This is a genomic window from Variovorax sp. AC103, assembly GCF_979254005.1.
In genome coordinates this window covers 1-55,683 of record NZ_CEEDFC010000013.1, presented here as the reverse complement: position 1 = coordinate 55,683, position 55,683 = coordinate 1, and the positions used below count along the sequence as shown (strand labels likewise).

At 67.8% G+C, this 55,683-nt stretch carries 55 protein-coding genes (1 of these 55 only partly in view); 17 read left to right on the top strand and 38 right to left on the bottom strand.

Annotated features, from left to right (window positions below; translation table 11 throughout):
• From AC0IYU_RS19475 to dksA, 16 genes are all read right to left on the bottom strand, one after another.
• Positions 1-716: the 5' portion of a D-alanine--D-alanine ligase gene (locus tag AC0IYU_RS19475; protein WP_435441252.1), read on the bottom strand. 256 nt of this gene lie to the left of the window's left edge; only the first 716 of its 972 coding nucleotides appear in the window; the start codon lies at positions 714-716; its stop codon lies beyond the left edge, outside the window.
• Positions 713-2,182, bottom strand: a complete 1,470-nt coding sequence (gene murC, locus AC0IYU_RS19470; protein ID WP_472120224.1) for a UDP-N-acetylmuramate--L-alanine ligase — start codon at positions 2,180-2,182, stop codon at positions 713-715. The genes AC0IYU_RS19475 and murC overlap by 4 nt, the downstream gene beginning before the upstream one ends.
• Positions 2,183-2,339: 157 nt before the next feature.
• Entirely contained in the window at positions 2,340-3,404 is a 1,065-nt protein-coding gene (gene murG, locus AC0IYU_RS19465) for an undecaprenyldiphospho-muramoylpentapeptide beta-N-acetylglucosaminyltransferase (RefSeq protein ID WP_472120222.1), read from the bottom strand.
• Entirely contained in the window at positions 3,401-4,699 is a 1,299-nt protein-coding gene (gene ftsW / locus AC0IYU_RS19460) for a putative lipid II flippase FtsW (protein WP_472120220.1), read from the bottom strand. The genes murG and ftsW overlap by 4 nt, the downstream gene beginning before the upstream one ends.
• Positions 4,696-6,873: a UDP-N-acetylmuramoyl-L-alanine--D-glutamate ligase gene (gene murD, locus AC0IYU_RS19455; RefSeq protein WP_472120218.1), complete on the bottom strand. Its 2,178-nt coding sequence runs from the start codon at positions 6,871-6,873 to the stop codon at positions 4,696-4,698. Before murD ends, ftsW begins: the two co-directional genes overlap by 4 nt.
• A gap of 7 nt (positions 6,874-6,880) precedes the next feature.
• Complete coding sequence (gene mraY, locus AC0IYU_RS19450) at positions 6,881-8,059, bottom strand: phospho-N-acetylmuramoyl-pentapeptide-transferase (RefSeq protein WP_472120216.1); 1,179 nt, start codon at positions 8,057-8,059, stop codon at positions 6,881-6,883.
• A gap of 15 nt (positions 8,060-8,074) precedes the next feature.
• Positions 8,075-9,508, bottom strand: coding sequence for a UDP-N-acetylmuramoyl-tripeptide--D-alanyl-D-alanine ligase (locus AC0IYU_RS19445; RefSeq protein ID WP_472120214.1), 1,434 nt, complete (start codon positions 9,506-9,508; stop codon positions 8,075-8,077).
• On the bottom strand, positions 9,505-11,073 hold the full coding sequence (locus AC0IYU_RS19440; protein WP_472120212.1) for a UDP-N-acetylmuramoyl-L-alanyl-D-glutamate--2,6-diaminopimelate ligase: 1,569 nt from the start codon (positions 11,071-11,073) through the stop codon (positions 9,505-9,507). Before AC0IYU_RS19440 ends, AC0IYU_RS19445 begins: the two co-directional genes overlap by 4 nt.
• 2 nt (positions 11,074-11,075) lie before the next feature.
• Positions 11,076-12,824, bottom strand: coding sequence for a peptidoglycan D,D-transpeptidase FtsI family protein (locus tag AC0IYU_RS19435; RefSeq protein WP_472120210.1), 1,749 nt, complete (start codon positions 12,822-12,824; stop codon positions 11,076-11,078).
• A complete protein-coding gene (gene ftsL, locus AC0IYU_RS19430) occupies positions 12,821-13,186 on the bottom strand; it encodes a cell division protein FtsL (protein WP_472120208.1) in 366 nt (121 codons plus the stop codon). The genes AC0IYU_RS19435 and ftsL overlap by 4 nt, the downstream gene beginning before the upstream one ends.
• A gap of 2 nt (positions 13,187-13,188) precedes the next feature.
• Entirely contained in the window at positions 13,189-14,112 is a 924-nt protein-coding gene (gene rsmH, locus AC0IYU_RS19425; RefSeq protein WP_435438055.1) for a 16S rRNA (cytosine(1402)-N(4))-methyltransferase RsmH, read from the bottom strand.
• Positions 14,113-14,120: 8 nt separating this feature from the next.
• Entirely contained in the window at positions 14,121-14,549 is a 429-nt protein-coding gene (gene mraZ, locus AC0IYU_RS19420; protein ID WP_013539433.1) for a division/cell wall cluster transcriptional repressor MraZ, read from the bottom strand.
• Between the two features lie 273 nt (positions 14,550-14,822).
• Positions 14,823-16,151, bottom strand: coding sequence for an ATP-dependent protease ATPase subunit HslU (gene hslU / locus AC0IYU_RS19415; RefSeq protein WP_472120206.1), 1,329 nt, complete (start codon positions 16,149-16,151; stop codon positions 14,823-14,825).
• 2 nt (positions 16,152-16,153) lie between these two features.
• On the bottom strand, positions 16,154-16,699 hold the full coding sequence (gene hslV, locus AC0IYU_RS19410; protein ID WP_042578379.1) for an ATP-dependent protease subunit HslV: 546 nt from the start codon (positions 16,697-16,699) through the stop codon (positions 16,154-16,156).
• A gap of 58 nt (positions 16,700-16,757) precedes the next feature.
• Positions 16,758-18,452, bottom strand: coding sequence for an STAS domain-containing protein (locus AC0IYU_RS19405; protein WP_472120205.1), 1,695 nt, complete (start codon positions 18,450-18,452; stop codon positions 16,758-16,760).
• Between the two features lie 46 nt (positions 18,453-18,498).
• Positions 18,499-19,356, bottom strand: a complete 858-nt coding sequence (dksA, locus tag AC0IYU_RS19400) for an RNA polymerase-binding protein DksA (RefSeq protein ID WP_472120445.1) — start codon at positions 19,354-19,356, stop codon at positions 18,499-18,501.
• 511 nt (positions 19,357-19,867) lie between these two features.
• On the opposite strand from dksA, the gene AC0IYU_RS19395 reads away from it, so the two are divergent.
• Positions 19,868-21,373: a YdgA family protein gene (locus AC0IYU_RS19395; protein WP_472120203.1), complete on the top strand. Its 1,506-nt coding sequence runs from the start codon at positions 19,868-19,870 to the stop codon at positions 21,371-21,373.
• Between the two features lie 146 nt (positions 21,374-21,519).
• On the opposite strand, the gene AC0IYU_RS19390 is transcribed toward AC0IYU_RS19395, so the two are convergent.
• From AC0IYU_RS19390 to dapF, 6 genes are all read right to left on the bottom strand, one after another.
• Complete coding sequence (locus AC0IYU_RS19390; RefSeq protein WP_435486234.1) at positions 21,520-22,578, bottom strand: CobW family GTP-binding protein; 1,059 nt, start codon at positions 22,576-22,578, stop codon at positions 21,520-21,522.
• 118 nt (positions 22,579-22,696) lie between these two features.
• Positions 22,697-23,929, bottom strand: a complete 1,233-nt coding sequence (locus tag AC0IYU_RS19385; protein WP_472120201.1) for a class I SAM-dependent rRNA methyltransferase — start codon at positions 23,927-23,929, stop codon at positions 22,697-22,699.
• A 6-nt stretch (positions 23,930-23,935) separates the two neighbouring features.
• Complete coding sequence (locus AC0IYU_RS19380; RefSeq protein ID WP_472120199.1) at positions 23,936-24,934, bottom strand: tyrosine recombinase XerC; 999 nt, start codon at positions 24,932-24,934, stop codon at positions 23,936-23,938.
• Positions 24,909-25,544, bottom strand: coding sequence for a YdcF family protein (locus AC0IYU_RS19375; protein WP_472120198.1), 636 nt, complete (start codon positions 25,542-25,544; stop codon positions 24,909-24,911). Before AC0IYU_RS19375 ends, AC0IYU_RS19380 begins: the two co-directional genes overlap by 26 nt.
• A complete protein-coding gene (locus tag AC0IYU_RS19370) occupies positions 25,541-26,242 on the bottom strand; it encodes a DUF484 family protein (protein WP_472120196.1) in 702 nt (233 codons plus the stop codon). Before AC0IYU_RS19370 ends, AC0IYU_RS19375 begins: the two co-directional genes overlap by 4 nt.
• Positions 26,239-27,114 carry a diaminopimelate epimerase gene (gene dapF / locus AC0IYU_RS19365; protein ID WP_472120194.1) on the bottom strand — a complete coding sequence of 292 codons (876 nt, stop codon included), beginning with the start codon at positions 27,112-27,114 and terminating at the stop codon, positions 26,239-26,241. The genes AC0IYU_RS19370 and dapF overlap by 4 nt, the downstream gene beginning before the upstream one ends.
• A 72-nt stretch (positions 27,115-27,186) precedes the next feature.
• Here dapF and AC0IYU_RS19360 point away from each other — a divergent pair, with 72 nt between their 5' ends.
• On the top strand, positions 27,187-28,587 hold the full coding sequence (locus AC0IYU_RS19360; RefSeq protein WP_472120192.1) for a HEAT repeat domain-containing protein: 1,401 nt from the start codon (positions 27,187-27,189) through the stop codon (positions 28,585-28,587).
• A 174-nt stretch (positions 28,588-28,761) separates the two neighbouring features.
• On the opposite strand, the gene AC0IYU_RS19355 is transcribed toward AC0IYU_RS19360, so the two are convergent.
• From AC0IYU_RS19355 to AC0IYU_RS19345, 3 genes are all read right to left on the bottom strand, one after another.
• Positions 28,762-29,511, bottom strand: a complete 750-nt coding sequence (locus AC0IYU_RS19355) for an anti-sigma factor (protein ID WP_472120190.1) — start codon at positions 29,509-29,511, stop codon at positions 28,762-28,764.
• Entirely contained in the window at positions 29,508-30,032 is a 525-nt protein-coding gene (locus tag AC0IYU_RS19350; RefSeq protein WP_435486459.1) for a sigma-70 family RNA polymerase sigma factor, read from the bottom strand. Before AC0IYU_RS19350 ends, AC0IYU_RS19355 begins: the two co-directional genes overlap by 4 nt.
• A gap of 114 nt (positions 30,033-30,146) precedes the next feature.
• Entirely contained in the window at positions 30,147-30,704 is a 558-nt protein-coding gene (locus tag AC0IYU_RS19345; RefSeq protein WP_472120188.1) for a DUF3455 domain-containing protein, read from the bottom strand.
• Between the two features lie 341 nt (positions 30,705-31,045).
• Here AC0IYU_RS19345 and AC0IYU_RS19340 point away from each other — a divergent pair, with 341 nt between their 5' ends.
• Positions 31,046-31,393 (top strand): hypothetical protein, encoded by a 348-nt coding sequence (locus AC0IYU_RS19340; protein WP_472120186.1) that lies wholly within the window; start codon positions 31,046-31,048, stop codon positions 31,391-31,393.
• Between the two features lie 8 nt (positions 31,394-31,401).
• On the opposite strand, the gene AC0IYU_RS19335 is transcribed toward AC0IYU_RS19340, so the two are convergent.
• Positions 31,402-31,716 (bottom strand): hypothetical protein, encoded by a 315-nt coding sequence (locus tag AC0IYU_RS19335; RefSeq protein ID WP_472120184.1) that lies wholly within the window; start codon positions 31,714-31,716, stop codon positions 31,402-31,404.
• A gap of 506 nt (positions 31,717-32,222) precedes the next feature.
• Here AC0IYU_RS19335 and AC0IYU_RS19330 point away from each other — a divergent pair.
• From AC0IYU_RS19330 to AC0IYU_RS19310, 5 genes are all read left to right on the top strand, one after another.
• The gene (locus AC0IYU_RS19330) at positions 32,223-32,627 is read left to right on the top strand and encodes a DUF3010 family protein (RefSeq protein ID WP_472120182.1); all 405 of its coding nucleotides are present in this window, start codon (positions 32,223-32,225) and stop codon (positions 32,625-32,627) included.
• A 1-nt stretch (position 32,628) separates the two neighbouring features.
• Positions 32,629-33,708: a protein kinase domain-containing protein gene (locus tag AC0IYU_RS19325; RefSeq protein ID WP_472120180.1), complete on the top strand. Its 1,080-nt coding sequence runs from the start codon at positions 32,629-32,631 to the stop codon at positions 33,706-33,708.
• Between the two features lie 139 nt (positions 33,709-33,847).
• Positions 33,848-35,050 carry an MFS transporter gene (locus tag AC0IYU_RS19320; protein WP_472120178.1) on the top strand — a complete coding sequence of 401 codons (1,203 nt, stop codon included), beginning with the start codon at positions 33,848-33,850 and terminating at the stop codon, positions 35,048-35,050.
• Positions 35,051-35,105: 55 nt separating this feature from the next.
• Positions 35,106-35,933: a 2,5-didehydrogluconate reductase DkgB gene (gene dkgB, locus AC0IYU_RS19315; protein WP_472120176.1), complete on the top strand. Its 828-nt coding sequence runs from the start codon at positions 35,106-35,108 to the stop codon at positions 35,931-35,933.
• Positions 35,934-35,944: 11 nt separating this feature from the next.
• A complete protein-coding gene (locus tag AC0IYU_RS19310) occupies positions 35,945-36,283 on the top strand; it encodes a MoaF-related domain-containing protein (RefSeq protein ID WP_472120174.1) in 339 nt (112 codons plus the stop codon).
• A 39-nt stretch (positions 36,284-36,322) separates the two neighbouring features.
• Here the strand turns inward: AC0IYU_RS19310 and AC0IYU_RS19305 are convergent, their stop codons facing one another.
• Positions 36,323-36,592 (bottom strand): hypothetical protein, encoded by a 270-nt coding sequence (locus tag AC0IYU_RS19305; protein ID WP_472120172.1) that lies wholly within the window; start codon positions 36,590-36,592, stop codon positions 36,323-36,325.
• A 146-nt stretch (positions 36,593-36,738) separates the two neighbouring features.
• On the opposite strand from AC0IYU_RS19305, the gene AC0IYU_RS19300 reads away from it, so the two are divergent.
• Entirely contained in the window at positions 36,739-37,521 is a 783-nt protein-coding gene (locus tag AC0IYU_RS19300) for a hypothetical protein (RefSeq protein WP_472120170.1), read from the top strand.
• Positions 37,522-37,537: 16 nt separating this feature from the next.
• Here the strand turns inward: AC0IYU_RS19300 and AC0IYU_RS19295 are convergent, their stop codons facing one another.
• The gene (locus AC0IYU_RS19295; RefSeq protein ID WP_472120168.1) at positions 37,538-37,915 is read right to left on the bottom strand and encodes a hypothetical protein; all 378 of its coding nucleotides are present in this window, start codon (positions 37,913-37,915) and stop codon (positions 37,538-37,540) included.
• 28 nt (positions 37,916-37,943) lie between these two features.
• A complete protein-coding gene (locus tag AC0IYU_RS19290; RefSeq protein WP_472120166.1) occupies positions 37,944-39,194 on the bottom strand; it encodes a YbfB/YjiJ family MFS transporter in 1,251 nt (416 codons plus the stop codon).
• Between the two features lie 100 nt (positions 39,195-39,294).
• Here AC0IYU_RS19290 and AC0IYU_RS19285 point away from each other — a divergent pair, with 100 nt between their 5' ends.
• The 3 genes from AC0IYU_RS19285 (at position 39,295) to AC0IYU_RS19275 (ending at position 41,396) form a co-directional block, all read left to right on the top strand.
• A complete protein-coding gene (locus AC0IYU_RS19285; RefSeq protein ID WP_472120164.1) occupies positions 39,295-40,275 on the top strand; it encodes a LysR family transcriptional regulator in 981 nt (326 codons plus the stop codon).
• A 124-nt stretch (positions 40,276-40,399) separates the two neighbouring features.
• The gene (locus tag AC0IYU_RS19280) at positions 40,400-41,149 is read left to right on the top strand and encodes an SDR family NAD(P)-dependent oxidoreductase (protein ID WP_435486261.1); all 750 of its coding nucleotides are present in this window, start codon (positions 40,400-40,402) and stop codon (positions 41,147-41,149) included.
• A 22-nt stretch (positions 41,150-41,171) separates the two neighbouring features.
• Positions 41,172-41,396 (top strand): tautomerase family protein, encoded by a 225-nt coding sequence (locus AC0IYU_RS19275; protein WP_472120162.1) that lies wholly within the window; start codon positions 41,172-41,174, stop codon positions 41,394-41,396.
• Positions 41,397-41,405: 9 nt separating this feature from the next.
• Here AC0IYU_RS19275 and AC0IYU_RS19270 read toward each other — a convergent pair whose 3' ends face one another.
• The 8 genes from AC0IYU_RS19270 to AC0IYU_RS19235 all read right to left on the bottom strand — a co-directional run bounded on the left by AC0IYU_RS19270 (position 41,406) and on the right by AC0IYU_RS19235 (position 48,858).
• Positions 41,406-42,314 carry an amidohydrolase family protein gene (locus AC0IYU_RS19270; protein WP_472120160.1) on the bottom strand — a complete coding sequence of 303 codons (909 nt, stop codon included), beginning with the start codon at positions 42,312-42,314 and terminating at the stop codon, positions 41,406-41,408.
• Positions 42,315-42,466: 152 nt separating this feature from the next.
• Entirely contained in the window at positions 42,467-42,724 is a 258-nt protein-coding gene (locus tag AC0IYU_RS19265) for a hypothetical protein (RefSeq protein WP_116910600.1), read from the bottom strand.
• Positions 42,725-42,843: 119 nt separating this feature from the next.
• Positions 42,844-44,103 (bottom strand): alpha/beta hydrolase family protein, encoded by a 1,260-nt coding sequence (locus AC0IYU_RS19260; RefSeq protein WP_472120158.1) that lies wholly within the window; start codon positions 44,101-44,103, stop codon positions 42,844-42,846.
• A gap of 58 nt (positions 44,104-44,161) precedes the next feature.
• The gene (locus tag AC0IYU_RS19255; protein WP_472120156.1) at positions 44,162-44,665 is read right to left on the bottom strand and encodes a nucleoside deaminase; all 504 of its coding nucleotides are present in this window, start codon (positions 44,663-44,665) and stop codon (positions 44,162-44,164) included.
• A 6-nt stretch (positions 44,666-44,671) separates the two neighbouring features.
• Positions 44,672-45,913 (bottom strand): cyanate transporter, encoded by a 1,242-nt coding sequence (locus tag AC0IYU_RS19250; RefSeq protein WP_472120154.1) that lies wholly within the window; start codon positions 45,911-45,913, stop codon positions 44,672-44,674.
• A 26-nt stretch (positions 45,914-45,939) separates the two neighbouring features.
• Positions 45,940-47,142: an amidohydrolase family protein gene (locus AC0IYU_RS19245; protein ID WP_472120152.1), complete on the bottom strand. Its 1,203-nt coding sequence runs from the start codon at positions 47,140-47,142 to the stop codon at positions 45,940-45,942.
• Positions 47,143-47,176: 34 nt separating this feature from the next.
• Complete coding sequence (locus AC0IYU_RS19240; RefSeq protein ID WP_472120150.1) at positions 47,177-48,652, bottom strand: sodium:solute symporter family protein; 1,476 nt, start codon at positions 48,650-48,652, stop codon at positions 47,177-47,179.
• The gene (locus AC0IYU_RS19235) at positions 48,649-48,858 is read right to left on the bottom strand and encodes a DUF3311 domain-containing protein (RefSeq protein ID WP_435438020.1); all 210 of its coding nucleotides are present in this window, start codon (positions 48,856-48,858) and stop codon (positions 48,649-48,651) included. Before AC0IYU_RS19235 ends, AC0IYU_RS19240 begins: the two co-directional genes overlap by 4 nt.
• 168 nt (positions 48,859-49,026) lie before the next feature.
• On the opposite strand from AC0IYU_RS19235, the gene AC0IYU_RS19230 reads away from it, so the two are divergent.
• The 3 genes from AC0IYU_RS19230 to AC0IYU_RS19220 all read left to right on the top strand — a co-directional run bounded on the left by AC0IYU_RS19230 (position 49,027) and on the right by AC0IYU_RS19220 (position 51,768).
• Positions 49,027-49,797, top strand: a complete 771-nt coding sequence (locus AC0IYU_RS19230) for a GntR family transcriptional regulator (RefSeq protein ID WP_472120148.1) — start codon at positions 49,027-49,029, stop codon at positions 49,795-49,797.
• A 139-nt stretch (positions 49,798-49,936) separates the two neighbouring features.
• Positions 49,937-50,887, top strand: coding sequence for a DMT family transporter (locus tag AC0IYU_RS19225; RefSeq protein WP_472120146.1), 951 nt, complete (start codon positions 49,937-49,939; stop codon positions 50,885-50,887).
• Between the two features lie 50 nt (positions 50,888-50,937).
• Positions 50,938-51,768, top strand: a complete 831-nt coding sequence (locus AC0IYU_RS19220) for a TorF family putative porin (protein WP_472120144.1) — start codon at positions 50,938-50,940, stop codon at positions 51,766-51,768.
• 46 nt (positions 51,769-51,814) lie between these two features.
• Here the strand turns inward: AC0IYU_RS19220 and AC0IYU_RS19215 are convergent, their stop codons facing one another.
• A complete protein-coding gene (locus AC0IYU_RS19215; protein ID WP_472120142.1) occupies positions 51,815-52,852 on the bottom strand; it encodes a Bug family tripartite tricarboxylate transporter substrate binding protein in 1,038 nt (345 codons plus the stop codon).
• Between the two features lie 140 nt (positions 52,853-52,992).
• Here AC0IYU_RS19215 and AC0IYU_RS19210 point away from each other — a divergent pair, with 140 nt between their 5' ends.
• Entirely contained in the window at positions 52,993-54,675 is a 1,683-nt protein-coding gene (locus tag AC0IYU_RS19210) for an MBL fold metallo-hydrolase (RefSeq protein WP_472120140.1), read from the top strand.
• The gene (locus tag AC0IYU_RS19205) at positions 54,675-55,415 is read left to right on the top strand and encodes an RNA pseudouridine synthase (RefSeq protein ID WP_472120138.1); all 741 of its coding nucleotides are present in this window, start codon (positions 54,675-54,677) and stop codon (positions 55,413-55,415) included. The genes AC0IYU_RS19210 and AC0IYU_RS19205 overlap by 1 nt, the downstream gene beginning before the upstream one ends.
• Positions 55,416-55,683: the final 268 nt, after the last annotated feature.

Below are 55,683 nucleotides of genomic sequence, written 5' to 3'. Positions count from 1 at the left end.
TCGGACAGGCCGCTCGGGCACTGGTACTGCACGACGTCGGTGAAGTACTTGTTCTGGTAGTCGTAGGCGCCTTCGGGCGCGGCGATGCGCACCACCGGCAACGCGCGCGCGTCCAGCCCGTGGCCGAGCACGGCGCAGGTCACTTCCTCGCCGTCGATGAATTCCTCGCAAAGCACGTCGGCGTCGTACCTGGCGGACAGCGTGACCGCGTCCTGCATCTGCGAGTAGCCCTCGACCTTGGTCACGCCGATGGACGAGCCCTCGCGCGGCGGCTTCACGATCAGCGGCAGTCCCAGCACGTCGGGCACGGCCATCACCTGCTCGCGGCTTTGCTGGTCGAAGGCCAGGCGCACGTACTTGGGCGTCGGCAGGCCGTCGGCCTGCCAGATGCGCTTGGTCATGACCTTGTCCATGGCCACGCTGGAGGCCATCACGCCCGAGCCGGTGTAGGGAATGCCGAGCAGCTCCAGCGCGCCCTGCACGGTGCCGTCTTCGCCGTGGCGGCCGTGCAGTGCGACGAAGCAGCGCGCGAAGCCTTCGCGCTTGAGCTCGGTCAACTCGCGCTGCGACGGGTCGAAGGCATGCGCGTCTACACCGCGCGAACGCAGGGCTTCGAGCACGCCGGTGCCCGACATCAATGAAACTTCGCGTTCGGCGGAACTGCCGCCGAACAGAACGGCAACCTTGCCGAAGCGTGCGGGATCCTGAAGGCTCATGCGCCCCCCTCTTTGCGCGTGTCGCGCTGCAATGTGGAAGCCGTGGCGGACAGCGCCGCGGCGAGTTCGACGACCTTGCCCGGCACCGCGCCGATGGAGCCGGCGCCCATGGAGAGCACCACGTCGCCCGGGCGGGCGTTGTCGAGAATGGCGCGCGGCATGTCGGCGATGTCGTCGACGAACACCGGCTCGACCTTGCCGGCCACGCGCAGGGCGCGCGCCAGCGTGCGGCCGTCGGCCGCCACGATGGGCGCCTCGCCGGCGGCATAGACCTCGCCGAGCAGCACCGAGTCGGCCGCGCCGATGACCTTCACGAAGTCTTCGAAGCAGTCGCGCGTGCGGGTGTAGCGGTGCGGCTGGAACGCCAGCACCAGCCGGCGGCCCGGGAACGCGCCACGCGCGGCGGCGATGGTCGCGGCCATTTCGACCGGGTGGTGACCGTAGTCGTCGATCACGGTGAAGGTGCCCGCGGCACCCTCTTCATGACCCTGCACCGCCACGTCGCCGTAGCTCTGGAAGCGGCGGCCCACGCCCTTGAAGCCGGCCAGCCCGCGCTGCACCGCCTCGTCGGCAATGCCGAGCTCGACCGCCACGGCGATCACCGACAGCGCGTTGCGCACGTTGTGCTCGCCCGGCAGGTTCAGCACGATGGGCAGGTCGGGCAGCGTCACGCCGTTGCGGCGTTGCGCGGTGAAGTGCATCTGGCCGCCGACGGCGCGCACGTCGATGGCGCGCACCTGGGCGTCCTCGCCGAAGCCGTAGCTGGTGACCGGGCAGGTCACGTCGGCCACGATGTCGCGCACCGCCGGGTCGTCGGTGCACAGAATGGCCACGCCGTAGAACGGCATGCGGTGCAGGAAGTCGACGAAGGCCTTCTTCAGCTTCGCGAAGTCGTGCCCGTAGGTTTCCATGTGGTCGGCGTCGATGTTCGTGACCACCGCCATCACGGGCAGCAGGTTCAGGAACGACGCGTCCGACTCGTCGGCCTCGACCACGATGTAGTCGCCGCTGCCGAGCTGCGCGTTGGCGCCGGCGCTGTTCAGGCGCCCGCCGATCACGAAGGTCGGGTCCAGGCCGGCGGCGTCGAGCACGCTCGCCACCAGGCTGGTGGTGGTGGTCTTGCCGTGCGTACCGGCAATGGCGATGCCCTGCTTCAGGCGCATCAGCTCGGCCAGCATCAGCGCGCGCGGCACCACCGGAATGCGCTTCTCGCGCGCGGCCAGCACCTCGGGGTTGTCCGCCTGCACGGCGGTGGAGGTGACGACCGCGTCGGCCCCTGCGATGTGCGCGGCCGCATGGCCCACGAAGGTGCCGATGCCCAGGCCCGCAAGCCGGCGCAGCGTGACGCTGTCGGACAGGTCGGAGCCGGTGATCTTGTAGCCCAGGTTCAGCAGCACTTCGGCAATGCCGCTCATGCCCGAGCCGCCGACGCCCACGAAGTGAATATGACGGATCGCGTGCTTCATGAGCTGCCTCCATTCATCCACGATGCGAATGGCGCGGCGAGCAAAGCGACGCCCGTTCGCGAGACACCGCGGAACCGGCTTTGCCGGGCCGCAGGTGTCGCCCCCGGCGAGGGGGTTGGCGAAGCGACACGAAGTGCGCGAAGACTGGGGGAGTACGTCATCTTGCAAGCTCCTCGCAGGCGCGGACGACCGCTTCCACGGCTTCGGTCTTCTGCATGGTCTTGGCCTTGGCGGCCCTGTCGATCAGCGCGGTGCGCTCGGTTGTCTGTAGCAAATCAGCCAGCAATTCAGGAGTGAGGTCGGCCTGCTGCACGAGCCACCCGCCGCCCGCGTCCACGAGGAAGCGCGCGTTGGTAGTCTGGTGGTCGTCGACCGCCGAGGGAAAAGGCACGAACAGCGCTGCTGCGCCGACGGCCGCGATTTCTGTGACGGTGCTGGCGCCGGCCCGCGCGACGATGATGTCGGCGTCCGCATAGGCCTGCGCGGTGTCTTCGATGAAAGGCGTGAGTTCGCCCTCGACGCCGGCGGCCGTGTAGTTGGCACGCAGCTCGTCGATCTGCTTGGCGCCGCTCTGGTGCAGCACCTGCGGGCGCGTCTCGGGCGCGATGCGGGCCAGCGCCTGCGGCACCACGGTGTTGAGGCCGCGCGCACCCAGGCTGCCGCCGACCACCAGCAATTTCAGCGGACCTGTGCGGCCCGCGAAACGCGCAGCCGGATCGGGCTGCGACGTGAATGCCGCGCGCAACGGGTTGCCCACCCACTGCGCCTTCTTCAGCACATTCGGGAAGGCCGTGAACACACGGTCGGCCACGCCCGCCAGCACCTTGTTGGCGAGACCGGCGACCGAATTCTGTTCGTGCAGCACCAGCGGCTTGCCGAGCAGCACGCCCATCATCCCGCCCGGAAAGGTGATGTAACCGCCAAGGCCCACCAGCACGTCTGGCTTCACCCGGCGCACCACGCCCAGGCTCTGCCAGAAGGCGCGCAGCAGGCGCAGCGGCAGCAGGAACAGCGTGAGCGGGCCCTTGCCGCGCACGCCGCCGAACTGCACCGGCTCGAAGGCGAAGCCGCGCGGCGGCACCAGTTTTTCTTCCATGCTGCCGGGCGCGCCCAGCCAGTGCACGCGCCAGCCGCGCTCGCGCAGGGCCTCGGCCACGGCAAGGCCCGGGAAGATGTGGCCGCCCGTGCCGCCCGCCATGACGAGTGCGGTCTTGCCGGTCATACGCGCCCCCCCCGCATGAGCACACGATTCTCGTAGTCGATGCGCAGCACGATGGCCAGCGCCACCAGGTTCATCAGGATGGCCGAGCCGCCGAAGCTCATCAGCGGCAGCGTCAGGCCCTTGGTCGGCAGCGCGCCCAGGTTCACACCCATGTTGATGAAGGTCTGGAAGCCGATCCACACCCCCACGCCCTGGGCCACGAGGCCCGAGAACACGCGGTCGAGCGCGATGGCCTGGCGGCCGATGTGCATGATGCGGCGCGTGAGCCAGAGGAACAGGCCGATGATCAGCAGCACGCCGACCAGGCCGAACTCCTCGCCGATCACCGCGAGCAAAAAGTCGGTGTGCGCCTCGGGCAGCCAGTGCAGCTTCTCGACGCTGCCGCCCAGGCCCACGCCGAAGATCTCGCCGCGCCCGATGGCGATCAGCGAGTGCGACAGCTGGTAGCCCTTGCCCAGCGCATGCTCTTCGCTCCACGGATCGAGGTACGCAAAGATGCGCTCGCGGCGCCACGGGCTGCTCGCGACGATGCTGCCGAAGGCCACCACCACCAGCGCGGCAATCACGAAGAACATGCGCGCGTTCACCCCGCCCAGGAACAGGATGCCCATGGCAATCACGGCGATCACCATGAACGCACCCATGTCGGGCTCGGCCATCACCAGCATGCCCACCACCACCACCGCGATGCCCATCGGCAGCACGGCGCGGAAGAAGCGCTCCTTGATCTCCATCTTGCGCACCATGTAGCTGGCGGCGTAGAGCACCATCGCGAGCTTGGCGAGCTCCGACGGCTGGAAGCGCATGAAGCCCATCGGCAGCCAGCGGCGCGCGCCGTTCACGTTGATGCCGATGTGCGGAATGAGCACCGCCACCAGCAGCAGCAGCGACGCCACGAAGAGCCAGGGCGCGGCGCGCTCCCAGGTCTTCATGGGGATCTGGAAGGTCAGCAGCGCCGCGACGAACGCGACGGCCACCGACGCGGCATGCCGCGTGAGGAAGAACGAGGCGCTGTAGCCGGCACGCGCGAAACGCGGGTTGTCCGGCAGCGCGATGGAGGCCGAATACACCATGATCAGGCCCCAGGTCAGCAGCGCGACCGTGACCCAGACCAGCGCCTGGTCGAAACCCAGCACGCGCATCGGCGTGGCCTTGGTCTGCGCGATGCCGGCGCCGCCCAGCCGCACGGGCAGGTGCACGGGCAGCGCGTCGATGCCGCTGCGGGCGCGCCTGAACCAGCCGCTGAACCGGCTGGTGCGGGTGTTGGGCGTGGCGCCTGCGGCAGCGGGGTTCACAGCGGTTCCTCCGTCGAATCGGAAGCAAGTCCTTCCACCAGCCCGCGCGGGCTGTCCTCGTAGGCCTGCACGGCCTCGCGGAACACCTCGGCGCGGTGCGCGTAGTCCTTGAACATGTCGAAGCTCGCGCAGGCCGGCGACAGCAGCACGGCGTCGCCCGGGTTGGCGCGCGCGCCGGCGAGCTTGACTGCGTCGTGCATCGAGGCGGCGTGCAGCAGCGAGACGCCGGTGGCGGCCAGCGCGGCCTCGATGACCGGCGCGTCGCGGCCGATGAGGACCACGGCGCGTGCGTACTGGCGCACGGGTTCGGCCAGCGGCTCGAAGTCCTGGCCCTTGCCTTCGCCGCCGAGGATCACGACCACGCGGCGCTCTTCGCCGAGGCCGACCAGCGCGGCGGCGGTGGCGCCCACGTTGGTGCCCTTGCTGTCGTCGAAGAACTCGACCTGGTCCACGATGGCGACGGACTCCACGCGGTGCGGCTCGCCGCGGTATTCGCGCAGGCCGTAGAGCATCGGGCCGAGCGCGCAGCCGGCGGCACTCGCGAGGGCCAGCGCGGCCAGCGCGTTCATCGCGTTGTGGCGCCCGCGGATGCGCAGCGCGTCGGCCGGCATCAGTCGCTGCAGGAAGATTTCTTCTTCCACCACCGCGCCGCGCTTGCGCTTCTGCGTTTCGTCCGCTTCCAGCGCGCGCACCAGCCAGGTCATGCCGTTGACGCGCTCGATGCCGTAGTCGCCCGGGCGCAGCGGCATCGCCGCGCCGAAGGTGACGTGGGTGCGGATCTGCGGGCGCTGCAGCTTGACGCGCAAGGGCGGGGGCAGCATGGCCATCACGCCGGCGTCGTCGCGGTTCAGGATCATGAGCCCGCGCGCGCCGAAGATGCGCGCCTTGGCCGCGGCATACGACTTCATGTCGCCGTGCCAGTCGAGGTGGTCCTGCGTGAGGTTGAGCACGGTGGCGGCGGTGGGCTCGAAGCCCTGCACGCCGTCGAGCTGGAAGCTGGAGAGCTCCAGCACCCACACGTCGGGCAGCGTGCCGGCGTCGATGTGCGCGCTGAGCGTGTCCAGCAGCGTCGGGCCGATGTTGCCGGCCACGGCCACCGTCTTTCCGGCGCGCTCGACCAACTGCCCGGTGAGCGAGGTGACGGTGGTCTTGCCGTTGGTGCCGGTGATGGCGAGCACGGCGGGCGTGTAGCCCTTGGGGGCTTCGGGCTCGACGGGGGGCGCCAGTTCGAGCTGGGGTGTTTCTTCTTCAGCCACGGCCGAGGCCGGGTTGGTGGCGGCGAGTTCGGCGATCTTGGCGACGAACTCCGCGGCTTCGCGGGCGGCCGTGGGGACGTAGGGCTTGCCGGTGCTGGGCAGGCGGGAGACGGTGGCGGCTGCGGGCGCTTCCAGCGCTTCCGATGCGGGCGCCTGCGAATCGGCGGCGTCCGGTGCAGTGGCTTCGCCGGTTGCGTCTTGCACCGCGGCTTCTGGCTGCGTGCCCGCAGGAGCAACGGCCGGCTCCGGCGTTTCTTCTGCTGTCACAGGCTCGACCGGTGCTTCGTGCGCTTCCGGCGGCACAGGCACGGCCACGCTGGTCGAAGGATCGCGCGGCATGGCTTCGGCCATGGCGGGCGCGGTCGGCTCGGGCGGGGCTTCGGCGGGTTCGATCGACCCGGTCACCGGTTCGGCTTCCGGCGTCGATTCAGTTTCAGGTTCGACCGCTTCGACCGATGCCGCGGTCTCGAGCGGCAGCTCGGCCTGCGCTTCGGCCTGCTCAGGCTCGGCGACCGCGTCCTGTGCGGCCTCCGGGTCGGCTTCGGCTTCGGGTTCGGCCACCGGCACTTCGACGGTGCGCAGGTCCAGCAGCGCGCGCGCGAACAGGTCCAGCTCGCCACCGACCGGCAGCCCCATGGCCCGCGCCGCATCGGCCACCGGCGCGATGGTTTCGGGCGACAGGCCCGGCGAGCGGTACACCGCGCGAATCGGCGTGCCTTCGACCAGCGCAGCCGAGAACGGCCCGCCGACGAAGCGCACGTCGGGCAGCTCCGCCTTCAGCGTGGCCAGCGACGCCGGCGCCTCGCGCGTGTCGGCCACGGTCACGACCGCACCGTGGCGCGCGCACCAGCGCGCCATCGCCAGCCCGGACGCGCCGAGGCCGAGGATGAGAACGGGGAGGTCTTTCAGGTGCCGCATGGTGTATTCAGCGCAGCTTCAGCGTCGACAGGCCCACGAGGCACAGCAGCATCGTGATGATCCAGAAACGCACCACGACCTGCGTCTCGCGCCAGCCGCTCTTCTCGAAGTGGTGGTGCAGCGGCGCCATCTTGAGCACGCGGCGGCCTTCGCCGTAGCGCTTCTTGGTGTACTTGAAGTACATCACCTGCGCCATCACCGAGATCGCCTCGACCACGAAGATGCCGCCCATGATGAAGAACACGATCTCCTGGCGCACGATCACCGCGATGGTGCCCAGCGCGCCGCCCAGCGCCAGCGCGCCCACGTCGCCCATGAACACCTGCGCCGGGTGCGTGTTGAACCACAGGAACGCCAGCCCCGCGCCGGCCATGGCCGAGCAGAACACCAGCAGCTCGCCCGAGCCCGGGATGTTGGGGAACAGCAGGTACTTGGAGTACACCGCGCTGCCCGTCACGTAGGCGAACACGCCCAGCGCCGAGCCCACCATCACCACCGGCATGATCGCCAGGCCATCCAGCCCGTCGGTCAGGTTCACGGCGTTGCTCGCGCCCACGATCACCAGGTACGTGAGGATGACGAAGCCGATGCCGCCGAGCGGGTAGCTCACTTCCTTGAAGAAGGGCACCAGCAGGTTGATCTTGGGCGGAAAGTCGAGGTCGAACCCCGACTGCACCCAGGCGAAGAACAGCTGCAGCACGCGCCAGTTGGAGCTTTCCGAAATGCTGAACAGCAGGTAGAAGCCCGCCAGCAGGCCCACCACCGATTGCCAGAAGTACTTTTCGCGCGAGCGCATGCCCTCCGGGTCCTTGCGCACCACCTTGCGCCAGTCGTCGACCCAGCCGATGGCGCCGAAGCCCATGGTGACCCACAGCACGATCCACACGAACCGGTTCGAGATATCGAACCACAGCAGCGTGGCGAAGGCGATGGCGAACAGCACCAGCACGCCGCCCATGGTGGGCGTGCCGCTCTTGGTCAGGTGCGTTTCCATGCCGTAGCCGCGCACCGGCTGGCCGATCTTCAGCGCGGTCAGGCGGCGAATGACGAACGGGCCCGCCACCAGGCCGACCACGAGCGCGGTCACCGCGGCCATCAGCGCGCGGAAGGTGAGGTACTGGAAGATGCGCAGGAACCCGAATTCGGGCGACAGCGTCTGCAGCCATTGAGCGAGGCTCAGCAGCATGTGTTTTCGCGCGGCTCATGCGTCATGACCGGCCTCCTTTTGTTGTTTTGATTGCGCCTCGATGGCTTGAACCACGCGCTCCATCTTCATGAAGCGCGATCCCTTGACCAGCACGCTGCCGACCTGCGGCAGCCGGGCCAGCACCGCCGCGCACAGCGCGTCGAACGCGTCGAAATGTTGTCCGTCGCCGCCGCCCTGGAAAGCGGTGGCGGCATGCGCCGTGGCGGCGCCCAGCGTGTAGACGGACTCGATGCCGCGTTGCCGTGCCCAGGCGCCGACTTCGGCGTGGAACTCCGGCGAGCGGTCGCCCACCTCGCCCATTTCGCCAAGCACCAGCAGGCGCGGGCCCGGCAGGGCGGCGAGCACGTCGATGGCGGCGATCACGGAATCGGGGTTGGCGTTGTAGCTGTCGTCGACCAGCGTGAGCGCATGGCCGCCGGGCAGCACGACCTCGCTGGCGCGCGAGCGGCCCTTGACGGGCTCGAAGGCGTCCAGGCCTGCGGCAATGGTGTCCAGCGACACGCCCGCCGCCAGCGCGCAGGCGGTGGCCGCCAGTGCGTTCACGACGTTGTGGCGCCCGGCGATGTGCAGGCGCGTGTCGAAGGCACCGATCGGCGTGCGGACGCGCACGGCCCAGGCGCCCTGCGCCCATTCGGCGCGCTCCAGCGAGATGTCGGCGTCCTGCGGCTCGCCGAAGGTCATGCAGCGGCGGGCACCCCCGTCGCGCGCCATGTCGGTCCACAGCGAGGTGAAGGGGTCGCCGTACGGGAACACCGCGGTGCCGTCGTCGGACAGCACCGCGAACACGGCGGCGTTTTCGACGGCCACCGCCTCGACGCTGGCCATGAACTCCTGGTGCTCGCGCTGCGCGTTGTTGACCAGCGCGATGGTCGGGCGCGAGATGGCGGCCAGCCGCGCAATTTCGCCCGGATGGTTCATGCCCAGCTCGAGCACCGCGCGGCGGTGTTCCGCGCGCAGGCGCAGCAGCGTGAGCGGCACGCCGATCTCGTTGTTGAAGTTGCCCGCCGTCGCCAGGGCGCGTTCGGCGCTGCCGGCGAGCAGCACCGCCGCGATCATCTGCGTGACCGTGGTCTTGCCGTTGCTGCCGGTGACGGCAATGAGCGGCAGCTCGAACTGCGCGCGCCAGCCGGCGCCGAGCGCACCGAGCGCGGCCAGCGAATCGGGCACTTCGAGCCCGGCCAGGCCGGCGGCTTCGAGGCCGTGGTGCGCAATGGCCGCCACGGCGCCCTGCGCCTTCGCGTCGGCGAGGAAATCGTTGGCGTCGAAGCGCTCGCCCTTGAGCGCGACGAACAGGTCGCCGGGCGCGAGCGTGCGCGTGTCGGTGTGCACGCGGGCGATGACGGTCGAGGCGTCACCCACCAGGCGTGAACCCGGAATCCATTGCTGCAATTGGGCCAGCGTGAGGGCGAGCGGTGTGGCGCCGGTCATGCTGCGTTCCCTCCGCTGCTTCGCAGGGCCAGTGCCTGCAGCGCATGGGCCTTGTCGGAGAACGCGATGCGCTGGCCGGCAATCTCCTGCCACGCCTCGTGGCCCTTGCCGGCGATCAGCACCACGTCCTGCGGGGCGGCCTGCGCGAGCACGTCGGCAATGGCGGCCGCGCGGTCGGGCTGCACCTGCGCCGCCTCGGGGCGCGAGAAGCCGCGCAGCACCTGCGCAATGATCGCGTCGGGCTTTTCGCTGCGCGGGTTGTCGCTGGTGACGACCACGTGGTCGGCCTGGCGCTCGGCCACGGCGGCCATCATCGGGCGCTTGATCGGGTCGCGGTCGCCGCCGCAGCCGAACAGGCACCACAGCGCCCCGCCGCGCTGCTTGGCGAGCGGGCGCAGGCCGATCAGAGCCTTGTCGAGCGCGTCGGGCGTGTGGGCGTAGTCGACCACGGCCAGCGGCGCGCCGTCGCCGGTGCTGGCGCGGTCCATGCGGCCCGGCACGCTCGTCAGATGGGCGCATGCCGCCACGGCCCGCGCCAACGACAGGCCCAGCGCGCGCAGCGTGCCGAGCACGCCCAGCAGGTTGGCCACGTTGTACTGGCCGATGAGGCCCGTCGACAGGCGCTGCACCGCGTCGGTGCCCTGTTCGGCCACCGAGAACTGCAGGCCCTGCGCGTCGTAGCCGATGTCGCGCGCCATGAGGCGGGCCGGCTTGCCGTCGGCCGACACGGTCCACACGTCGAGCGCGCCGATGCCCACGTCGATCAGGTTGGCGCACAGGGTCGCGCCGTGCGTGTCGTCGATGTTGATCACCGCCGCGCGCAGGCCGGGCCAGCGGAACAGCTCGGCCTTGGCCTGCCAGTAGGCGTCCATGCTGCCGTGGTAGTCGAGGTGGTCCTGCGTGAAGTTGGTGAACACCGCCACCGCGATCTGCGCGCCGTCGAGGCGGCGTTCGGCGATACCGATGGACGAGGCCTCGATGGCGCAGGCGCCGAAGCCGCGCGACACCAGCGAACGCAGCTCGCGCTGCATCATGACGGGGTCGGGCGTGGTCAGGCCGGTGTAGGTGAGTTCGGGCGGCACGCCGATGCCCAGCGTGCCCATCACGGCGCAGGGCGACGGCGCATCGCGCTGCACGGTGCCGTCGGGATTCATCGCGCGCACGCCACCCGCCGCGCGCAGCGTGGAGAGCGATTCGGCGAGCCACCAGGCGGTGGACGTCTTGCCGTTGGTGCCGGTCACGGCCAGCACGTCGAGCAGGGCCGAGGGGTTGTCGTAGAAGGCCGAGGCGATCGGGCCGGTGGCGGCCTTCAGGCCGGGGTAGCTCACGATGCGCTCGTCGCCTTCGAAACCGAAGGCCTCGACGCCCTCGTGCTCCACCAGGCACGCCGCCGCGCCCTGCGCCAGCGCGGCCGCCACGTGCTTGCGCCCGTCGGTGGCGGCACCGGGCCAGGCGATGAAAACATCGCCCGCGCCCACGGCTCGGCTGTCTGCATGCAGCGCGGCCTGCGGCGCGCGCTCCTTGAGCCAGGCGGCGGCCATGGAGGGGGAAGTGAAGGTCAGCATGGTCAGAAGCTCTCGTCGACGCCCTGCGTCATCACCAGCGGTTTGACCGCCAGGTCGGGCGGTACGTTCATCATGCGCAGCGTCTGCTGCACGACTTCGCTGAACACGGGCGCCGCGGCCACGCCGCCGAAATACTGGCCGTCGCTGGGCTCGTCGATCATCACGGCCACGATGATTCGCGGCTTCTCGATGGGTGCCATGCCGGTGAACCAGGCACGGTACTTGTTGCTGGCGTAGCCCTTGCCGACCTGCTTGTGCGCCGTGCCCGACTTGCCGCCGACCGAATAGCCGACGGTCTGGGCGCGCGTGCCGGTGCCGCCCGGGCCGGCAGCCATCTGCAGCATCTTGCGCACGGCCAGTGCGTTGGAGGGCGAGAACACCCGCACGCCGACCGGCGCCTCGGTGTTCTTCAGGATGGTCACCGGAATGAGCGAGCCGTCGTGCGCGAACGAGGTGTACGAATGCGCCATCTGGAACAGCGACGCCGACAGGCCGTAGCCGTAGGCCATGGTGGCCTGCTCGACCGGCTTCCAGGTCTTCCACGGGCGCAGCCGGCCGGTGACGGCGCCGGGAAACTGGATCTGCGGCTTCTGGCCATAGCCCAGCGCGGTGTAGGTGTCCCACATCTCGTGCGGGGTCATCTTCTGCGCGATCTTGAGCGCGCCGACGTTGCTCGACTTCTGGATCACGCCCTCGACCGTCAGCGTGCCGTAGTTGTGCGTGTCGCTGATGGTGAAGCCGCCGATCTGGAAGCGGCCCGGGCCGGTTTCGATCAGCGTCTGCGGCTTCACGCGGCCGGCTTCGAGCGCCATCGCCACGGTGATGGGCTTCATGGTCGAGCCGGGCTCGAAGGTGTCGGTGAGCGCGCGGTTGCGCAACTGCTCGCCGGTGAGGTTCTGGCGCTTGTCCGGCACGTAGCTCGGGTAGTTGGCCAGCGCCAGCACCTCGCCGGTGGTGCTGTCGAGCACCACCACGCTGCCGGCCTTGGCCTTGCGCGCCGTCACGGCGTCGCGCAGCTTCTGGTAGGCGAAGAACTGCACCTTGCTGTCCACGCTCAGCTGGATGTCCTGGCCGTCGAGCGGCGGCACGGTGTCGCCCACGCCTTCGACCACGCGGCCCAGGCGGTCCTTGATGACGCGGCGCGAGCCGGCCTTGCCGGCCAGCTCCTTGTTGAACGCGAGCTCGATGCCTTCCTGGCCGTTGTCTTCCACGCTGGTGAAGCCCACCACGTGCGCGGCGGCCTCGCCCTCGGGGTACTGGCGCTTGTATTCGCGGCGCTGGTAGATGCCCTTGATGTTCAGCGCGGCAATCTGCTTGGCGATGGGCTCGTCGACCTGGCGCTTCACCCAGACGAAGGTCTTGTCCTCGTCCTGCAGCTTCTTGTCGAAGTCCTTCTGCGGCATCTCGAGCAGCTTGGCGACCTGCTTGAGCTTGGCGCGCACCTCGGGGTCGTCGCGCTCGATGTCTTCAGGAATGGCCCAGATGCTGGGCGCCACCACGCTGGACGCGAGGATGAGGCCGTTGCGGTCGAGGATGCGGCCGCGGTTGGCCGGCAGCTCCAGCGTGCGCGCGAAGCGCACTTCGCCCTGGCGCTGGAAGAAGCTGTTGTTGAACACCTGCACGTAGGCGGCACGCCCCGCCAGCATGACGAAGCCGAGCGCGATGCCCGCCACGATGAACTTGCTGCGCCACACCGGCGTCTTGCTCGCAAGCAAGGGGCTGGTGGTGTAGCGCACGCTGCGGCGGCTCATCGCGGGGTCCTCGCTGCGGCGACAGGCTTGGCCGCAGGCTTCGCACCCATGGCGGCGGGCACCGCCGGCGCCACCGGGGCCACGGCCGGAATCACCGAGCCGTCCGGGCGCACGTACTGCGTGATGGCCGGCGAGGTGGTGCGCATCTGCAGCTGCTCCTTGGCGAGCTTTTCCACGCGCAGCGGCGTGGCCTGGGCGCGCTTCTCGACCTGCAGGCGGTCATGGTCCAGCTCCAGGCGGCGGGCTTCCTGCTGCACGCGGTCCAGCTCGGTGTAGAGCTGGCGCGACTGGTACTGCGTGTGCACGAGGTACAGCGCCGTCGCAACGACGGCCAACAGCAGGAGCAGGTTGATGCGGGCCATGGTCAGCTGGCCTCGGTACGTTCGGCCACGCGAAGAATGGCACTGCGCGAACGCGGGTTGCCGCGCACTTCGTCGTCGGACGGCTTGATGCGCTCCAGCGCATTGAGCTTCATCACCTTCGGCGCGGCAAAGGGCGCGCGGCGGTCGTAGACCTCCTTGGAGTGCTTGGCGATGAACTGCTTCACGATGCGGTCTTCCAGCGAGTGGAAGCTGATCACCGCGAGCCGCCCGCCGGGCTTGAGCACCGAGAGGCTCGCCTCTAGCGCCTGTTGCAGCTCTTCAAGCTCGGCGTTGATGAAAATCCGAAAAGCCTGAAATGTGCGCGTTGCAGGGTTCTGGCCCTGCTCGCGGGTTTTGACCGTGCCAGCCACGAGCTCGGCCAGTTCGGTGGTGGTTGAAATTGGGCCCCGTTCTTGTCGGCGAGCAACAATCGCCTTTGCAACCTGAACAGCAAACCGTTCTTCGCCATAGTCACGGATCACCTCTGCAATCTGCTGAAGTTCGGCTGTTGCCAGCCACTCGGCCACGCTCTCGCCGCGCGTGGTGTCCATGCGCATGTCGAGCGGGCCGTCGAAACGAAAACTGAAACCGCGCACCGGGTTGTCGATCTGCGGCGAACTCACGCCCAGGTCCATCAGCAAGCCGTCGACGCTTGCATCGGGCAGCTCACCGAGCGAGCGGAATCCCTGGTGCCGGATGGAAAAACGCGCATCGGAGATGCGCGCTGCTTCGGCCACTGCTTCCGCATCCTTGTCGAATGCGATCAGCCTGCCTTCCGGCGCCAGCCTGGAGAGGATGGCGCGCGCGTGACCTCCCCGGCCGAAGGTGGCATCCACATAGGTGCCGGGGGCTGCCGTGCTGCCTGAAAGAAGGGCTTCCACCGCTTCGTTCAGCAAGACGGTCGTATGGGTCCATGGAGTGTTCACGTGAGTCCTCAGAACGCGAAGTCCTGAAACACATCCGGCATCTCGCCCTGGGTGGCCTCGGCCTCCTTGGCCTCGTACGTGGCCTTGTCCCAGAGTTCGAAGTGGTTGCCCATGCCCAGCAGCAGCGTGTCGCGTGCGATGCCGGTGGCGGCGCGCAGTTCGGGCGAGACCAAGATGCGGCCGGTGCCGTCCATCTCGACGTCCATGGCATTGCCCAGGAAGACGCGCTTCCACCACTGCGCCGACATCGGCAGCGCGGCGATGCGCTCGCGGAATTTTTCCCATTCGGGACGGGGGAACACCATCAGGCATCCGTGCGGATGCTTGGTGATCGTGAGCTGGCCGCCTGCCGTGGCGCTCAGGACGTCGCGATGCCGGGTCGGCACTGAGAGCCGCCCCTTGGCATCCAGACTGAGCGATGAAGCGCCTTGAAACACGACCACGAAACCCCTGTGGTGGGAGGTGCTGCAGCACCCGAAGGGGGCACTACCCGCACTTTTTCCCACTTAACTGCACTTTTTTGCACTGTAGCAGGAAACACTTAGGAAGCAACTGGCCGTCGGTGGTATTTTTTGTAATGGAATCAACGACTTAGCGCCGATTCCAAAACCTTGGAATCGGCGAATTTCGTTGCAAATGAAAGACTTAGCTCACGCACTGAAAGTGATGCGTGAAGCATTGCCGCCGTTACAGGGGCAGAAGAAGCGACTTCAGAGGATGAAGCGCGAAAGGTCTTCGTCGTGACTTAGTGCCGCAAGGCGCTGGTCGACGTAGGCGGCATCGATGCGGATCGATTGGCCTTCGAGGCGGGTCGCGTCGAAGCTTACCTCATCCAGCAGGCGCTCCATGACGGTCGACAGGCGGCGCGCACCGATGTTCTCCGTGCGCTCGTTCACCTCGTAAGCGATGGTGGCCAGGCGGTTCACGCCGTCGGGCGTGAACTCGAGCGTCACACCCTCGGTGGCCAGCAGCGCCTGGTACTGCTTCACGAGCGACGCACGCGTCTGCGTGAGGATGCTCTCGAAGTCGGCCACCGACAACGACTGCAACTCGACGCGAATCGGCATGCGGCCCTGCAGCTCGGGAATCAGGTCGCTCGGCTTGCTCAGGTGGAACGCGCCGCTCGCGATGAACAGCATGTGATCGGTGCGCACCACGCCGTACTTGGTGGTGACTGCGGTGCCCTCCACCAGCGGCAGCAAGTCGCGCTGCACGCCCTGGCGCGACACGTCGGAGCCCTGCGCATCGCTGCGCGTGGCCACCTTGTCGATCTCGTCGATGAAGACGATGCCGTTCTGCTCGGCGTTGGTGATGGCCTGCGCGCGGATCTCGTCCTCGTTGATCAGCTTGCCCGCTTCCTCGTCGATCAGCAGGCGCATCGCCTCGGCGATCTTGAGCTTGCGCGTCTTGCGCTTGCCGCCGCCCATTTGCCCGAACATGCCGCGCAGCTGCTCGGTCATTTCTTCCATGCCGGCCGGGCCCATGATTTCCAGCGGCGTTCGCGTCTCGGCCAGGTCGAGTTCGATTTCCTTGTCGTCGAGCTGGTGCTCGCGCAGCTTCTTGCGAAAGGCCTGGCGCGTGGGATTGGGGCCGTCCAGCGCGGGCGTGGCGCCGTCGGCACCGCGCGCCGGAGGCAGCAGCACGTCGAGGATGCGTTCCTCGGCCGCGTCCTCGGCACGCGCACGAACCTTGATGCTTTCGGACTCGCGCGTCTGCTTGACGGCGATTTCGGCCAGGTCGCGAATGATCGAATCGACGTCCTTGCCCACGTAGCCCACCTCGGTGAACTTGGTGGCCTCGACCTTGATGAAGGGCGCGTCCGCCAGGCGTGCCAGGCGGCGCGCAATTTCGGTCTTGCCCACACCCGTGGGGCCGATCATGAGGATGTTCTTGGGCGTGATCTCATGCCGCAGCTTCTCGTCGACCTGCTGGCGGCGCCAGCGGTTGCGCAGGGCGATGGCCACGGCGCGCTTGGCGGCCGGCTGCCCGACGATGTGGTTGTCGAGCTCGGAGACGATTTCCTGGGGGGTCATGGACATGGTCAGAGCGCTTCCACCGTGTGGTTCATGTTCGTGTAAATGCAGATTTCTCCGGCGATCGCCAGCGATTTGCGCACGATCTGCTCGGCCGAAAGGTCGGTGTTGTCGATCAGCGCCTTGGCCGCCGACTGCGCATAGGCGCCACCCGAGCCGATGGCGATCACGCCGTCTTCGGGTTCCAGCACGTCGCCGTTGCCGGTGATGATGAGCGAGGTGGTCGCGTCGGCCACGGCCAGCATGGCCTCGAGCTTGCGCAGCACGCGGTCGGTGCGCCAGTCCTTGGTGAGTTCGACCGCGGCGCGGGTCAGGTGACCCTGGTGCTTTTCAAGCTTGGCCTCGAAACGCTCGAAGAGCGTGAAGGCGTCGGCCGTGGCGCCGGCAAAGCCGGCGAGCACCTTGCCGTGATACAGGCGGCGCACTTTGCGCGCCGTGCCCTTGATGACGATATTGCCGAGAGTGACCTGCCCGTCCCCGCCAATGGCGACCTGATCGCCTTGGGGGGTCTTGCGGCGCACGCTCACGATGGTGGTGCCGTGAAACTGTTCCATCGAAGCCATCTGGGGATGGCGACAGGCAATGCAACCCGCGCAAGGGCGGGCCGGGGCCTTAGTTTTTTCTAACCGCCACCGTCGCGTGATCGGCAATGCCTACCAGGTTGAACAGCGCGGCAATCAGGCGGTGGGCGTCCACGAACTGCACCCGCTCGCCGTTGGCGTCGCGTGCGCGCACCCACGCCAGCAGGGTGCCGGCGGCCGCCAGGTCCATGCGCAGCAGCGCGGCGCAGGAAATGACCGGCGCGGCGGTGTGCCGCAGGTCGTGGTCCAGCCGCTGCCAGCTCGACAGCGATTCACCCCGCAAGTCGCCCGCCAGCGCGGCAAAGCCGGTGTCGGTGGACGGAAAGCTCTCCGAATCTCCGCCGACCGACAGCAGCGACCACACCGAGCTGTGCCGGTTCGCCGGCGGCGCGGCCAGCGCGGTGCATTCGCCGCGCGGGTCCTGCCACGACGGCGGCGACACCTCGTAGGTGATGCAGTAGTTCAGCGCCACCAGCTCGAAGTCGTCGGGCAGGTGCATCAGCCGCAGCGCGGCCAGGTGCAGTTGCCACCACACGTCGTCGGTGCCGCGCTGGTTGTTGGGCGCCGCCTCGGACAGCACGGCCAGCAGCTGCGGCGAACCCATGAAGCGCAGCTGCACCGGGGAATCGGCCCAGTGGTTGAACAGCACGCGCAGCGGCGCGGCCGCTTCGATCTCGATGCCGGCCAGCCCGCGCCAGTCGAGCGTCCAGACCGAGCCCGCCTTCGACAGCGCGCGCGTGAGCTCCACCAAGCCGTCGCGCGCCAGGCGCGCCGGGCTGGCCCAGTCGGCGTGCGCGCCGCCCTCGGCGGAGGCCTCGGCCGCTTCTTCGCTGGCCGTGACCGCCTTGACGCTGCGGGCCAGATCCTCGAGCGAGACCCAATCGGGGCCCATGCGCCGCATGCGCTGGGCGTAGCGCATGCGGGCGGCCGCGAACTTGGCGGCGTCGCCCGTGGCGCGGTAAAGATCGAACAGCGCGCGCCAGCGGTCGTCGTCGAGGTCGGCCGCGGGGCCGTGCCCGGCCTCATCGGGCGGTGCGCTGTCGGAGGCCAGGGCCTGCAGCAGGATGGCTTCGGCGCCCGTGTCGTCGCCATGCGCGAAACGGATCACCGCCTCCTCGAGCGCGCCGTCGTGCGCGAGGTGCGACGAGGTCAGGGGCATGTCGGCAGGCACCGACACCTGCGCGTCGACGTGGGGCTGGGCGGCGGGAGGCGGGACGGCAGACTGCGCCATGGGCGCGGCGGCAGCCGCCGGCCGCCGGAGCTCCTCCCCTGCAGGCTCGTCGTCGTGCACGGGCGGCAGCGTCTCGGCGCCGGCGTCCGGCGGCGGGCTGACCAGGGGTTCGCCGTTCGGCCCGCGCCCCTTCCACCACTGCTGCGACATCTGCTCTTCGATCTCGTCGATCTTCTTGAGCGTGAGCGCGCGGCCTTCGAGCTTCTCGGAGGAACTGTTGACGTTGAACGACGACGGCGTGACCGTCGCATCGGAGGCGTGGGAGGCGGCCTCGCGCTGGCGCAGCTTGCGCAGCATGTCGAACTCGCGCCGGCGCACGAAGTCGTTGCGCTGGCGCCGCTCGATCATTTCCTTCAGCATCTCGCGGCTGTAGGTCTGGTCGGGCAGCGAAGAATCGGACGCGGCCGGCGCGTCGAGCTCCGACCAATCCTTCAGGGGATTGCGAACAAACTTGGCCACCTTGGAAAAAAGGCGACCCGATTCTTCCTTGGCCATGCGGTGAAGACGATCGAGCGGAAAAGTGTCCTGGCTTCGTTCCCGGTCAGTCCCCGAACATCTTCTGCTTGAGCTCGCGGCGCTGCTGCGCTTCGAGCGACAGCGTGGCCGTGGGGCGTGCCAGCAGGCGGCCCACGCCGATGGGTTCGCCGGTTTCGTCGCAGTAGCCGTAGTCGCCCGCGTCGATGCGCTGGATCGACTGCTCGATCTTCTTCAGCAGCTTGCGTTCGCGGTCGCGCGTGCGCAGCTCGAGGGCGTGCTCTTCCTCGATGGTGGCGCGGTCGGCCGGGTCGGGCACGACCACGGTGTCTTCACGCAGGTGCTCGGTGGTCTCGCCGGCGTTCTCGAGGATGCCGCGCTTGAGCTCGACGAGCTTCAGGCGGAAGAACGCCATCTGCTTTTCGTTCATGTACTCGTCGTCCGGCATGGCGATGACTTCGGCATCGATCAGCTCGGCGGCGGTCTTGGTCTTCCAGTTGTTGGCCAGCTTCGGGTCCTTCTTCACGGCCAGGGGCGGCGGCGGCACCAGCGCGGTGGAAGGTGCCTGCGAGAAGCTGGACTTGGCGGCGGTCGATGCCACGGACTGCGGCATCGAGGGAACGGTCAATTGCGACAGCCGGGACACGCGGCCACCACGCGCGGGAGCGGGCGTGGCGGTTTGAGCGGGCATCGAGGGTGTCGCCGGGGCGGAAGTGGAGGCGGCAGCCGTTTTTTTCATGGGACTCTGGGGGGCAGAAGGAACGGCAGCAGGGCGGCCGACAGGTTTGGATGACGATGGACCCGCGCCTGCGGTCTTGGTTGCAGCAGTGGCAGGCTTGACGGACTTCTTCGCAGCGGTCTCGGCCTTGGCCGGTGGTGCTGCGGGCTTTTTGGAGGCGCTTTTCTCGTTCGCGGTGGAGTCGATTGCAGCAGCGGAAACCTTTTTTGCCGCAGGTACAGCCTGCTTCGCAGCCGGCGCCTTCTTGGTGGCGGGCTTGGTTGCTGGCGTGGCCTTGGCGGCGGGTTTCTTCACGGTGACTGGCTCCTTTGACGAACTGGAACGCGCTTTCACTGGGTGTCTCCTCCCATGGAGACCCTGCGGCCTTCAGGCCGCGCGGTGTCTCCGTTGTCGGGTGCTCGCCAGTGACGAACCCCGGGGTTATACCCCCGAAAGCCCGCCAGAAACGTGCGGAGCCCCGTGCCACAAGTCACATCTCTTCCATGTGGACGAGGCGTGGCTGGCGGAACAGGCGCGCGATTGTATAGAGAACTCGCCGACACGCGCGCTGTCCGTGCCCGCCGGTCGGCGCCGCCGGCAACTCCGTTAGCATCGCGCGGCGTTGTCGGGGGGACAACGCAGGCCCGCGCCCTGCCCTGGTTTGCCCATTCGGCAGTGGGGGCTTATCCCATCATTCGACATAAAAGAGAGAAGAACCTTGAGCAAGAAAGCAGTTTTGGGCGTCCTGGCCGCAGCCATCGTGGTGGCCTACGGCGGCAGCACCTGGTACGCCGGGTCGCAGGTCAAGTCGCGCTACGACAGCGCCTTCGCAGAGCTGCCCAAGCAGACCGCGCTGGTGCGCGTGATCGAGCGCCAGTACGAGCGCGGCTTTCTCGGCGCCGTCAGCACCGTGACCCTGGAGATCGGCTGCGCGGCCGATGCAACCGCAGCCACCCCCGCCACCCCGGCCAAACCGGCCGAAGGCGAGCAAGCGGACGCCGACGACGAAGAAGAAGCCGACGCCAAGCCGCCCAAGCCGCTGCGCATCACCATCCGCGACACCATCCACCACGGCCCGATCGCCGGCGGCTCGCTCGCAGCCGCCACCATCGACAGCGAACTGGTGCTCGACGCCAAGACCCAGGACGACCTGAAGAAGCTGTTCGGCGAGGCCAAGCCCCTGACCTCGCACACCAAGGTCGGCTTCGGCGGCGCCTTCACCACCGACCTGGTCGTCGCTCCCGCCAAGCTGACCGAAGAGGGCAAGGGCCAGTTCGCCTGGCAAGGCGCGCAGGCCCGCATGGAAGTGAACGCCGCGCGCACCCAGGTGCGCTACGACATGACCATGCCCGGCCTGGACTTCAGCGACGCGCGCACCGGCACCACCATGAAGATGGGCAAGCTCACCGTCAAGGCCGACATGGACAGCAGCGCCGGCTGGTTCCTGTCCACCGGCAAGACCGAGGGCAAGCTCGACACGCTGGAGCTCGTCGTCAGGAAGACCGGCGGCCCGCTGGGCGCCTCGGCCGTGCCGGCCGACACCCCGCCCAAGATCGTGACCACCGTGCTGCTGCAGGGCCTCGACCTGCTCGGCGAAGCCAGCATCAAGGACGGCCTCTACGCGTCCGGCGGCACCGTCAAGGGCACCGGCAAGATCGGCGAGACCAAGATCGACAAGTTCGAGCTGACCAGCAGCGCGCGCCGCATCCACGCCGCCACCTACAAGAAGCTGGCCGACGCCTGGATGCAGTCCAGCGCCGTCAACGGCTGCGGCAAGGGCGGCAGCAAGGCCGCGCAGGCCGCGATGCAGGCCCTGGCCGACCAGCTGGCCCCCGACCTCAAGGCCATGGCCAAGTACAGCCCTGAAGCCGGCATCGACAAGATGGTGGTCGAGATCGACGGCAAGCGCGGCGAGATCAGCTACATGGCCGGCATGGCCGGTGTGACCGACGAAGACCTGCAACTGCCCGGCACCGCCTTGCTGATGAAGCGCGGCGCGCTCAAGGCCAATGCCCGCCTGCCCATGAAGTGGCTCGAGAAGCTGGCCGAAACCGGCGCCGAGAGCGGCCAGACGCCTCCGCCCGAAATGGTGGCCGGCCTGGTCGAGCAAGGGGAGGAAAAGGGCTTCGTGAAGCGCGACGGCGACGACGTGACCGGCCAGATCGAGTTCACCGACGGCAGCCTGAAGATCAACGGCAAGCCGCTGGGCGCCCCGGGCAACTAGCGATCTCTCCCTCCCCCGCTGGGGGAGGGCCGGGGTGGGGGCACGACGGCCTCCCCGGAAAACACAGCGCCTGATCGAAGGCCTGCCTCCATCCCAACCTTCCCAACCTTCCCCCAGCGGGGGAAGGAGCAAAGCAATTCAGGGCCTCACACCAGGCACTGCTCCAGCCCCTGCTCCAGAATTTCTCGCGGCAGCTCGATGCCGATGAACACCATGCGGCTCTGGCGCGCTTCGTCCTTGCCCCATTCCGGGCCCAGGTCGCTGCCCATCAGCTGGTGCACGCCCTGGAAGATCACCTTGCGCTCGGTGCCCTTCATGCTCAGCACGCCCTTGTAGCGCAGCATGCGCGGGCCGTAGATGTTGACGATGGCGCCCAGAAAATCTTCCAGCTTGGCCGGGTCGAAGGGGCGGTCGGCCTTGTAGACGAAGCTCTTCACGTCGTCGTCGGTGTGGTGATGGTGGCCGTGGCCTTCGTGCTTGTGCGAGGGGTGGTCGCAGGCCTCGCCATGCGCGTGGTCATGGTCGTGGTGATCGTGGCCGTGGTCGTCTTCCTTCAGGAAGTCGGGGTCGATGTCCAGCTTGGCGTTCAGGTTGAAGCCGCGCAGGTCGAAGATGTCCTTCAGCGGCACGTCGCCGAAGTGCGCCTTCTGCTGCGGCGCGCGCGGGTTCATGTGCTTCAGGCGGTGGATGAGCGCCTCGGTTTCCTCGGCCGACACCAGCTCGCTCTTGCTGATGAAGATCTGGTCGGCAAAGCCCACCTGGCGGCGCGCTTCCTGGCGGTCGTTGAGCTGCTGCGGCGCGTGCTTGGCGTCCACCAGCGTCAGGATCGAGTCGAGCAGGTAGCTCTCGGCGATCTCGTCGTCCATGAAGAAGGTCTGCGCCACCGGGCCGGGGTCGGCCAGGCCCGTGGTTTCGATGACCACGCGGTCGAAGTCCAGCAGGCCCTGGCGCTTCTTGGCGGCCAGCAGCTGCAGCGCTTCGCGCAGGTCTTCGCGGATGGTGCAGCACACGCAGCCGTTGCTCATCTGCACGATCTGCTCTTTCGACTCCGTCACCAGGATGTCGCTGTCGATGTTCTCTTCGCCGAACTCGTTCTCGATGACCGCGATCTTCTGGCCGTGGGCCTCGGTCAGGATGCGCTTGAGCAGCGTGGTTTTGCCCGAGCCGAGAAAGCCGGTCAGGATGGTCGCGGGAATGAGGGCCATGGGGGGAGTGCTCCGGAAGCGGAAAACAGGAAAAGAGCCGAAAAAGGCGTGGCGGGAAGTTTAGCCAATGCCACTGAGTTGCGTTGGCGAAGGGGTCAAGGAAGTGTCAGACCCTGTGTCAGAGCGGCTTCCTGACCACCACCAGCCCCTTCAGGTACTCGCCCTCGGGGAACTCGATGGTCATCGGATGGTCGGGCGCAGCGCCCAGGCGCTCGCTGATGTAGCCGTCCACCCCCGCGTCCAGCCCCGCCGAGGCCACGATCTTGTGGAACAGGTCGGCGCCGATGCCGCCCGAGCACGAGAAGGTCAGCAGCACGCCGCCCGGCTCCAGGATCTTCAGCGCCAGGCGGTTGATGTCCTTGTAGGCCCGCGCGGCACGCTCGGCGTGCGCCACGGTGGGCGCGAACTTGGGCGGGTCGAGCACGATGGCGTCGAAGGTGCGGCCCTGGTCGACGAACTCGCGCAGCAGGGTGTTGACGTTGGCGTCGAGAAACTCCGTCTTCACGCCCGAACCCTCGCCGCCGAAGCCGTTGAGCGCGACGTTGGCGCGCGCCAGGTTCAGCGCCGGCAGCGACGAATCGACCGACACCAGCTCGGCCCCGTCGAGCGCGCCCGCGGCCTTGAGCCCGGCCAGCGCCGCCACGGTGAAGCCGCCCGTGTAGCAAAAGCAGTTCAGCACGCGCTTGAAGCGCCGGTGCTTCGCCAGTTCGGCAAAGCGCTGGCGGCTGTCGCGCTGGTCGAGGTAGAAGCCGGTCTTGTGGCCGGTCGCGATGTTCAGCCCCAGCTGCCAGTCGTGCTCGCGAATGGTGATCTCGGTGGCGCCCTCCCCGCGCAGCCAGCCCGTGACGGGCTTGAGCCCTTCGCGCTCGCGCCCGCTGGCGTCGGAGCGCTCATAGAGCCTGGTGAGGCCCGTGGCGGCGAGCAGCGCATCGGCCAGCACGTCCTTCCAGCGCTCCACGCCGGCCGAGAGAAACTGCGCCACCAGCACCCCGTCAGGTCCGCTGCCGTAGCGGTCCACGATCAGCCCCGGCAGGCCGTCGGCCTCGCCGTGGACGATGCGCACACCGTCGCTCTGCAGGTCGAACAGGCTCCGGGCCCTTACCGCGCGCACGCACACCGACGCCAGAAACGCCGCGTCGATGCGCTGCGTTTCGACAAAGCTCCACGCCCGCGCGCGGATCTTCGATTCGGCGCTGAACGCGGCCCAGGCCAGGAAGGCGCCCTCGTGCGATTCCACGCGCACCGTTTCGCCGGAGTCGGCGCCGCCGCGCGCAATGGCCGATTCGAAGACCCAGGGATGTCGGCGCAGGAGCGAGCGCTCCTTGCCGGGTTTGAGGCGAAGGGTTTTCATGGGTTCTTACTTGTCTTTGTCTTCGCGGGATTTCGCCCGCGGATGGGCCTGGTCATAGACCTTGGCCAGGTGCTGGAAGTCCAGCCGTGTGTAGATCTGCGTGGTCGCGATGCTCGCGTGCCCCAGCAGCTCCTGCACCGCGCGCAGGTCGCTGCTCGACTGCAGCACGTGGCTGGCGAACGAATGGCGCAGCATGTGCGGGTGCACCGGCGCGGCCAGGCCGGCCTTCAGGCTGCGCTCGCGCAACAGCTTCCACACCGCCTGCGACGACATGCGCACGCCCTTGGCGCTGATGAACAGGGCCGCGGCGGCCTGCGGGTCGCGCACCTGCGCCACGATGATCGCCGCGCAGTCGCCGCGCACCGCCAGCCAGTCGCGCACCGCCTCGGCCGCCTTGCTGCCCAGCGGCACGATGCGCCGCTTGCTGCCCTTGCCCAGCACGTTGGCCTCGCCCGCGTCCAGGTCGATCCAGCCGCGCGCCGTGTTGCTGGCCTGCGCGTCGAGCCCCGTGAGCTCGCTCACACGCAGGCCGCAGCCGTACAGCACCTCGACGATGGCGCCGTCGCGCGTCTCGGTCCAGGGGTCGGCCTCGGGGTCGTACAGCTCGGCCAGGCGCACCGCGTCGTCCACACCCAGCGCCTTGGGCAGCGGCCGGCCCGCCTTGGGCGCGTGCACGTCCTGCACCGGGTTGAAGCCGATCAGGCCTTCATGGCCCAGCCAGCGGTAAAAGCTGCGCCAGCACGACAGCACCAGCGCAATGCCGCGCGGCTCGCGCCCGGCGCTGTGCAGCCGGGTCATCCAGCGGCGGATGTGGGCGGTCTGCACGCGGTCCAGCGGCAGCCCGGCCTCGGCCGCGTTGTCGGTCAGCGCCTTCAAATGAAAGGCATAGAGCTCGACCGTGCGCGCCGCAAGCCGGCGCTCCACGCGCACATGCGCGAGGTACTTGTCGATCCAGCCCGAATCGGCCGGAAGCGCGGCTTCAGAAGAGGAATCCACGGAAGGCATTGTTCACGATGGCCGCCGGCTCGCGCAACGCGCCCTTCGACAACGGCCCCAGCGCGTTCCAGCACGAGGTGGGCGCCGCCGCGTACTGCACATTGAAGCTGCGGTCGAAACCGCTCATCTTCACCAGCCGCTGCACGCGCCACAGGTGGAAGGGCTCCGACACGATCACCACGCTGCGCACCCCGGCCACCTGCAGCAGCGGGAGCGACAGCGACAGGTTCTGCCGCGTCGAGGTGGACGCGGGCTCCAGCAGCATCGGCCCGGCAAAGCCCTGCGCCGCGGCGCGCTCCTGCATCACCTTGGCCTCGATGCGGCCGTCTTCGGAATCCACCCCGCCCGTGAAGGCGAGCTGCTTGACGACACCGGCCTTGGCCAGCGCCACCGCCGTATCGACCCGGCCCGACAGGCAGGGGTGCGGCTTGCCGTCCAGATAAGCGCGGCTGCCCAGCACCAGCGCCGCGTCGGCCGCTCGCTGCGGCGGGTTGGCCAAGCGTTCTTCGGCCTGCCACCACACGAAGGCCCCGATGGCGGCGTACGCCAGCACCCCGCCCAGCAGCACGCCAGCCAGCAAGACCTGCAAGCGGCGCCGCAACCCGCGCGGACGGTTCAAGGACGCAGCCGCGACAGTCCGCCCGAGGCCAGCTCGGCGATGCGCTCCAGAAAGTCGGTGCCCATCTCGGCGTTGAAGCGCTGCGCGTCGGGCGACGCCAGCACCAGCATGCCGAAGGCCGGCGACCCGGCGTCGGCACGCAGCGGAATCAGCGCGATCGACTGGGCCGACTTGGGCTCGGGCAGCCAGTCGGCCGCCTCGAAGCCCGAGTTCAAACCGCAGTAGGGGGAGGTCAGCGAAGTGGCCAGCGCCTTCACGTCGTCGCTCACCCACTGGGCATAGGCTTCGTTGAGGTATTCGCTGCTGCAGTCCCACACCTTGATGGCCGTCTGCGGCACCAGGAACAGCGACTGCAGGTCGACCGCGATGCGGTACGGCAGGCTGCGCGGGTCGCGCGTGGTCAGCAGGCCCTTGGTCCAGCGCTGCAGGCGGTCGGCAATGACCACGTTCTCGGTGCCGTGGCGCACCATATCCATCAGGCGATGCTCCAGCGCCTTGATCTTCTCGCGCAGCATCTCGGCCTGGCGCTCCTGCAGGCTCACGGCGCGGTTGCCGTGCGGGCTGGTGAGCTGCACCTGCGCCAGCAGTTGGGCGTGGCGCTCGAAGAAGTCGGGGGTGTTCGCCAGGTAGTTGGCGATGTCGTCCTCGGTGATCGGGTTCATGGCGTTGGCGTCGTTGTTATTGGAGGAGGAAGTCATGTCAAGTCGGGAACCTCGATGTCGCCTTCGAAAACCGTGGTGGCCGGGCCCGTCATCAGCACCGGCTGACCCTCGCCCTGCCACTCGATCGTGAGAATGCCGCCGTGCGTCTGCACGTCGACCCTGCGGTCCAGCAGGCCGAGCCGGATGCCCGCCACCACCGCCGCGCAGGCGCCCGTGCCGCAGGCCAGCGTTTCGCCGGCGCCGCGCTCGAACACCCGCAGCCGGACATGCGTGCGGTCCACCACCTGCATGAAGCCCGCGTTCACCCGCTGCGGAAAACGCGGGTGGTGCTCGATGAGCGGGCCCTGCTCGGCCACCGGGGCGGTGTCGACGTTGTCGACCACCTGCACCGCGTGCGGGTTGCCCATCGACAGCACCGCTACCGAAACGATAGCGCTGCTCGCATGTGTACCAAGGGCAAGGTGCCACTTTTCCCATGAACCGTCGGGCTGCGCATCGAGCCCGGCCGCATCGAAGGGCACGCGCGCGGGCTCGAACACCGGCGCGCCCATGTCGACCGTCACGCGGCCGTCGGCGCCCATGCGCGGGGCGATGACGCCGGCCAGCGTCTGCACGCGCACTTCGCTTTTGTCGGTGAGCTTGTGTTCGCTGACGAAGCGCATGAAGCAGCGCGCGCCGTTGCCGCACTGCTCCACCTCGCCGCCGTCGGCGTTGTGAATGACGTATTGGAAGTCGATGCCTTCCGCGGGCGATGGCCTCACGGTAAGGATCTGGTCGGCGCCGACGCCGAAATGGCGGTCGGCCAGAAAGCGGTATTGCGCGGCGCTGAGGCCCAGCGTGCCGCGTGTTTCGTCCAGCACGACGAAATCGTTGCCGGCGCCCTGCATCTTGGTAAAGCGGATTCGCATCTCGGGATTATCGCCACCGGCACCGCCCTTTACGATCGCAGGCCCAAACGAGACCCCGAGGGAGAGGCCTGCATGAACCACTGGAAAGCGCTGGAACCGTTGATCGTCGAGGACGCCCTGCGCGCACTGCGCGAGCTGATGGCGCAGAACCCCGACGACCGGTTCTACGTGGCCGCCTTCCATGGTGTGTACCGCGAGTGCGACGGCGTCATCACCCTGCCCTCGCTGGGCGCCAACGCGGTATCGGCGCGCGAGAACGAAGACCAGTCTTCCGACGACTTCTGGGACGCCGACTGGAACCCCGCCGACTGGGCGCACGAGCTGGTCGATTTTGAAAGCGACGCGCTCCAGCAAGCCGCCGACGCCGCAGACAAGGCCGCCCGCCAAGGCTCGCGCGCCGACTGGCTGCAGGCCGAGAAAGACTGCTTCGACATGCTGGTGTCCGCCTCGCAAAAGGTGCGCGAAGCCCTCGGCGACGCGCCCCAGCTCACGCCCGATTTCGTCATGTTCGTGAACGACGAGGAATACGCCACCGCCCTGGCCCGGCGCTGCCTCGGCGATGCGAGCTTCGAGCGCATCTTCAAGAAAGACGCCCGCGACGACCGCGAACGCGCCCGGGTTGCCGCGCTGCCCGTCGCCGAGCGCGTCGAGTTCCTGGTCGCCCGCCTGGACCGCGAAGTCGGCGCCATCGGCTCCGAAGAAGCCAGAAAGCAGCTGGCCGCCATCGGCGCGCCCGCCGTGCCCGCACTGCTCGCGCGCATGGGCGACGGCAAGGGCAAGGGCAAGAGCAAACGCGGTTGGGACAGCGCCCTGCTGCTGGGCGCCATCGGCGTGGCCACGCCCGAAGTGCTGGACGCGCTGAAGACGCAAATGGCGAAATCACGCGATGAACCCGCTCGCGCGTGGGCCGCGCGGGCGCTGGCGTACCTGGGGCAGAGCGACTGGCTGTTGGCGCAACTGGCGCAACAGCCACAGCGCGCAGACAGCCTGCCGGACGCCGCCAAGGTCGCCGTCGAAGGCCTGTGCGCGCCCTACTCGTCGTTTCGCGACCCCACGCCGCTGCCGCTGGACTACGGGCCGCTGCAGGCCTTGCTCGAGGGCCCGCCCGCCACGGTCGCCCTGGCGCTCGACATCCTCAGCCCCGGCAGCGGCTACTGCGCCATGCGCGCAGGCGAGGTCGACGAGGTGTTGCGCGGGCTCGCGTCGCCGCACGCCTTCATGCGCCGGCACGCGGCCAACCTGTGCTGGGAGCGTGGTGCGGGCAGCGCCATCGGCCAGCGCGTGCTGCCCGTGCTGGCCGAGCGCCTGCTGAAGGACGACGACGCCGACGTGCGATGGACGGCCGCCATGGCCATCGGCGAATGGAAAGCCGAAGGCTTGCCCTGGCATGCGGCGGTGGCACATGCTGCGCAGCACGACACCGACGAGCGCGTGCGCACGGCCGCGCAGTCGGTGCCGAAGGGCGAGGACTAAGCCGCCAGAGCGAGCGCGCCCCGCCAGCCACGGACCCGAGGTTTTTCTCCCTCCCCTCCCGGGGGAGGGCTGGGGTGGGGGCAAGCGGCGTACCCACCAGGCGCTCTGCCTGCCCCCATCCCGGCCTTCCCCCAGAGGGGGAAGGAGCAAGGCAAATGCAAACGCGTCGCCCGGCTACAGCACCTTCACCGCACGCCCGATGAACTGGATCGGCCCGGTCGGCCGGTCGGTCGGCGAGCCGTTCTCGGGCTCCAGCGTCAGCTCGAACAGCTGGTTGGGTTCCAGTGGCGGGAGCTTGTCGATGGGAATGCGCAGCGTCTGGCCCTGCTGCTTCACCAGGCCCAGCGACACCGGGCCGCGCCACTGGTCGGCCTTGGTCCAGAACTGCAGCGTCCTCTGCGGCGGCACCTCGAAGGTGCCCAGCGGCACCAGGCTCAGCTGGCGTGACGAACTGGTCTGGATCACCCAGCCGGGCGCCTTGTCCTGCGGGGCGACCAGCACCACCATGTACTGCGGCGAAGGCAGCGGGCGCGTGACCATCACGGCCACCATCAGCGCGGCGGCGGCAAAACCGCCAGCGGCCAGGCCGCGCCACAGGTTCAGGTTGTTCCACCAGTTGGCGAGGCCCGACGGGCGCGCCGGTGCGACTTTGGGTGCCGTAGCGCTGCTTGCCACGGGCCCTAGGCTCTGCTCGATGCGCGACCACAGCGCGGGCGACGGCTCGGCCGGCGGCGCTAGCGCGGTCAGCGGCAGCAGGCGTGCTTCCCAGGCCTGCACGGCGTCGCGCAGCACGGGCTCTGTGCGCATGCGGGCATCGACCGCGGCACGGGCACTGGCCGACAGCGTGCCCAGCACGTACTCGCCCGCCAATGCGTCGATGTCTTCGAAATCTTGGCTGATGCCGTTGCCAGGGGTCGTGCTCATGCCATGCACTCCCGCAGCGTGCGCATGCCGCGCTGGATCCACGACTTGACCGTGCCCAGCGGCGTCTGCAGCCGCTCGGCAATCTCGCCGTGCGAGCAGCCTTCCACGTAGGCATACAGGATGCAGTCGCGCCGCGCCGGCTCCAGCCCGCCCAGGCAGCCTTCGAGCTTGCCCAGGTCGGCGCGCAGCTCGAACGGGTCGGCCGACGAGGCGTAGGCCGCCAGCGCGGCCTGGTCGTCGATGACCTCCGCCGCCTCTTCGCTCACATGCACCTGGCGCGCGCCGCTGCGCACCATGTTCAGCGCGGCGTTGCGCACCACGCTGTAGATCCAGCCGCGGCCTTCGCCGCGGGCAGGGTTGAAGCTTTCGGCGCGCTGCCAGATGCTGAGAAAGGCGTCGTGCAGCACGTCTTCGGCCTGCTGGCGCTGGCGCACGATGCGCAGCGCCACGCCCATCAGGTAGCGGCCCTCGCGCTGGTACAGCTGCTGCAGGGCCTGGCGGTCGCCGCGGGCGCAGGCCATGAGAGCGGCGTCGTAGTCGAAGGGTTCTGCGGCGGGCAAGGTCGGCGGCGGGGGGGTGGGCAAGGCCCCGATGGTAGTCGGACCCGGCGCCCCCGCCGCACATTCACCCCCGGATCAGGACGCCTTCCAGAAGATGTAGTCGGCCTGGTACTGCACGACCTGCTTCTGGCCCTTGGTGGCCGGGGTGCAGGGCATGGCCGCCGGAGCCACGCCGCCTTGCAGGGCCACGCGCTGGATGTAGGTCACGCCGGTCATGGCGCCCGAGCCCACGGCGGGGTTGGCCTTGACGAGCTGGAACGGCAGGCTGGTCGGGCCCGACGGCGCAACGGCCAGCTGGGTGGCCGTCAGCTTGGAGCCGTCCATCGATTCCCAGGTAGCGGGCGGGCCGTAGTACTTGCCGACCTGCTTGCCGCTGCGGTCCATGAGCTTGGCGTCGGGCCCGACGAACACCCATTCGGTCTGGCCGGGGGCGTTGGCCTTGTCGCGGCATTCGTAGGTGATGTCGCCCTTGCCGACGGTTTCCATGGCGACCTTGTTGCCGGCCGGCACCTGGATGGTGGGCGGCAGGCTCGACTGGTTGAACGTGGGGGCCATCGACATCGAGCCACAGGCCGTCAGGAAAGCTGCGGCGGAAACGGCGCCGAGCACGGCGATCGAACGGGTGGTGTGCATGGAAATACTCCTGAGGTTGTAGAGGGTCAGCAGCTCCTCGCTGCTGTAGGGTCTACACACCGGATGCTTGTTTGGATGCAGCCTGGTTGAAAAAACTTCTGCTGTTTTTTGTCCGCTGTTGTTCGGGGCGGGTGCACAGGCCGCCGGGTACTCCCCTCCGCGAATGTCCCCCGGCCTTCGGCCTCCTCCTTTATTTCGCTGCGGGGAGCACCCGACGCCCTGCGCACTGGGGCACGCGGCTGGTGTGCGGGGGGTGCGGGGGGCTCGGCGGCAGAATTCAACGCCGCACGTTGCTACAGCCTCTTGGGGCAACCGGGCAGCGACTTGAACGCGGAATCAATATGAAGAACGTCGAAAGAATAGTCCTCCACTCGCTTCGCGGCTACCAACCCGAGCTCGATGCACTCGTTGCGGGCTGGATTCGCGAAGGGGTGAAGTACGTCGGCGTTGTCGGGGTGGAGGCGTCCCGGATCGAGGACGTCATCGATGACCTATGCGTCGGCGACGGATCGGCTCCCTACTTCATGCTCACTGCATCGCACGGTCCCGATGAGAGCTTCGACGATGCGATGTTTCTGGCGCATCAGATCACCGAAGAGTTCGGGACAGGCGTGCGTGTTGTCGAGCTTGAGTCGTGCAGCGCGCTCGCAAGCTGGGTAGCAAGGCCGCCGGGCGGCCCGGCAACCTGAACGTCACGTCACGGCGTGCAGCTTTTGAGTTGCAGCGCTGTGCGCAAGGCGGACGCCGCCGCGTTGACGGCGCCGATGCGGCTGGTCAGCGCTTCGTTGAGCAGGCGCAGTAAGGCGCTCAGCTCGGTGCGTGTGGTGGCGAGCTCTTCACTGTCGTTGACGGCGCTGGTGTCCACCAGCTTTTCAAGAGCGGCGTAGGCGCACATGACGTCGTTGAGGCTGTCAGCGTCGTCGCAGGTTTGAAGGGCGAGATCGTCGAGGTCGGATGACGGGGACGTGGGACGGGCGCCGGGTTGCGCGGGGGCGGATGCAGATTCAGCCATGAGAGGCCTTTCAGAACTTCGGTTTTGCAACAACCGCCGCACCCGCTTCCAAACGGTGGCGGCAGCTCGAACGGGTTGGAAGACCGGGAAGCTCTGACGAGAACCGGCAAGGCTTGCGCCTTCCCGTTCGAGCCGCCAAAAACTGGAGGCGCAAACAGAAAAGCCGCAGGCCATGTGCGGTGACTGCGGCTTTCGACGCAGAACTTCGACGGGCTTCCAAACCCGGCCACGCTTTTTTTGCGTGGCCGGACAGTATATCTATGCGAATCGCTCTACCGCCCTATGCCGCCGGTGAGACGCGACCAACCGTTCAAAAACTTTAGGCACGGCCTGCCTCACAGCAGTTTCGATACCAGCCTCGACCAATGGCTAGACCAGTGACGCTCACACATCGCTTCCAGATTTAAAGCAAGCAACTCTTAATGGTTTCCTCGATAGACAGAAAAAGCGATCCATGTAACCATCTGTTGGGAGGATTTTGAGGAACAGATTTACAGAGGATCAACATGCGAGTAATTGGAATAGAATTTTCCGCCAGCAATTTGTACTATGTCTTAATAGAGCTACAAGAAGGAAGTGCGATAGCAATCCTTCAGTCAAATAAACTAATGCTAGGGGAAACGCGATCGCGCGACGCCTTGGTTTCTTTTCAAAGCGCGGTCTCGGCTCTTTTTAATTCCGCACAACCCAGACTTATTGGAATCAAAGCAAAGCCAGAATCGGGTCAAATGCGCGCAGGAGCTGCGTCATTGAAAATGGAAGGAATTGTTCTTTCGAACTCTCCTTGTCCAGTCGATTTTGTCTCAGGCGCAAGAGTAAATGGATGTGATGTGGAAGATAAAGCTCTACGCGCATATTTACAACCCGCCTTGAAAACCGCGCACTCAGCTCTGGCCAAGTTTTTAAAGTGAAATGGCAAACGTACCCCCAGTAGTTCAGGCGGCTCTGGATGATCTGTCCACTCACTACGAAAACTTCGAATCCAACGATCGCGGAGCAAATGGCTACTTATTTTTTGCCGAAAATAAAATTACCAAATCTGCCATCGCTATCAAGTTCTATGCAGGAGAGCCGGGAGCCGCCCGTCACGACGAGCCAGCACAACTCAGCGCCATTAGATCAAAAAATGTCCTTCCGATTTTGGATGCGAGAAACGTTTCAGACGAATGGGGTTACTTTATTACGCCTCGCTGCTTTGAAGGTGATTTAGACGACCTGATAGCTGAACTACCTCCCGCTCATGAAGCGATTGATGTTGCGCTAGGAATATGCAACGGCGTAAGCGCGATTCACGCGGTTAAAATGCTGCACCGAGATTTGAAACCGGGAAACATCGTCTTACTCAATAAAAATCCACAAATAGCAGATTTTGGAAGCGTAAGAATTCTTGAGGCAGGCGACGATACGGTCAATGCTTCAAGGCATAGCATTTTATTTCGCCCTCCTGAATCTTTTGCTAGTTCAAAATACAGCATGAAAGGCGATTTGTATCAAATTGGGCTAGTGACCTTCCAAATGCTTGGAGGCAGCCTGCCTTATAACGGCGAAGACTATCTTTCCCCAAAGCAAATAAAACAATACAAGGACTTAACGGATATTGTTGATAGATCGATTTTTATCGACGAAGCGTTAAAAGATAGAATTATCAAGGGCGATTTAGTTGATTTTAAAACCTTGCCGCCTTGGATCGGCGGCGGCGCAAAGCGCGCATTGCGAACCATCTTGAATCCAGACCCCGCCTCGCGAGTTTCAACAATTGCGGATGTCGCAGCAGCTTTAACTCAAATACGCGCATCGATATCTAACTGGCAATGGGACGGCGATACAGCTCGACTATCAATGATTGATCGGACGATAGAGATTCGTCAAAATGATGATGGAAATGACTTATGCATTGCATATGTCTCAGCCAAAGAAGGCGCGCCGTTTCGAAAAGCGACCGGGTGTAAGGCTGCGCCGTTATCCGAGCTAGTAGAAAAATTTTCAACCTGAATGTTCCTTCACTGGTGTGGACCGATTAGGCACAAGATCAACTAAGCATTGACTTCAGAGCAACTATCTTCTGCACTATCCCCCCTTAATCCGCAAAGGTAACCGCTACACACTCCTCCCATCCCAAGAAGGAGTGCCCATGCCAATCGCCTTACTAGCGCTGACCCTCAGCGCCTTCGCCATCGGGACGACCGAGTTCGTCATCGTTGGCCTCATCCCCACCGTCGCTGCCGACCTCGGCATCGGCCTTCCCTCGGCCGGCCTGCTGGTCAGCCTCTACGCGCTGGGCGTCGCCATTGGCGCGCCGGTGCTCACCGCCCTCACGGGCAAGCTGCCGCGCAAGGCGCTGCTGCTCGGGCTGATGGCGCTGTTCACGGTCGGCAACCTGCTGGCATGGAAGGCGCCCAGCTATGAATCGCTGGTGGCCGCCCGCGTGCTCACGGGCCTGGCGCACGGCGTGTTCTTCTCCATCGGCTCGACCATCGCCACCGGCCTGGTGCCCAAGGAAAAGGCCGCGAGCGCCATCGCAATCATGTTCACCGGCCTCACGGTGGCGCTGGTCACGGGGGTGCCGCTGGGCACCTTCATCGGGCAGCACTTCGGCTGGCGCGAGACCTTCCTGGCCGTGTCGGCGCTGGGCGTGGTGGCGTTCATCGGCAGCTGGATCTTTGTGCCCTCCAACATCCGCCACACGCCGCCGGCCTCGCTGGCGCAGCAAGCTAAGGTGCTGGCCGAGCCGCGCCTGCTGCTGGTGTATGCCAAGACGGCCATCGGCTACGGCGGCTCGTTCATTCCGTTCACGTTCCTGGCGCCCATCCTCACCGACGTGTCGGGCTTCAGCGCCGGCGCCGTGGGCTGGGTGATGCTGGTGTACGGTGTGTCGGTGGCGGTGGGCAACATCTGGGGCGGCAAGCTGGCCGACAGGCTGGGCCCCGTGCCGGCGCTGAAGATCATCTTCGCGCTGCTGGCCGCGGTGCTGCTGCTCTTCAACTTCGCGGCGCCGCACAAGTGGCTGGCATTGGTGGCGGTGCTGATGTGGGGCGCGGTGGCCTTCGGCAACGTGCCAGGCCTGCAGGTGTACGTGGTGAAGCAGGCCGAGCGCTTCACGCCGCAGGCGGTGGACGTGGCCTCGGGCCTGAACATCGCAGCCTTCAACCTGGGCATTGCCCTCGCGGCCTGGGCCGGCGGCCTGATCGTGACGCACCTGGGCCTGATGCACACCCCCTGGATCGGCGCGCTGGTGGTGCTGGTGTCGCTGGGCCTCACCTACTGGAGCGGCGCGCTCGACCGCCGGGCCGGCATTCCGGTGCGGGCCTCGGGGCCGGTGCCGGTCGGGCACTGAGCCGCCGCTCTGCTTTTTTTCCTCATCTTTTTTTTTCAACGCACAAGGACAACACATGAACACGAACAACAACGCCCCCTCGCCTGTTCCGGCCTTCGGCCTCGGCACCTTCCGCCTGAAGGGCCAGGTGGTCATCGACTCGGTGAAGAACGGCCTGGACGTGGGCTACCGCGTGATCGACACGGCGCAGATCTACGGCAACGAAGCCGAGGTGGGCCAGGCCATCGCCGAAAGCGGCGTGGCCCGCAAAGACCTGTTCGTCACCACCAAGATCTGGACCGACAACTACGCCGCCGCCAAGCTGGTGCCCAGCCTGAAAGACAGCCTGGCCAAGCTGCGCACCGACCATGTGGACCTGACGCTGATTCACTGGCCCTCGCCCGGCAACGCGGTGCCGGTGGCCGAGTTCATGGGCGCGCTGGCCGAGGCCAAGGCGCAGGGGCTCACGAAGCACATCGGTGTGTCCAACTTCAACATCGCGCTCATGAAGGAAGCCATTGCCGCCGTGGGCGCGCAGAACATTGCCACCAACCAGATCGAGCTGCACCCCTACCTGCAGAACCGCAAGGTGGCGGCCTTCGCTGCGAGCCAGGGCATTCGCATCACTTCTTACATGACGCTGGCGTACGGCAAGGTGCTGAACGACCCGGTGGTCGAGGCCATTGCCAAGGCGCACGGCGCCACCGCCGCGCAGGTGGTGCTGGCGTGGGCGATGCAGCTGGGCTACGCGGTGATTCCGTCGTCCACCAAGCGCGCGAACCTCGAAGGCAACCTGAAGGCCCAGCAGCTGAAGCTGACGGACGCCGACATGGCGCAGATCGCCGCGCTCGACCGCAACGAGCGCCTCACCGACCCGGCCGGCCTGTCGCCGGCGTGGGACTGAGCGGCACTGCCATGAACAACGCCATGGCAAGCGCCTTGCCTTTCGCGGGTCGCACCTTCGAAGTGCGCTACGGCGACACGATGACCGCGCTGAACATCTACGCGGCCGACGACCAGACGATGCGCTACGAGGTCACGGCCGGCCCCTTCACCGGCGCGACCGCCGAGGTGCGCTACCAAAGCGAACAGCTCGCCCCCGGGCTCTACGCGCTCTCGTGGCAAGAGGCCGACAAGGGCACGGTGGTGCACGTCGACGACTTCGAGGCCGGGCAATCGCGCTCGTACTACACGACGGCCGGGCACGACTTCGTGCGCATGGCCGGCACCTTGCGCGAAGTGAAGGCGCCGTGATGCACACCACGCTGGAAGCGCTGGCTGAAGGCGCGGGGGTCAGCAGGCCGCTTCCGGCGTCTCGACCCCCTGCACGACAAAGAAGCGCTTCATGCCGTCGAGCGTGTCGAAGAAGCCCTTCTTCGATCGGCGCAGCGGCGTGCCGTCAAGCAGCCTGTAGCTGGTGGCGCCTCTGATCGCCGGGTACCGCTTCGAAATGCTCACGCGGTACAGGCACTCCGTGTACTCGAGCACGGTGGCTGTCTTGTCGCGCGCATCGACGACTTCGAAGCGGCCCGTCTCCTGCAGCACTGATTCATAGGTAGACATGGCTCCGTTTTCTGCATCGCGCGAAAACGAGAAAACTGCCAAAAGCGCAATGCTGGAGTAGGACAGTTGCGCATGTCTGGTGCCAGCCGCAGCCACGCCGCGGGGCTGTGCGACCATCGCCGGCCACCCTCCTGCGGAACACCTCGATGGACATCAAGTTTTGCGGCAACGGCGCCAACGCGAACCCCTCGCAGGGCCTGTGCGACGAGTACCGGTTGAGCGACATCGCCAGCCTTGACGAGCTGGCCGTGGCCCGCCGGCAGATTGCCGCCGACCACCCCGGCTGCACGCCGCTTTTTTCGCTCGACGACTTCGGCCAGGCGCGCTACACCTCCGGCCACGCGCGCATGAACATGGCGCTGGAGGACGTCGCCGGCCTCGACATTTCGGGCCTGCCCGCGGAGTGCTTCGAAGACGGCCAGTACCTGGGCTACCTGAACACGAAGGCGGAGTTCTTCATCTGCCTGCACAACTTTCGCAAGCACACGGCAACGGTCTCGTTCGACGACGCCTGCGCGCACGGGCTCACGCTGGACGACGAAGGGCTGCAGGAATGGATCGGCTACCAGAACGATCCGCTGTCGCTGCTCGACCAGCCGGTGTCGGCGCTGGTGGTGCCGGTCGCGCAACCGCATGAGGCGCTCGCGGCCTTTCCGAACGGCTACTTCACCTGCGACCTGAGCCCGGCGCTGAACTTTGCGGTGGCGCGCCATCTGCACAGCGCGCACGGCTATGAGCTGATCGGCGTGGGTGCGTCGTATCTCGGCTACCTGCGTGCGGCGCCGCCAGACGCGGCGGCAGCCAAGGCCATTGCGGCGGACCTGTGCGCGCTCTACAACGCGGACGACGAAGACCGGCAGGCACTGGCCGATGTGTTCACCCAGGCCATCGAAGGCCGAACGCACCTTTGGCTGCGTTACGTGGAGTGACCATTTCGCACCGGGCCTACCCCGCGGCGACCTGACCTTCCATCTCGCGGGGCATGGCTTGCGCAGCGGGCAGCGGGCACACGTTCAGCGAATCGCATGCGGCGCTCAGCGCGGCCGCGACCAGTTCCGGCGACTGGCGCAGCTCGGCAATGTCGCGCTCGCCGACGCAGTGGCCGTGCAGCCGCACGTAGATGCGTTTGAAGTCGCCGCCGAGGGCGTTGGCCACGTCGCTCAGGCACTCGGCGAGGGTGGCAAAGCCGCAGTCTTGGTACGAGCTGGGCGGTACTACCCCCTTGTAGCGGGGCGCGCGCACGGAATAGGCGTAAAACGCCCCCTCTTCCCGAAGCTCCACCACGGGCTGCAGGCTGCGTTGTGCTTCCCCTGTGCGTTCCATCGCCCCAGTCTACGTGCGGCACGCCGATTCACCGCACGCGGTGCAGCCTGCCGGCAACAAGGTCTGTAAGCAGTGCCAACACGAGGGCGCCCGCGCCCAGTGAGAAGAGCAACGCATGGTTACCACCCGAATGCCCGAGCAGCCACGACATGCCGTAGGCCGCGCTGGCCTGCAGCACGGCAAAGCCGGTGGTCGCGCGGCTCCAGGCCGCCTTCTGCAGCGACGGATGGTGCGCCAGCAGCTCCTGCACGCGGCCCAGCACCAGCGGCACGATGCCCGGCGTGAAGGCGCCGACAACCGCGCTGGAAACGATGAGCCCGCCGTGGCCGATGAGCCCCAGCGCAGGCAGCGCGAGCGCCACCGCCTGCACGCCGAACGCAATGCGCAGCGCGGCGCCGAAGCCGACGCGGTCGGCCAGGTAGCCGCTGAGCACCGGGCCCACGATGGCCCCCAGCCCGAACACCACCCAGTACTGCGCGCCGACCGCCAGCCCCTGCCCGAGGCCGCGCGCGACAAAGTCGACCAGAAAGATCATGTGCGGCACGAGGCCCACCGCGTTCAGCGCATAAGAGATCGTCAGCGTGCGCAGCGCGCCCTTGGCGACAGGCGGGCGCGAGACAGGCACATGTGCCGCACGCGCGGCAGGGGCAACAAGCGCCGCCTCCGACGCAGGCCAGCCGTGCCACGCGACCACCGTGAGCAGCAGCGCAAGCACGGCCAGCCCGACCCAGGTCGCCGAAAGGCCCTGGCGCAGCAGCAAGGGCACCAGCGTGCCGGAAGCCGCAATGCCCAGACCGATGCCCGCGAACACCATGCCGCTGGCCAGCCCGCGCTGCTGCGGCGTGACGTGCGCAAGCACGGTGGGCGCGGCCAGCACCATCAGCGCGCCGCCGGCAATGCCCGAGACCACGCGCCAGCCGAAGAACCATGCAAAGTCGATGGGCCATGCGCAGGCGAGCAGCGAGGCGGCCGTGGCCAGCATCATGGCGCGCAGCACGGTGCGCACCGGCCAGCGCGCCGACATGGGCCCGCCGAGCAACGCGCCCAGCAGGTAGCCCACGAGGTTGGCCGCGCCGAGGTAAGTGGCGGCCGAGGCATTGAACCAGTGCGCCTCGATGATGGCCGGCAGCAAGGGCGTGTAGCCGAAGCGCGCCAGCCCCAGCCCCACCAGCGTGGCGCAAAAGCCCGCGAGGATGGCGCGCCACGGCGGCGCGGCGCGATGCAGCTGGTGCGGGACAGTCACCGTATCGGCGGCGGCAATGCGCGGGCCTGCGGCCATGGAAGCTCTCCAGTGAATCGATGCTTCGATGCTATGGATTGCCGCCCTGCGAGTGAATCCCTATGCTTGGGCATTCAGTATTTCGGAACAAGGAAGAATCGTGGACCGCATCGACGCCATGAAGGTCTTCGTCGCAGCGCTGGCCGAAGGCAGCCTGGCCGGCGCGGGACGCAAATTGGGCAAGTCGCCCGCCGCGGTGAGCCGCGCCATCGCGTTTCTTGAAACGCATGTGGGCGCCGAGCTGCTGCACCGCACGACGCGCTCCATTCGCCTGAGCGACGCAGGCGAGCGCTATGCGGTGGCGTGCCGGCGCATTCTCACCGACCTGGAAGAAGCCGACATCGCCGCCGCAGGCGAACGCTCGGCCCCGCGCGGCCGGCTGACGGTAACGGCGGCGGTGGCGGTCGGCGAGGCGCTGCTGCGGCCCATCCTCGACGAGTTCATGAACGCGCACCCCACCGTGTCGGTGCGCCTGCACCTGCTCGACCGGCCGGCCAACCTGATCGACGAGGGCATCGACGTGGCGCTGCGCATTGCGCACCTGGCCGACTCCACGCTGGTGGCACTGCCGGTGGGCGAGGTGCGCCGCGTGGTGACGGCGTCGCCGCGCTACCTGGCGCGGCACCCGCGCATCGAACAGCCGGCGGACCTGGCGCAGCACCAGGTGGTGGCCATGACGCACTTCGGCATCGACTCGTGGAGCTTCACGCCGCAAGCGGGCTCCACCATGCCGCGCACGGTGCAGTTCGCGCCGCGCTTCGTCGTCAACAGCCTGCGCGCGGCGGTGGCCTCGGCGGCCGAAGGGCGCGGCGTGCTGCGCTCGTTCTCGTACCACGTGGCCGACGAGGTGGCGGAAGGTCGGCTGCGCATCATCCTGGCCGGCGACGAGGCGCCGCCGCTGCCGGTGCACCTGGTGTCGCCGCACGGGCGGCTGTCGGTGCCCAAGGTGCGGGCCTTCGTCGACTTTGCGTTGCCCAAGCTGCGCGCGGGCTTCGCGGCGTGGAGCGAGGCTTGTGCGCCCAAGGCCAAGGCTGTGCCGAAGGCCAGGACCAAGACGGTTTCCAAGCCGCGGCGCGGCTGATTCGCTCGCTGCACGGAAGAGTGTTTGCCGAACGTCGGGCATTCACTCTTTGCGCGGCTGAATCCACACTTCCTTCCACGACGGCGCCGCATGTCGCGGCCCGCTAATCGGAAGGAAACTCATCATGACTGCACAGAACCCCAAGGGCGGCCAGACCGCCGTCGTCACCGGCGCCAGCAGCGGCATCGGCTTCGCCATCGCCCGCCGCCTGCTCGCCGACGGCTGGAACGTGGTCGGCAATGCGCGCAGCGACGCGCGGCTGCAGGAGGCCGCGCGCCAGCTGAACGCCGGCGACCGCTTTGCCGGCGTGGCCGGCGACATTGCCGACCCGCGCACCGCGCAGGCGCTGGTCGACCATGCCGTGGCGCGCTTCGGGGCTGTCGATGCGCTGGTCAACAACGCGGGCGTGTTCCTGCCCAAGCCCTTCATCGACTTCACGCCCGAGGAAATCGAAGAGCAGATCGCCATCAACGTGAAGGGCACCATCTTCGCGTCGCAAGCGGCGGCGCGGCAGATGGTGGCGCGCGGCTCGGGCGCCATCGTGAACATCACGGCGTCGATCGCGCTGCAGCCGCGCAGCAACGTACCGGCCTTCATGGCGGTGCTGCTCAAGGGCGGGCTGAACGCCGCCACGCGTGCGCTGGCGCTCGAACTGGCGCCGCACGGCGTGCGCGTGAACGCGGTGGCGCCCGGCATCATCGACAGCCCGATGCACCCGGCCGAGTCGCACGCGTTCCTGAAGACGCTGCAGCCCACCGGTCGCCTGGGCACGGTCGACGAAATTGCCGATGCGGTGCTCTACCTGGTGAACGCGGGCTTCACCAGCGGCGCGGTGCTGGCGGTCGACGGCGCCGCGGCGGCCGGCAACTTCTGAACCCGAGCGCAAGGAGACCACCATGCCCTACGTCAACGTACGCATCACGCGCGACGGTGTCACGCGCGAACAGAAGGCCACCGTGATCGCGGAAATTACCGACACGCTGCAGCGCGTGCTGGGCAAGAAGCCCGAGCTCACGCATGTGGTGATCGACGATATCGACACCGACAACTGGGGCTATGCCGGCGAAACGACAACCGTGGTTCGCGCGCGGGAAAGCGCGAACCGCAATGCCGAGCGGTAGCAGCCCCGCTCAGCGCAGGTCGAACAGCGCAGCCGCGTTGCCCCAGGCAATGCGCTGCGCCACGTCGGGCGGCAGGTCGCCCAGCCACACGCGGTAGCCGCGCATGATCTCGTCGTAGGCGCTCCAGCGCTGGTTGACCCAGGTGTCGGAGCCGACCAGAAAGCGCTCGGGGTACTTGAGGATGAGCGCGCGCCACTCGGGGCACAGCGTGCCGCCATCGCAGGTGAGCCCGGGGCGGTAAGACAGCTCGCCCATCAGCAGCGGGTAGCGCTCCAGCAGCGCCTGCACACGCTCGATGGGCGCGCCGCCGATGCCGGTGTGGGCCCAGATGAGGCGCAGGTTGCGGCCCTTCGACGGCGCGTTGGCCATCAGCAGGTCGATGGCCTCGTCGTCGACGTGCGCGAGCACCGCGAGCTGCTGGCGCTCGGCCAGCGCGATGAGCTTCTTGGCCACGGGGCCGTTGGCATTGGCGCTGTCGTACAGGTGGAACTCGCCCAGGCCGCGGTACGGCCCGCTCGGGGTGCCGCGGGCGAGCTCGGCCTGCACCATGTCGTAGATGGTGTCGTCGCGGAACCAGTTGCTGTAGTCGTCGCGGTTGCGGTACAGGCGCACGAAGGGCACCACGGCCACGCCGGCGGCGCGTGCCTCCTTCGATGCGGCCAGGGTCTGCGTGCCCGCGTTGGGGCGCGAGTTGGCGACGATGGCCTTCACGTGGTTGCGCTGCATGCGCGCCAGGGCCTCGGCGGGCGGGTACGGCCCGGTGTTGCCGTCCCAGGCTTCCTGGTTGTAGTGCAGGTGGGTGTCGAACAGCGGGCCGGCGTAGCTGTTGCGCGCCGCAGGTGCTTGCGCAAATGCCTGCGACGCCAGGAACGAGGAGGCGGCCAGCAGCAAGGTGGCGAGGGTCGCAGGGGCGCTCATGGTGTCCTCGGGTGTTGGAGCTGGGATTATCTGGCGCCTGCATGCAGGCCATCGCCATACCCATTCACATCGAACACCCTGAGGCGCAACGGCAAAAGGCATGCTGCGCGAGGCAGCATGCCTTTCAGGTCAGGTCAGGAAGAGGCCGAAGCTCAGCCGGCGTTCTTCAGCGACTGCTTGGCCTTGTCGGCCGAGGCCTTCGAGCGGTTCTTGTGATAACCCGACTTGACGTTGTTCACGGCCTTGCCGACGGGACCGCTCTTCTTGGCCTTGCTGTCGGCCTGCTTTTCATCGATCTTGTGCTGGGCGGCGTCGGTCGCTTCGGAGGCGGCCTTGCCAATCTGGGCGCTGGCGGTGCCGGCTGCAAGCAGGGTGAGCGACGTGGCGATGGCGATCAGGGCTTTGTTCATTGAGCGGGTCCTCCAGTTGTTGAAATCAGCCTCGATGGTTGCACCGGCTTCAGCGCCGCCGTGTCAGCCGTGGCCGCGCATGGCGTGGCGGACAAGCCCGACAAAGGGCTCCGGGTCCTTCAGCGGATCGACCCCAGGTACGCATCGACAAACCCGCCCCAGAGCCGCTGCACGGTGTAGGTGCCGTGGCCGTCCAGCCCCTTCGGCGGCACCAACACCTCGAACGTCCCTTGCCCGCCGGCCGACTGGAATGCATTGAAGTTGCCCCGGCTGTGCGCGATGGGGTAGTACGGGTCTGCCTCTCCATAGAGCCAGAGCGTAGTCCCGGGGAAAGCGGCGCCGCGCTTGAACAGTTCGCCGTTCACCTTGACCGCGTCCGGGCATCCGGCGCCGATCCAGCCGCCGACGAAGTTGATCGCCCCCACCACCTCTTGCGGATGCAGCCCTGCATAGGCCGTCGCGAGAATCCCGCCGCGCGACACGCCGCCGATGACGACGCGCCGGGCGTCCACATCGCTGCGCTGCCGGATGTGCGCCATGGCCACCTGCATGTCTGCCAGCGCGCGGTCGAAACCGGGCAGCGACAGCGCGGCCTGGCATGAATAGCGCGAGCGGTCTGCTTCGAAGCCCTCGTCGTACAACCCTTCCGAGTGACCCCGGCCGCGGCGCTGCGGATAGACGACCTGCCAGCCGCGCGCGACAAAGAACGCGCTCACCTCGGGGCTGACCCACGTCAACCCGAACCATTCCGGGCGATTGCCCATGCCGGTCGATCCGTGGTTCATGACCAGGGTGGGAAAGGGTCCGTCGCCTTCGGGCCGGTGCACGACCATCTCGAGGCGCACGGGCTTGCCGTTCTCGGTGAACGGGGTGTCCAGCCATTCGACGCGGCGCACATAGGCAGGCGGGCGCCGCGACAGCACGCCCACGGACAGCAGCTGCGACTCCGGCCGCCACACGCCCATTTCCATGTCGCCGTCCTTGCGCAGGCGCAGCACGAGCTTGGCGCCCGTCTTCAGCCGGACGTGGAGTTCGTCTTTCTCGAAGCGGCCGGGGGCTTCGTCGACCACCGTCTGCAGCGGGCTCGCAGCCACATAGGTGACCGTCGCGCCCGTGGCGGAGAGGTCGCGAATGGCGATCTTGACGTCGCAACCCGCGCCGCGACAGGCCCAGCCGCGCCAGATGCCGCTCCACTGCGCGACCTCGGCCGGCGCGGTGGTGTCCTCGGCCAGCGCGGCCACCTGCGGCGGCAACTCGGCCGCCACGGCACTTTCTGACACGGCGCGCGGAAGATCGCCGATGTAGCTGGGCCAGGCCGTCTGGGCCGATGCGGCCATGCAGACGCCGAGCAGGAACGCAGCCAAGAACAATCGCTTCACCAGGATCTCCCGAAGTTTTTCGGGCGATTGAATCACACGCGGGGCCGCAGCCGCCGGGTCAGCCTGCCGGGCGAGCGCGGCGCGTGGCCGCCCAGTCCGAAAGAATCTGCACCGCCTCCGCAGCCAGCTTCTGCTCGGCAGGCAAGCTGCGGCCTTCCAGCGCGGCACCCGCTTCGATGCGCAGCACCTCGACATCGATCGGATGGCGCGCCGCCACGCTCACGCCCTCGAACGCCTCGCCCGACTGCGCGAGCGACGCCGCGTAGTACAGCTTGCCGATGCCCGCGATGTGCATGGCCGCCACGCACATGGCGCAGGGCTCGCACGAGGTGTACAGCTCGCAGCCCGCGAGGCTGACCGTGCCCAGCTTGCGGCAGGCATCGCGAATGGCTTCGACCTCGCCGTGCGAGGTGGGGTCGGCGTGCGCGACGGAGTGGTTGAAGCCCTCGCCGACGATGGCGCCGTCCTTCACGACGACGGCGCCGAAGGGCTCGGTGCCGGGCTCAGTCAACGCCATGGCCGAGAGGGCCAGCGCGCGCTGCATGAATGGCTGGTGGTACATGAGGGGTCAGGCCTTTCCTGCGCTGTCGAGCGCGTTGAGCGGTTGCAATGCATGGGGCGCCTGCGGTGCGAAGAGCCCGGCCATGGCCGCAGCGTAGCGGCGCGGGTCGAAGCACAGCATGAGCGGCAGCAGCACCACGACCACCACCGCCAGGTACGCCCATGCGAGCGTGAAGCCGCCCGTGTGCTCGCGCACCCAGCCGGTGACGAAGGGCGCGAGCGCCGCAATCATGAAGCCCACGCCCTGCATGAAGCCCGCGAGCGCGCCAGCCTGCGCCGGGTCGCCCAGGTGGTCGAGCGCCAGCACCATGCACAGCGCAAAGGCACCGCCCAGGCCGAAGCCCAGCACGACGGCGATGGCCGGTGCAGGCACGGGCGCCTCGAACGTGAGCGCGGCAAAGCCCGCGAGCTGCGCGAGCAGCGTGAGCACCAGCCAGGGCCGCATGTCGCGCCCCCGGCTGCGCGCGATGGCCGGCATGGCCAGCGCGGCCACCACCTGCGCGAGCGTCATCAGCGCGAGCACCGAGCCGCCCTGCTGCGCGCTCCAGCCCTGCTGGGCATAGAAGTGCGGCAGCCATGCGACCAGGCTGGTGTAGCCGCCGTTGATGAGGCCGAAGCACACGGCCAGCAGCCATGTGCGGCGGTTGCCGAAGCAGCGCAGCCACGAGAGGTTCTGTCGCGGTGCGTCGGCGGTGAACTGCATGCGCCGCATGTTCAGCCAGTACAGCAGCGCGAAGGTGGCGAGCAGGGCCCAGATGGCCAGGCCCGCGTGCCAGTCGGGCTGCGCGCCGCCGAACGCGTGCGCCACCCACGGACTGGCCAAGGCGCCGAGCCCGCCGCCGCCCATGATGGCGGCGGAGTACAGGCCCGTCATCACGCCGATGCGCGCCGGGTAGGCCTGCTTGACCACGCCGGGCATCAGCGCCTGGACGAGGCCGACGCCCGCGCCCGCGAGCGCCGCGCTCCACAGCAAGGCCGCTGCGCCACCCGCCACATAGCGGCTCGCGCAGGCGACAGCGATGGCGGCCAGGCCGGCCGCAATGCCGGCACGCGCACCCATGCGCTGGCCCACGGCCGCGCCGACCAGCGACATGGCGCCCATCGCGAACATCGGCAGCACCGTGAGCAGGGCCACGGCGTGAAAGCTGATGCCCGTGGCCTGCCGGATGGCCGCCAGCAGCGGGCTGCTCGACGTGAGAAAGGCGCGCAGGTTCAGCGCCACCAGCACGATGACGACGGCGAAGGCCATGCCGCCATCACGGCTGCTTCTGGCGCTCACAAGGCGGCCACGTCCGCCTGCAGCACACCGTTGCGCGCCACGATGCGCCCGCCCGACACCACCAGCCGGCGCACGGGGCGCGACACCACGGCCTGCGCGACGGTCTGCGCGTCGAGCAGCACCAGGTCGGCGCGGTTGCCGGGCACCAGCCCGTAGGCCTCGAAGCCGCAGCCGCGCGCGCCGGAGTGCGTGACGGTGTCCAGCGCCACTTCGATCTCGTCGTCGCGGCGCAGGTTGTAGCGCAGGCCGATGATCATGGCGCGCTCGAGCATGTCGGGGTTGCCGTACGGCGACCAGGTGTCGCGGATGCCGTCGTTGCCGCCGAGCACGGTCACGCCGGCCTGGCGGCAGGCCATGAGCGGCGGCACGCTGCGCGAAGGCGGCGCGCTGGTGACCAGCACCACGCCCAGCTTCGCCATGCGCGCGAGCAACGCTTCGCGCTCGCGCTCGCTCACGTCGCCCAGGCAGAAGCCGTGGCTGATCGCCACCCGGCCCTGCATGCCCAGCGCCTCGGTGCGCTGCAGGATCAGGTCGAGCGAAAACGCGCCCATGGCGCCGGGCTCGTGCAGGTGGATGTCCAGCGGGCGCTGGTGCTTGTGGGCGATGCCGAACAGCACGTCGAGCGACTTCACCGGGTCGCCGTCGATGGCGCAGGGGTCGAGGCCGCCGAGCACGTCGGCGCCCATGGCGAGCGACGCATCGAGCAGCTCGGCCGTGCCGGGCCGGCCCAGCAGGCCCGACTGCGGAAAGGCCACGACCTGTATCTGCTGCACCTCGCGCAGCGCCTCGCGCGTGCGCAGCGTGCCTTCGAGGTGGCGCAGGCCGGCCTGCGTGTCGACGTCGACGTGCGTGCGCAGCCGCGTGGTGCCCAGCGCGAGAAAGGCCTTGGCCAGCACCAGCGACTGCACGGCGGCGTCGTGGCCGCTGGCGTGGCGGAAGGCGCGCTCGTTGTCGATCTTGTCGGTGAGGTTGGTTCCGACCTCGTTGCGGTACCAGTCCATGCCCCACAGGGTCTTGTCGAGGTGGGTGTGGCCTTCGACCAGGCCGGGCAGCAGCAAGGCGCCCTGCCCGTCTTCGACGGTGGCGCCGGCAGGTGCGGCCAGCCCCGCGCCCAGCTCGGCGATGCGGCCGTCTTGCACGCGCACGTCGGTGGCGGCACCGCCCATGGGGCGCACGTTGCGGATCAGGAGCGAGGACATGGGTTGTGTTCTTTCAAGGACATCGAACGGCGGATCAGGCCGGTTGTGCGGAAACGGTGCGCGGCACGATGCGCGCCGTGAACAGCGCGACGATCACGAACACCAGCGCATTGGTCGCCAGCGCCACCAGCCCGGTGTTGAGCGACTTGAACACCACCGGCGCCGCGGGGAACAGCGTACCCAGGTTCGAGCCCGTCGTCATCATGAAACCCAGCACCGCGCCGCCCGCCAGGATGCCCGCGAAGGCCGCGTGCTTGTTGCCGAAGGGCTTCTTCATGAGGCTGAACAGCAGCGAGGGCAACAGCTGCGTGAGCAGGCTGGACGCGAAGATGGCCACGGCCACGATGGTGGTGCCGCCGCGCAGCACGAAGTACACCGCCACCAGCGCGAACAGCGGCAGCACGCCGCGTGCCACGCGCGACACCTGCTTGTCGGTCGCGTTGTGGGCGAAGCCTTCCTTGTAGACGTTCTTGCCGATCACGGTCGATGCGGTCAGCAGGATCATGGAGCCCGGCACCAGCGCCGTGAGCACGCCCGTGCCGCCGATGACGCCGACGAACCACGGGTCGAAGGTGTGCTTCACCAGGCCGAACAGGGCCAGGTCGACCTCGGAGCCCTTCAGGCCCGGCACCTGCAGGATGGCCGCGAAGCCCACCAGGAACAGGAAGGCGATGACCACCTGGTACAGCGGCATCAGGATGGTATTGCGGCGCACCGCGCTCGCGCTCTTGGCCGCGTACACCGAGGTGAGGTTGAACGGGTACAGGTAGTAGCCCAGCGCCGTGAGCAGCACGGTCGAGTTGTACCAGGTGAGGTTCAGGCCCTCCTTGGGGAACTCGAAGAAGCTCGGGTTGGCGGCATGGATGGCCGTGAACATGGGCGTGACGCCGCCGTAGTAGTGCCACGGCAGGTAGATGCCGAGGAACACAGCGAGCGCGAGGATGAGCACGTCTTTCACGATGGCGATGCTGGCCGAGCCGTGGATGCCCGAGAACAGGATGTAGCTCACCATGACCACGGTGCCGATCCAGATGGCCACCTGCGGCGCGATGGTGCCGTACGAGGCCTCCGACACGATGATGCCCAGGCCGCGCAGCTGGATGGTCAGCAGCGCCACCATGCCCATGAGCGCCACCACGGACACCAGCACGCCGAGCGGGCGGCTGTTGTACTTGTGCGCGAAGAAGTCCGAGAACGACACCAGCTTGTGCGTGGTCGCGTAGCGCCACACGGCCGGCAGCATCCAGAAGGCCATGAGGTAGGCCAGCCCGCCGTAGGCCAGGATGTAGAAGGCGGGCGTGCCCTTGCTGTACGACCAGCCGCTCGCGCCCAGGAAGGTGAAGGTGGAGAACGACTCGCCCGCCATCAGCAGGAACACCATGATGGCGCCCAGCCCGCGCCCGCCGAGCGCCCATTGCTCCAGGCTCATGGTGCGCCCGCGCCGCGCGAGCACCGCGAGGCCCAGTGCGCCGATGACGAACAGCGCAATCACTGCCAGCGCGGCGTTCATTGCGTGCCTCCCGCTGCGGGTGCGTCGATGTCACCTTCGGCGCGGTCGATGACCACCATGATCAGCGAGGTCAGCACCAGCCAACTGACGTTCCACACCATCAGGAAGGGCATGCCGAGCACGAAGGTGGGCGCGACGGACGAGAGCCACCCGCCGCTGAAAAAAGCGACGACGGGCAGCGCGGCCAGCCATTTGACGGATTTCATCGGGGAGCCTCGATTCCAGGTTTGGTTGAGAGTTGAATTCTTTTTTGGTTGACCATACATATTTATTTTGGTTAACCAAACTGGGCGAATGGTACGGAGCCGAGCCGCCTGCGTCAATCCGGGGGATTTCCCGGAGGCGACAGGGCGCGGGCAATAATCGCCACGCCTATGCCTTCCACCGCACGCAAATCACCCGCCCCCACCGAACCGCCGCAGCCCTCGGACGCCGACGACGCGAACGTGGACGAGCGCGTCTACGCCGCCGTCTCCAAGGCCCTGCTGAGCGGCAAGCTGCGCCCCGGCACGCCACTGCGCGAGCGCGCCCTGGCCGAGGCGCTGGGCTGCACGCGCGGCGCGGTGCGCAAGGCGCTGGCGCGGCTGGGGTCTGAAAAGCGGCTGGTGCTGGAGCACAACCGCGGCGCCTTCGTGCCCAACCCGTCGATAGCGGACATGCGCGGCATCTACCGCGCGCGGCGCATCGTGGAGGCCGGGCTCATCACCACGCTGTTCGGGCAGCTCGCGCGCGAGCAGGTGGCCGCGCTGCGCAAGCACGTGCAGGCGGAGCAGAAGGCGTTCAAGGAAGGGCGGCGCGAAGACTCGATTCGCCTGGCGGGCGACTTCCACCTGCTGCTGGCGCAGATGGCGGGCAGCGACGAGCTGCTGTCGTACATCCAGCGGCTGATTTCGAACACCGAGCTGTACAAGGCGCTGTACGACTCGGCCGAGGCCGCGAGCTGCGCGCCGCGCGAGCATGAACAGATCATCGAGGCGCTCACCGGCAAGTCGCTGGACAAGGCCCTCGCGATGGCGCTGGAGCACCTCGACGAACTGGAGCAGCGCGTGATTGCCGGCGCGGCGGCCGAGCAGGAGGTGGACCTGGCGGCGCTGTTGAACGGCAGTGCGCCGGCACGCAGCCACGGGTACGATCACAGCCACTGAGGCGTTCAGGTTTCGCACGCAGGCGGAGCCTGCATCTTCGAAGGCCGGCGGAGCCTGCATCTTCGAAGGCCGGCGAAGCCTGCACGTTTCGCTCGGCGGCGAAGTGTCGGCAGGCCGGTCTCGCGAAGATCGGCGCACCATGCACACCACCTCCGCCGCCGCCGCTTCAGGCAAACCCCACGCCCCCGCCCTCGAATGGGCGCTGCTCGCGGTACTCGCGACCTGCTGGGGCGCTTCGTACACCTTCATCAAGATCGGCGTGGCGACGATTCCGCCGGTCACGCTGATCGCGGCACGCACCCTTGTCGCTGGCCTGCTGCTGCTCGCGGTGCTGCGCATGCGCGGCGTGCGCCTGCCCAGGGACGCTGCCACATGGCGGCGCTTCGTGCTGCAGGCCTGCCTGAACAGCGTGCTGCCGTTCACGCTGATCGCGTGGGCCGAACGCAGCGTCGACGCGGGGCTGGCGACCATCCTCAACTCGACCTCGCCGATCTTCATCTTCCTGCTGGGGCTGGGCGTGGGCGGCTCGGAGAAGCCCACGCTGCGCCGGTTGTTCGGCGTGGGCGCGGGGCTGGCGGGCATCTGCCTGATCGTGGGGTTCGAGGCGCTGCACGGGCTCGGGCATTCGCTGCTCGCGCAACTCGCTCTGGTGGTGGCCGCCGTCTGCTACGGCTGCGCCGCGATGTTCGGCCGCGTGTTCAAGGGGCTGGACCCGATGGTGCCCGCGGCCGGCTCGCTGCTGAGCGGGGCGGCGCTGCTGCTGCCCGCGAGCCTGCTGATCGACAGGCCCTGGACGCTGTCTCCTTCGGCCGAATCGATGCTGGCGGTGCTGGCGCTGGCGGTGCTGTCGACGGCGCTGGCCTTCACGATCTACTTCCGGCTCATCAAGACACTGGGGCCGATGTCCACCGCTGCGCAGGCTTACCTGCGCGTGCCCATCGGCGTGGTAATTGGCGTGGTGTTCCTGGGCGAGACACTGGCGGCCACGGCGTGGGCCGGGCTGGCGTGCGTGGTGGCCGGCGTCATCGCGATGACGATGCCCGAGGCAAAACTTTTGCGCCGAAGGCTTCGATTTTTACGCGGCTTTTAGACGCTCGCTCCTACGCTGCCGGCTCCTCCATCCGTTAGCGAATTCTTTCGATGAAACACCTCCTTCGCATCGCCTTGCCGGTGCTCGTTCTCCCCACCCTTGCCGCCCTGCCGATGCTCGCGAACGCGCAGCTCACGGGCAACGTGGCGCTCACCACCGACTACAAGTTCCGCGGCCAGGACCAGGACATGCTGGGCAAGAACGACTACGCGAAGACGAGCGCCTTCAAGCCCGCCATACAGGGTGGCTTCGACTACGCCTTCGGCGACAGCGGCTTCTACGTGGGCAACTGGAATTCGAGCGTCAACTGGCTCAAGGGCAACAGCCTGGAGAGCGACATCTACGGCGGCTACAAGTTCAAGGCCGGCCCGTTCGACATGGACGTGGGCGCGCTCACCTACATCTACCCGGGCAACTCGTCGGGCAACACCACGGAGCTGTACGGCAGCGCGGGCTACACCGACGAGGCCATCGGCTCGTTCACGCTGAAGTACTCGCACACGGTGTCGAAGGACTACTTCGGCTACGCGGGCAACAAGGCCGGCTCGGGCCTGAAGGGCACGAACACCGGTTACCTGAACCTGGCGTACAGCAAGGAGATTCTTCCCAAGGTCACACTGAAGGCGGCGGTCGGCTACACGAACATGTCGAGCGACATTCGCAGCCTGGGCTACAAGAGCTATGTGGACTACAACGTGGGCGCGTCGTACGACTTCGGCAACGGCCTGTCCTTGGCCGGGTCGGTGCAAGGTGCGAACAAGCAGAGCGCTTATCTAGCGGTGAGCAACCCCGGTGTGGACCTGGGGTTCGGCGCTTTCGGCCGCCAGACCTACTCGCCCAACAAGGCGCGCTTCATCCTGACGCTGACGAAGACGCTGTAGCCCTGGCGACGGCCCGTGCACCGGCGCCGAACAACGGCGCCGCAAATCAATCGATGCTGATGTTCGCCGCCTTGGCGACCTCGGCCCACTTCACCCGGTTGTCGTGCACGGTCTTCTTGAACTGTGCCGGCGTCTCGATGCGCACGGTGTTGCCCTGGCTCTCGAAGCGCTCGCGGATCTCGGGGGTTTCCAGCACCGCCTTCACCGCGGCGTTGAGCTTGTCGACGATCTGCGGGTCGGTGCCCTTGGGCGCGAAGATGCCGAACCAGATCGAGCTGTCGAAGCCCTTGGTGCCCGGCAGGCCGCTGGAAGCGATGGTCGGCACCTCCTTCACGGCCGGCACCGGCGTGGCGGTGGTCACGCCCAGCAGGCGCACCTTGCCCGCCTTGTAGTGCGGCAGCACCGTCTGCACCTGGTTCATGATGCAGCAGGTCTCGCCGCGCACCACCGACGTGATGGCCTCAGGGCCGCCCTTGTAGGGCACGTGCACCATGCTCAGCCCCAGGCGCGAATTGAACTCGGCAAACGCCATGTGCGTGCCCGCGCCATTGCCTGTAGACGCATAGTTGTACTTGCCCGGGTTGGCCTTGACCAGCTCGACGAATTCCTTCAAGGTCTTGACGTTGATCACGTCCGGATTGATGGTGAGCACGTTCGACACGTCGAGCACCGGCGCCACCGCGATGAAGTCGGCCTCCACGTCGAAGGGCAGCTTCTTGTACAGCGCGGCGTTGCTGCCATGCGTGGCGGCGGTGCCGAACGCGAGCGTGTAGCCGTCGGGCTTGGCGTGGGCCACGTAGTCGCTGGCGATGTTGCCGGCAGCGCCCGACTTGTAGTCGATGATGACCGGGCGGCCCAGCTGCTTCGACAGCGGCTCCTGAATGGCGCGGGCCACCACGTCGACGCCCGAGCCGGCCGGGAAGCCCATGATCAGCGTGACGGGTTGCTGGGGCCAGTCTTGCTGGGCGAAGGCAGCCGGCACAGCGAGCGATGCCGCGGCGAGCAGCACGGCGCGGCGGGCAAGGCCTGCGCAACGGGCCCAATGGGCCCAGTGGGCAAAAGCAGAGGAACGAGAATAGGCCATGTCAGTCTTTCTTCGGAGCAGGCGGTGCAAATCGCGAAAGAGCGAATTGTGGAGCGCGGCTCATGCCCGTTTCCCCATGAGCTTATGCACGCGGCCTGCCGTTTCAAGCACCTGCCGCGCCCGCTCCCCATAATCTCCCCATGGTCCGCCCCACCCAACAACTCCACCCCCATCGCGAGCCCGCGACGGTGCGCGCAGCCGCCACCGTGCTGCTGCTGCGCGACACCGACGCCGGCTTCGAAGTGCTCATGACGCGCCGCTCGGCCACCGCCAGCTTCGCACCCGGCGCCTATGTGTTTCCCGGTGGCCACATCGACGCGGCCGACGAAGCCGCCAAGCGCATCGCCACGCGCCGCTCCACGCAAAGCCGCGTGCAGCGCACGCAGGCCATCGCGGCCATTCGCGAGGCCTTCGAAGAGCTGGGCGTGCTGCTCGCGCGCCATGCCGACGGCCGCCCCGTGAGCGCCGACGACATCGCCGCGATGGACCGCAACGACACCGCGGGCACCGCCTTCGCCGACCAGTGCGCGGCACGCGGCCTGGTGCTCGATTCGGACCAGGTGTTCACCTTCGCGCACTGGATCACCGACCGCGACCTGCCCCGCCGCTTCGACGTGCCCTTCCTGGTCGCGCGCATGCCCGAAGGCCAGGTGCCCTCGGCCGACGAAAGCGAACAGTTTGAGCCCTGCTGGGTGCGCCCGGCCGACGCGCTCGCGCGCCATGCGGCAGGCACCTTCTTCATGATCTTCCCGACCGTGCGCACGCTGCAGCGCATGGCGGCGTACACCACGGTCGATTCGGTGCTCGCGGCCTGCGCGCCCGGCGGCGCCGGCGGCGCAGGCGAGGGGCCGCTGTGGACCAGCTGCCCGCGCGGCGGCTTGCTGAAAGGCCAGGACGTGCGCTACATGGAGCACGAGCAACCCTTCGGAGAGCTCGCGCTGGTGTGCCCCGACGGCCAGATGCTGCACACGCTCGACTGGCAGAGCGAGCAGCCGGTGCCGCTGCTGAAGAACGTGATGCGCCTCACCGCGCCCAACCCGAGCGCCATGACCGGGCCTGGCACCAACACCTACATCGTGGGCGATGCGGCCACGGGCTACATCGTGATCGACCCGGGCCCGAACGACTTCGACCACATCGGCCGGCTGTGGCGCGCCACGCACGGCGATGTGCGCACGATCGTGTGCACGCATTCGCATGCCGACCACTCGCCGGGCGCGGCGCCGCTGCAGGCGCTGTGCAAGGACACGAAGCCGCCGATCCTGGGCCTGTCGTCCGCGCCGACCGCGCGCTCGTCCGCGCGCTTCGTCGCCGAGCGCGAACTGCAGGACGGCGAGCGGCTGGTGCTGTCGGGCACCGCGCCGGAAGGCAACCCGCCGACCCACACCCTGCGCGTGATCCACACCCCCGGCCACGCGGCCAACCACCTGTGCCTGGTGCTCGAGGAAGACGGCCTGCTGTTCTCCGGCGATCACATCCTCAACGGCAGCACCACGGTGGTCGACCCGCCCGACGGCGACATGACGGCCTACCTCGATTCGCTGGACACGCTCGATGCGGCCTGCGAGGCGGGGCACGTCGAATTCATCTTGCCCGCGCACGGCTACGTGATCGGCGTTGCGCGCACCGCCATCGGCATGCTGAAGGCGCACCGCCTGAAGCGCGAAGCCAAGATTGCCGCGGCCATGCGCAAGCTGCCCGACGGCACGCCCGAACAATGGCTGCCCATCGCCTACGACGATGTGCCCGAGCGCATGTGGCCGGTGGCCGCCCGCTCGCTGGCTGCGCATGTGGCGCGCATCCGGCAACTGACTGCAACTTGATGAACAAGAACGACCACAAGAACTCCCCCCGAAACGACGGCGCCGACGAAGGCATCCGCCTGGCCAAGCGCGTGGCCGCATTGGCCGGCGTGTCGCGCCGCGAAGCCGAACTGCTGATCGAGAACGGCGCGGTGCGCGTGGACGGCGTGCAGCAGATGCTGCCGCAGTCGCGCGTGCTGGCGCACCAGCAGGTCGAGATTGCCGCGGGTGCGAAGCCCGAGCCCATCGTGCCTGTCACATTGCTGCTGTACAAGCCTGCAGGCATGCCGACCGACAACGCACACCGCCTGCTGGTGGCCGCGAACCACCACGAACCCGAACGCGCCGGCCAGCGATTCCTGGCGGTGCACACCAAGGGGCAGCGCTGCATGACGCCGCTGGAAACCGGCGCCAGCGGCCTGGTGGCGTACACGCAGGAGTTCCGCATCGAACGCAAGCTGCAGGAAGACGCGGGCATCCTCGAACACGAGGTGATGGTGGACGTGGCCGGCCAGGTGAGCCCCGAGACACTGGCGCGGATGGAGCGCTCGCCCGCCCGCGTGAGCATCGGCCGCCAGAGCGACGAACAGACCGGCCTGCGCTTTGCGCTGAAGGGCGCGCAGCCGGGGCAGATTGCGCACATCTGCGACAACGTGGAGCTGCGCATCCTGGCGATGCGGCGCATCCGCATCGGACGCGTGCCGCTGGCGGGGCTGCAGCCCGGCCAGTGGCGCTACCTGGCGCCCGACGAGCGCTTCTGAAACTCTTCGGGCTCGTTCGGGGCGCTTTCGGGCCCCTCGGGCTCGTGGGGCTCCTCGGGCTTTTTCGAATTCTTCTGACAAGGGACGACAACAACGATGCATCTACGCGCTGCCCTCGCCTGCTCCATGCCCCTGGCCCTGGTAACGGGCTGCTCGTTCTTTCCGCTCTTCGAGCCCACCCCGCCGCCCGCACCTGTCTCTTATACACATCTGACGCTGCCGACGAAGCGCCACACGTGTAGATCTCGGTGGTCGCCGTATCATTAAA

Coding starts and splice junctions, on each gene's coding strand:
- murC (WP_472120224.1), bottom strand. CDS start 2,182: ATGAAGCACGCGATCCGTCATATTCACTTCGTGGGCGTCGGCGGCTCG.
- murG (WP_472120222.1), bottom strand. CDS start 3,404: ATGACCGGCAAGACCGCACTCGTCATGGCGGGCGGCACGGGCGGCCAC.
- murD (WP_472120218.1), bottom strand. CDS start 6,873: ATGCGGCACCTGAAAGACCTCCCCGTTCTCATCCTCGGCCTCGGCGCG.
- mraY (WP_472120216.1), bottom strand. CDS start 8,059: ATGCTGCTGAGCCTCGCTCAATGGCTGCAGACGCTGTCGCCCGAATTC.
- AC0IYU_RS19445 (WP_472120214.1), bottom strand. CDS start 9,508: ATGACCGGCGCCACACCGCTCGCCCTCACGCTGGCCCAATTGCAGCAA.
- AC0IYU_RS19440 (WP_472120212.1), bottom strand. CDS start 11,073: ATGCTGACCTTCACTTCCCCCTCCATGGCCGCCGCCTGGCTCAAGGAG.
- AC0IYU_RS19435 (WP_472120210.1), bottom strand. CDS start 12,824: ATGAGCCGCCGCAGCGTGCGCTACACCACCAGCCCCTTGCTTGCGAGC.
- ftsL (WP_472120208.1), bottom strand. CDS start 13,186: ATGGCCCGCATCAACCTGCTCCTGCTGTTGGCCGTCGTTGCGACGGCG.
- hslU (WP_472120206.1), bottom strand. CDS start 16,151: ATGTCCATGACCCCCCAGGAAATCGTCTCCGAGCTCGACAACCACATC.
- hslV (WP_042578379.1), bottom strand. CDS start 16,699: ATGGAACAGTTTCACGGCACCACCATCGTGAGCGTGCGCCGCAAGACC.
- AC0IYU_RS19405 (WP_472120205.1), bottom strand. CDS start 18,452: ATGGCCAAGGAAGAATCGGGTCGCCTTTTTTCCAAGGTGGCCAAGTTT.
- AC0IYU_RS19390 (WP_435486234.1), bottom strand. CDS start 22,578: ATGGCCCTCATTCCCGCGACCATCCTGACCGGCTTTCTCGGCTCGGGC.
- AC0IYU_RS19385 (WP_472120201.1), bottom strand. CDS start 23,929: ATGAAAACCCTTCGCCTCAAACCCGGCAAGGAGCGCTCGCTCCTGCGC.
- AC0IYU_RS19380 (WP_472120199.1), bottom strand. CDS start 24,934: ATGCCTTCCGTGGATTCCTCTTCTGAAGCCGCGCTTCCGGCCGATTCG.
- AC0IYU_RS19370 (WP_472120196.1), bottom strand. CDS start 26,242: ATGACTTCCTCCTCCAATAACAACGACGCCAACGCCATGAACCCGATC.
- dapF (WP_472120194.1), bottom strand. CDS start 27,114: ATGCGAATCCGCTTTACCAAGATGCAGGGCGCCGGCAACGATTTCGTC.
- AC0IYU_RS19360 (WP_472120192.1), top strand. CDS start 27,187: ATGAACCACTGGAAAGCGCTGGAACCGTTGATCGTCGAGGACGCCCTG.
- AC0IYU_RS19355 (WP_472120190.1), bottom strand. CDS start 29,511: ATGAGCACGACCCCTGGCAACGGCATCAGCCAAGATTTCGAAGACATC.
- AC0IYU_RS19350 (WP_435486459.1), bottom strand. CDS start 30,032: ATGGCCTGCGCCCGCGGCGACCGCCAGGCCCTGCAGCAGCTGTACCAG.
- AC0IYU_RS19345 (WP_472120188.1), bottom strand. CDS start 30,704: ATGCACACCACCCGTTCGATCGCCGTGCTCGGCGCCGTTTCCGCCGCA.
- AC0IYU_RS19340 (WP_472120186.1), top strand. CDS start 31,046: ATGAAGAACGTCGAAAGAATAGTCCTCCACTCGCTTCGCGGCTACCAA.
- AC0IYU_RS19335 (WP_472120184.1), bottom strand. CDS start 31,716: ATGGCTGAATCTGCATCCGCCCCCGCGCAACCCGGCGCCCGTCCCACG.
- AC0IYU_RS19330 (WP_472120182.1), top strand. CDS start 32,223: ATGCGAGTAATTGGAATAGAATTTTCCGCCAGCAATTTGTACTATGTC.
- AC0IYU_RS19325 (WP_472120180.1), top strand. CDS start 32,629: ATGGCAAACGTACCCCCAGTAGTTCAGGCGGCTCTGGATGATCTGTCC.
- AC0IYU_RS19320 (WP_472120178.1), top strand. CDS start 33,848: ATGCCAATCGCCTTACTAGCGCTGACCCTCAGCGCCTTCGCCATCGGG.
- dkgB (WP_472120176.1), top strand. CDS start 35,106: ATGAACACGAACAACAACGCCCCCTCGCCTGTTCCGGCCTTCGGCCTC.
- AC0IYU_RS19310 (WP_472120174.1), top strand. CDS start 35,945: ATGAACAACGCCATGGCAAGCGCCTTGCCTTTCGCGGGTCGCACCTTC.
- AC0IYU_RS19305 (WP_472120172.1), bottom strand. CDS start 36,592: ATGTCTACCTATGAATCAGTGCTGCAGGAGACGGGCCGCTTCGAAGTC.
- AC0IYU_RS19300 (WP_472120170.1), top strand. CDS start 36,739: ATGGACATCAAGTTTTGCGGCAACGGCGCCAACGCGAACCCCTCGCAG.
- AC0IYU_RS19295 (WP_472120168.1), bottom strand. CDS start 37,915: ATGGAACGCACAGGGGAAGCACAACGCAGCCTGCAGCCCGTGGTGGAG.
- AC0IYU_RS19290 (WP_472120166.1), bottom strand. CDS start 39,194: ATGGCCGCAGGCCCGCGCATTGCCGCCGCCGATACGGTGACTGTCCCG.
- AC0IYU_RS19280 (WP_435486261.1), top strand. CDS start 40,400: ATGACTGCACAGAACCCCAAGGGCGGCCAGACCGCCGTCGTCACCGGC.
- AC0IYU_RS19275 (WP_472120162.1), top strand. CDS start 41,172: ATGCCCTACGTCAACGTACGCATCACGCGCGACGGTGTCACGCGCGAA.
- AC0IYU_RS19270 (WP_472120160.1), bottom strand. CDS start 42,314: ATGAGCGCCCCTGCGACCCTCGCCACCTTGCTGCTGGCCGCCTCCTCG.
- AC0IYU_RS19265 (WP_116910600.1), bottom strand. CDS start 42,724: ATGAACAAAGCCCTGATCGCCATCGCCACGTCGCTCACCCTGCTTGCA.
- AC0IYU_RS19255 (WP_472120156.1), bottom strand. CDS start 44,665: ATGTACCACCAGCCATTCATGCAGCGCGCGCTGGCCCTCTCGGCCATG.
- AC0IYU_RS19250 (WP_472120154.1), bottom strand. CDS start 45,913: ATGGCCTTCGCCGTCGTCATCGTGCTGGTGGCGCTGAACCTGCGCGCC.
- AC0IYU_RS19245 (WP_472120152.1), bottom strand. CDS start 47,142: ATGTCCTCGCTCCTGATCCGCAACGTGCGCCCCATGGGCGGTGCCGCC.
- AC0IYU_RS19240 (WP_472120150.1), bottom strand. CDS start 48,652: ATGAACGCCGCGCTGGCAGTGATTGCGCTGTTCGTCATCGGCGCACTG.
- AC0IYU_RS19235 (WP_435438020.1), bottom strand. CDS start 48,858: ATGAAATCCGTCAAATGGCTGGCCGCGCTGCCCGTCGTCGCTTTTTTC.
- AC0IYU_RS19230 (WP_472120148.1), top strand. CDS start 49,027: ATGCCTTCCACCGCACGCAAATCACCCGCCCCCACCGAACCGCCGCAG.
- AC0IYU_RS19225 (WP_472120146.1), top strand. CDS start 49,937: ATGCACACCACCTCCGCCGCCGCCGCTTCAGGCAAACCCCACGCCCCC.
- AC0IYU_RS19220 (WP_472120144.1), top strand. CDS start 50,938: ATGAAACACCTCCTTCGCATCGCCTTGCCGGTGCTCGTTCTCCCCACC.
- AC0IYU_RS19215 (WP_472120142.1), bottom strand. CDS start 52,852: ATGGCCTATTCTCGTTCCTCTGCTTTTGCCCACTGGGCCCATTGGGCC.
- AC0IYU_RS19210 (WP_472120140.1), top strand. CDS start 52,993: ATGGTCCGCCCCACCCAACAACTCCACCCCCATCGCGAGCCCGCGACG.
- AC0IYU_RS19205 (WP_472120138.1), top strand. CDS start 54,675: ATGAACAAGAACGACCACAAGAACTCCCCCCGAAACGACGGCGCCGAC.